The sequence below is a fragment of the Peribacillus sp. NPDC097675 genome, assembly GCF_050277655.1.
Lineage (GTDB): Bacteria > Bacillota > Bacilli > Bacillales > DSM-1321 > Peribacillus.
The window spans coordinates 229,103-286,773 of record NZ_JBNNSK010000003.1 but is presented as its reverse complement, the minus strand read 5'-3'; the positions used below and the strand labels follow the sequence as shown (position 1 = coordinate 286,773).

Here is a 57,671-nt window from a genome sequence, read left to right as displayed (position 1 = left end):
ATGTCTCCTCCAAGCATTATTTTTGCTTATCGTTACACATTTTGACGATTAATATACCTCTATTCTTTTTAGAGCAAGGCATCATTCTCATAGAGATAGCTATAGGACAAATCAAAGAAAATATACTCCTTATTATTCAGAGGGTAAGAAAAGGTTCGAATTGTTTCACCCGTTTCGATATCACTGTACAAATCAGATAATATACCCTTTTTTTCATTGCGCATTTTTACGATATTTTCTAGAAAGTAAGGCCTCCAGCTCCAATTATTTTCGATATATTTAGGTTGAACCAGCCATTGCCCATCCTTCTGAAGAATATTAGGAGACTTCTGGTACCCTTCTTCATCACAAATATATAACCGGAAACAAATGGAGTCTAATTTGGCCGCGAGCAATCCTAGAAGTTCCTCATGCGATTTGCTTCCTTTTTGCTGTTTCAAGAAAGATTGCATGCCTTCATTGAATTGCATCGTTCTTTGATAAACAGCTTCCATCTTTTTTGTTTCCAATGAAATGAAAGATTGGCATTCTTGATGGAATTTATCACGAAGCAAGTCTTTATCAATGAATTCCCCTTCTGGTCTTGCCAAGAAAAATCCCTGATAATAACGGCCTCCATTCTTCCAAGCAAAACGGAGCTGATACTCAGATTCAATATTCTCAAACAATAGATTGGCCCCAATCCTACGTGCGAGCATACTGAGTGAAAAGAGAATGACCTGATAAGCATCTCCCCCTGATATCCGGAGTTGATTTAAATTAACTTTTAAAATATTCGGAGAAATTTGAGCAATATGATCTAGTTGACTATCTTCCCCAAGATGATCGAAAGCTATTTTAATGCCATATGTTTTAAAATAAGCCAGTACATGTTGTAAAGGTTCGAAGTTTTCCAAACTGATCGTATCAGACAGTTCTAAAACGATTCTGTTCATTTCCTCTGGCTGAAAATGACGATGTAGAATTTCCATGAATTCTTCGCCATGATCAATCATAAGCAAATTGGGATCCCGATTTATAAAGATGAGAAAGTCTTCACCGTAATCCTTTATTCTTTCTAGAGCTATTTCTAGTACATAATTATCCACTTCTATCCGATATTCCTCAGGCACGGAAGAATCGTGAAAAAAGGAGCCAAGACTTTCATATTCTCCCTGTTCCTCATAGCGGCCTAATATTTCATACCCGATAACCTGGTGCTGATCCGCACTGAAAATGGGTTGGAAAAAGGGTGTCACCCTGTCCAAATTCTTTAATATTTTTTCTGCATCCATGATGTATTCCCCCTAATTACGAAACATCAATATGCACAAATTATACCATTAGTTATAAGCATTGATAATAATAACTTTTGTATTCCCACCCATTCCCCCTTATTTTTGGTAAAACACACATGATGGATTCATTGGGATGACACAGCCAACAGGTAAAAGGCTATTGTTCCTAAGCTGAACAATAGCCTTTTTTGCTCCTGAATTAAAACGGGAAGAGCAATGGAATCGTGATGACCATGATGACACCGATAAAGATTTGTGTGGCAATGCCAATAACGGTGAAATCTTTGTATTTGTAATCCCCTGCCGTCATGACCAACGCATTCGTAGTCGCCACCCTTGGTGTTGCAAGGGCTAGGCTTCCTGCAACCGCCAGGGATAGAAAAACAGGAACGGGGTCGATCCCCTGATTGACCGCGGACGTTAGCGCAATGGGCGTCATGACAACTGTAGCTGCTCCATAAGGGATAAATTGGCTTAAAATCAGGGTCAAGAGATAAAAGACCGCCAATAGCCCATGAGCTCCAATATTACTGAATAAGATTGCCAGCCAATCGCTTATCATCCCAACCCCGCCAGTATTGTCCAATGCGGTCGATAATCCCAGCATCGCTGAGATTAACAATATAGGCTCCCAATTGATTTTTTGATAGGCATCTTCCATAGAACGTACACATCCTGTTACGATCATTAGTAGAGCAGCCGTAAGGACCGATAAAGCAGGGGGAATCGACTCTATCGATAAAAGAACGACCATCACAGCCATTATCGTCAAAGCAATCCATGTTTTGAGTTTTGAGTTTACAGCTGAACTTTCTTCTGAGGTTGTGCCTATGACAATGACATCCTCTAAATCGGAGGAAATCCTCTCGATATTTTCCCATTCACCATGTATCAATATAGCATCACCGGGCTTCAAACGTTCTGTACCAACATCCGCCTGGATATATTCACCATTTCTATTGATTGCCAATACATTACACTGATATTTTTCACGGAAATGAACATCAATAAGAGTTTGATTTTCATAATCGGAGTTAGGGACAATTAATATTTCCGTCAAACCAAATCTACTGCTGAGAAAGTGTTTCTTTATTTGTTCCGTATTAAAGTGCTTAAATTCCAGTTCATAGTGATCTGCCAATCTTTGAACCGCTTCTTCTTCCCCAAAAACCAAGATGATATCATCGGGGTGCAGTACCTCATTGGCTCTAGCGGATATTGTTTGTTGCTTTTGAAGCAACGGCAACTGCTTATCTTTAGATTTACGCTGGATCTCTATCAATGTCAATTCATATTGAACAGGGAGCTGTAGGTCGGATAATCTTTCTCCGACAATATCTGAAGTAGGAGGAATATGTAGATAATGTAGGAGGTCATATACTTTGTACATACCTGCTAGTTCCCCTGCAGAAAGTCCCTTCACGCTATTATTGGCTGCTATCGTTTTTTCCGGCAATAGCAGACGTCCTAGTGTAAGCATAAAGAAAAGTCCAGCAGCAAACGCGATTAATCCGATGGGTGCGAAATCAAAAAAAGTGAAGGTCTGTAATCCATTTTCCCTTAAAACATCAGCTACCACCATATTCGAAGGTGTACCTGTTAGCGTCAACAGCCCGCCAATGCTACACGCATAGGCCAGGGGCAATAAATAACGGGTAGGACTCGTTTTTTGTTGCAGTGCCATGCTCATAACAAGCGGAAGCAATATGGCAACAATGCCGGTTCCGCTTAAAAATGCGCTTAAAAGTCCAGCCGTAACCATGACGACCAACAGTGATTTCCATTCGTTACCGCCACAATAGCTAAGCAATTTGCTTCCGATCTTTTCAATAATACCCGTATTAAATAAACCTGCACCAACGATATAAAGGCCCGCCAGCATTATCACAACGGGATTGGCAAACCCTTCTACAAGTTCATTAAATGGAAGGATTCCCGTGAGGCCTAGCACAGCAAGGGCACAAAGGGCAATCAAATCTGCACGAAATTTTCCTTGTATAAAAAGCGCAAATGCGCATAGAAGTATAATCAGTGTAATAAACATTGGTTCGGTCATCATGCTACCTCCGTGTAAATATCATTTTCAAACTGGATATCAATCATTCATTCCAGTTGTCTCCGTTTCCATATGCCTATGAAGAGAACTTCTTCTAATTATGTACATTGTTTGTTAATATGAGGAAGTAACATTCTTAATGTAGATAGGTTGATTAATTTGAGTGAATATATTTCCCGAAGAACATTTATAAAAAATGGCCTGCGTACGTTGGCGGCCGTAACCGGTTTAAGTATCGGTGGCGGTTATTACTCCCATAACTTAGAACCGAAGTGGTTAGAAATAAAGCACAATCTTATCAGCCACCCTCTTATCCCAAAAGGTTTCGATGGGATGACAATGATACAATTCAGTGACACCCACTTAGGATTTCAATTTCAGCTTAATGATTTACAAGCCATCGTCAATAAGATAAACCAACTGGATCCGGATATTGTTGTATTTACCGGTGATTTAATGGACGAGCCCAATAAGTATAAGGTCCGAAACAAAATTCCACCGGTTTTAAATCAACTAAAAGCACCACTGGGTAAGTATAGCATCTTCGGTAACCATGATCATGGAGGCTATGGATCAGAGATATACCGAGATATCATGGAAAAATCCAACTTTACTATGCTGCAAAATAGATCTTCCCGTATTTCCTTACTATCAGCTGAAGAAATCTTCTTAACTGGCGTCGATGATGCAATGCTCGGGAAACCCGACTTTAAAAAGGCACTATCAGGCATACCAAAAGGGGCATTCACCATTATGCTCTCTCATGCACCTGACTTAGCGGACACATCATGCAATTATGATATCCAGTATCAGGTTAGCGGACACAGTCACGGTGGCCAAGTCCAAATTCCTTTTATCGGCGCCCTAGTAACCCCCCCTTTTGCAGAAAAGTATACGGAGGGTACATTTGAAATTGATTCATTGACGCTACACGTTAACCGAGGACTTGGCACGACCAGGCTTCCCTACCGCTTTTTATCACGCCCTGAATTAACCGTTTATGAATTTAGAGCTGAATGATTATGAAGCAGGGGAAAATCGCCAGACTCATTAACAAAGCCTGTGCGTAGAACTTCCTGATGTATCTCCTTTGAATTATAGCATTAGAGGTAAATGGAAACACCACGATATTTTTACCATACCATTCTTTTATAATATGTTAATGATTGTTGGCTAATACATAGATAAATATCCACCCAGAAAAGCCATGATACAGCCTAAAATAGAGACCGTTATGTAGATGAGGCATTCTATGTAGCGGTGTTTTCTCATAAGTTCCAGAGCTTCCATGCTGAAAGTAGAAAAGGTCGTAAACGCACCTAAAAAGCCCATTGACACCATCAGTTGCAATGGGGGATCCCATTCTTCCTTTCTAGGAAAGATAAGCCCCAAACAGAAACAACCGATTAGATTAATCAGTAAAATACTAAAGGGTATGGACTTCGATGGCAAGAGCTTATTGAATAGAATTTGAAATATATATCTACATGCCGCACCGAAAAAACCCCCTAATAAAATGAAAAGGGTCTGGATCATACAGCACCGCCTCTTCTGTCGTCAAAAATATGTAACCCTAGAAAACCGGCAAGTAATCCCAGCACAAGGGTTGCTCCAAGATAAATGCCTACTTGTATCATAGAAACTCGCATCAGTGTCACCAGTTCCTGAGAGAATGTTGACATCGTGGTGAATCCTCCACAAAATCCACTGCCAAGTGCTAAAAAAACGAATGATTTTGTTTTCGAGGCAAAATACCCATTAATCATTCCAAGTAAAAAACACCCTACTATATTTATAATAAGGGTACCAAATGGAAAAAAAGAAGCTGCAGTCGATGTAATAACCGAATAACGCAATAAAGCTCCAACCGCTCCTCCAAAACCTACGGCCAAAACCTTTTTAAACCGCACCATTTCAACCACCTCAAGTATCTGTAAATGAATAGGTTCATTATAACAGATTAACCTTGAACAGGCTCTTTTCAAAAAATAAACCATACTATGTAAAGACATAGAGAAAAGGAGGCCAACCATGCAAACACAATATTATTATCCTTTCTACCCCTACAATCAATATCCATTGCCGCAAAATGTATACCGCAATGATTTTGGGAATGAAATGGGAATGGAATATGGAAACGATGAACGTTTCTTTCCTTTCTTTCCTTTATTACTCCCTTTATCATTTGTGGCGGGATTAGCTGTAGGTCCATTATTATTTAACAATCGCCCACCGTATCCACCGCCGTACCCTCCCTATCCGCCCGCTTATCCTCCTTATCCTGCACCATATCAGGGATATCCGGGTTATCAAGGTTTTCAGGGCTACCCACAACAATTCGGCGCACAAGCTGCAGTAAATGAGAACATCAATATATACACCCAATAAGGGTTGCACAGAAGGCGAAATGAAACGCCTTCTTTTCTTTTAGAACAGGCAACACTCAATATTTTACCGTTTTTCTTGTATTGACGTGTCAGAGCTTTATAATTTACTTCCTTATATATTGTGAAGTGGTATAATATGAAATGCATAGTCGGTAAAGAGTTGGAATAACTTTGGATTTATGTTATAATTTGGCCCATTGTTAACTTCCCGATACTACCTTACATGTCGAATACCACGCTAGTTAAAATTAAGCGGTAAAACGTAATTGAAGAAAAACTATTCCGATAGTATTCCTTCAAACTTATGAAGAAAAGGAGTTTCTATTATGAATCAAACGAAAGGACATTCTGAAATGGATGAGTTTTCGATTAACTCCCTTGCCCAAGCTGTGTTTATAGTAAATAAGCATGCGAAGACTGCATTGGAGCCTAAAAATCTTTACAACTTAAAAAGGCTCGCATTAAATAAGCTCATGCAAGAAGGAAAAGCGAAGAAGATGGGACTCCATTTCTCTGATAACCCTCGCTTTGCCGCGCAACAATCCGATGTCATTGTTGAATGTGGTTCCTATGTCTTTCACCTACCGCCTACTAAGGAAGACCTAAAAACCCTCCCCCATCTCGGCAGTCGTGCAGCATCTATACGAAATCCCAAAGCTGCCTTGTCATTATCAAAAGCAAAGCAAATTTTACAAGCCTATATTGGACAAGCTGGAGAAAAACAACCCAGCCCCGTAAAGAACGAAAAAAGGTCGTATGGACGGACTCAAGTTAAACAACCCTTCCACAACCCATTCCCTTCTTCTTTTTTAGGAAAAGGTTCAAAGTATTAAAAGAAAAAACGGGACGGGGATCTAAAATCCCCGTCCCGTTTTCACGGTCATAAAACAAATTTATCAATCAATCTGATAAGCTCTGCAATTTCTGGCTTACTAATTTGTGCATCTGCCCCGACTACTTGCCCTTTATGGCGAAGGCTATCAGTTATTAATGACGAAAATATAATGACTGGCAAGGCAGCCAAATTGCTATTTTCCTTAATTCTTCGTGTAAGATGATGGCCGTCCATTTGAGGCATTTCAATATCCGTGATCACTAGTTGCACTTCCTCAACAATCGTTTTGCCAGCTTCAACGAGCCCTTCCAAATAATTGATGGCATCTATCCCGTTTTCATAAAACTCCAAGTGTCTGAATCCTGCTTCTGTCAAGGTATCCAACAGTAACTTACGCAGCAAGGGTGAATCTTCAGCGACCAGGATCCTTTTTTCTGAATTTTGACGGTTGCCAAGCTTTCTAACCTGTTGGACATTAATTCCTGATTCAGGGTTGATTTCAACCACTATCTTTTCAAAATCCAGTAGTAAGATCATTTCACTGTTTAATTTGATTACACCGATTATCTGACTTTCCAAGCCTTGATACATTTCCGAAGGCTTCTCGATTTGCGTCCATGAAATACGATGGATCTGTGTCACGGTATGGACGTGGAACACGACTTTTTGCTGGTTGAATTCAGCGACTATGAATTTATCCTGATCTGGATTCTCCGATGCAGGAAACCCTAAGGCATCGGCTACATTTACAACAGGTAGAACTTCCCCTCGAAGTTCTATGATCCCCTCCACATTTGGATGGGAGTGGGGAACAAGGGTTATATGTACAGGATTGATGATTTCCTTCACCTTAATTACATTAATGCCGAATTTATTCTTTCCAATCCCAAATTCGACGATTTCAAGTTCATTCGTACCGCTTTCTAGTAATATCCCTTTATTTGCTTCCATTTATTTATCTCGCCCTTCCCCTACATTTTTCATTTATTATCCAATATACCATTTACTATATAGAAAAATAATACATTTTAGTGAAAAAGACCTATACTGCATAGATAAATGACTTCTACCTAATAATTCGGTTACATTCACCAAATTGTTTAGAATGATTGGCAAAAAATATTTTTATAAAAATTGGATGAGTGATGATCAAATCAAAAAGGAGGCTCACCCGGAGCCTCCTCACCATGATCGTTAGCTATTTTTAATGACCAGCGTCCCGGCCACCATATCGTGAAGAGCTTGTTTTCTTTCCGTAAACCCGGCCATGATATAGCCAATATAGAAGATAATTCCTGACAAAATCGTAGCAAAGTATCGCCCTGAAGCCTTACCGAAACCGATTCGGTCTCCATTCAAATCCACCACTTTAATATTCAGCAATTTCTTCCCAATTGTCCCCTGCCATTTTGAAGAGTGTAATAGAGTATAATAAAAAAAGCTAATAAGTCCAGATAAAAATACCGTTAATAGTGTCCCTCCCATGAATGCCAACATTTCCCCGCCACCATCATAAGCGGGGTCAAGCATGTCTTCCTGGACACTTGACATGCTGCTAATCCAGAATAGGTTCACGATTGTCATTAGGATTCCTGAGGGGATGCCGATTATTATCCCATCAATAATATTAGCACCAAACCGAATCCAAAAGCCTGCATACTCTTCTTGTTCCTCTGGATAACTCTCCAATCTATTTTCCACCTTACCACCTCTAATTCATATATATGGAAATTACAACAACTACTTCATTATAACAAAGACACTTATCATAATTCCATCCATACGCTAGCATTTAATCTATCCCTTTCGAGACTTTTTGCCTATTTTCAGCCAACCCTTTTTGACGAAATATACAAACATCATCAAAGCAACCCCGCTCATCATCCCAAGTATCACAAAGTATCCGTAATGCCAATTCAATTCAGGCATGTACTTAAAGTTCATGCCATAAACCCCCACAATGAATGTAAGTGGCATGAAAATGGTCGTAATGACAGTCAACGTCATCATGGTAGAATTCATATTATTCGAGTTGACCGATAAATAGCTGTCACGAATATCGGAAGAGAAATCCCGATAGGATTCAAGCATCTCCGTTAATTTAAGAAGGTGATCATATACATCATGGAAGTAAAGGTGTTGATCCTTTAAAAAATTCAGACGATCAGAGGAAATCATCCTATAAAGTAAGTCACGCATCGGGAGGATTATACGACGAATTCTTGACAAATCCGTCCTCAAATCGAATAGCTGATCCATCAATTCCGATATCGCATCATCTTGTGTGTTATCTTCAATACTATTTAACTCACTTTCGATTTTGTAAACAGGTGGAAAGAATTCATCCACGATTCGATCTATCAGCCTATGCATTAGGTAGAAGGGACCCTGTTTCAGTGTTTCTAATTCCGAGATTTCATTCCAAACCTGCTCTAATTCCTCCAGCTCATCCTTATGAAACGTAACTAACGATTTTTTCCCGATAAAGAGTCCCAATTCATCAGCCTTGAAGTCTTTCTTCCGTATAGCATGTATCACAAGAAATTGATATCCTTCATAAAAGTCCATTTTGGGACGCTGATTATAATCATCCAGGCAATCTTCAATCGCTAAATGGTGAAAGTGAAAATGACTTGATAGCAACTGTACTTCCTCCATTGTAGGCTTTGAAAAGTCGACCCAGAACCATTCAATATGATCTTCATTCAATTCTTCGATTTCTAAATCAAAAATGATTTCATTTTCTTTTGTTATGGCACAAGTCCTAATCATCCTTATCATTCCTCAAATTCTCTTAAATTTAAATGACCTTTAATACAGTAATCTTACAAAGTATTTTTCCCCAGTCCTTACAAAATGATAAAATAGAATGGATTCGTCAAACCCATAATCCATATACAACTATTAGTACAAGGAGGATCTTCTCAAATGGAACATTTAGTAAACCCGCTTGTAAAAGAGGTTCAAATATCGGGCATTCGAAAATTTTATAATCTAGTCGCTGATATTGAAGGAACCATTTCCTTAACGATAGGCCAGCCTGACTTCCCTACACCCCAGCATATTAAAGAAGCGGCAAAAAAAGCAATCGATGAAGATTATACAGTCTATACCCATAATGCAGGTTATCTGGAATTAAGAGAAGCCGCTAGTGAATACGTAAAAGAAAAATACCAACTTTCATATAATCCACTCAATGAAGTCATCGTAACTTCTGGAGCAAGTGAAGGAATTGATATTACATTCCGCACCATCCTTACGCCTGGAGATGAAGTGATTCTCCCAGGACCTGTCTATCCAGGTTACGAGCCAATCATAAAAATGAGCGGAGCCGAGCCAGTGTATGCAGATACGACTAAGAATGGATTTCGATTGACGGCTGATATCCTACATACATATATAACCGATAAAACTCGTTGTATCGTTTTACCGTACCCTTCGAATCCAACCGGAGTAACGTTGAACTCAAAAGAGTTAAAGGACATCGCCGACCTGGTACGTGGCAAAGACATTTTCATTTTGGCAGATGAAATATATAGCGAGTTGATTTTTGACCAAAATCATGTATCCATTGCCACTTATTTAAGAGAACAAACCATCGTGCTCAACGGGTTATCCAAATCTCACTCAATGACTGGCTGGAGAATCGGTCTGTTATTTGCTCCTGAATCCATTTCGAAACATTTGTTAAAGGTCCATCAATATAATGTAACTTGCGCAAGTTCCATTTCGCAACGAGCTGCTATAGCTGCATTAACGGTTGGGAAAGACGACAGCATGTCCATGAAAACGGAGTATGCAAGAAGACGGGACTATGTTTACGGCCGCTTGCAGGCAATGAATTTAGATGTGGTCAAACCTGAGGGTGCCTTTTACTTTTTCGTAAAACTCCCCGAAGGCTCCCCTTCTTCGCTGGAATTCTGCCTAGATCTAGTTAAACAGGAAAAGGTTGCTGTGGTTCCTGGCGATGCCTTCTCTCCACTAGGCGAAGGGTTCTTCCGTATTTCCTATGCCTATTCCATGGATACGCTCGAGGAAGGGTTGAACCGAATACAAGCCTTTTTGAAATAATGTAATGGAGAGTAAGTATATAAAAATGGCCATCAACAGTTGAACCGTTGAGGCCATTTTTCATCATGTAAGAGAAACATCAAATAAAGATATTAATATAATCTCCGCAAAAAACGCACCTCGCGATAGCCTTCTTCCTTATTTGTTGTCGTTAGGCTTACCTCGACAATGGAACCCAATAAGTCCGTCATCACTTCTTCAAATTCTTTGGCGGTTCGCGGTTTTGAATGACCTAAGTTTTTCAGCTCTCGCATTAATATCTGAAACCCGGCGTCGGTCTCTATATGGCTGAATTTCACCGGTAAAATCAATGGGCTTTCATTCATTAATTTCAATTCCCAACGGATGGGCTTTGTTTGGTGAATCGTTTTTTCCCTTTTATATCCTTCGATTCGGACAATGTATATGCCATCTTCCAATTCTTGAAACTTCATATGAATATCATCAAAGTCACCCATACGTATCACTCCTTTTTTGTAAAGACTGTCGCTTACAGCTTATTCAAAAATAGAGTGGTTAGCACTTTTAATTATAGTGCTTATATAAAGCCTGGGTGCCACTGTTTTCCTCACCGGCCTCTGCCAGCCCTTCATATAATGATTTGCTCAATGTTAATCCAGGAGCCTGCAATCCCATTTTTTCCACCTCATCAAGCGCAATTTTCATATCTTTAATAAAATGCTTGATATAAAATCCTGGTTCAAAATCTCCCTTAACCATTCGAGGGACAAGATTGGATAGTGACCAACTGCCTGCGGAACCCGATGATATGCTTTGGAGGACCTTTTCCGGGTCAAGGCCTGCCCTTTTGGCGTATGAGATAGCTTCAGTGACTCCAATCATGTTGGAGGCAATGGCAATTTGATTGCACATTTTCGTATGCTGCCCGGATCCCGCGGGTCCTAGATGTACAATATTGCTGCCCATACTTTCTAGAATCGGGAGTATGTTTTCAAATGACTTATGATCGCCACCAACCATGATGGTAAGCTTTGCATCGCGGGCTCCAATATCTCCTCCAGAAACGGGGGCATCAAGAGCTTCCATTCCCTTTTTCTTTGCTTCCTCGGCTATTTTCACTGCAAGGGAAGGTGTGGAAGTAGTCATATCTATTAAAACGGTCCCTTCTTTTGCATGTTCGATAAGCCCCTGTTCACCCAGAAATATCTCCTCGACATCGCTCGGATATCCGACCATGGAAATGATCACATTCGTTTGCTTTCCAATCTCCCTAGGCGATGCTGCCCATTTTGCCCCCTGTACAATCAACTCGTCTGCCTTTTCTTTAGTCCTTGTATAGACAAACACTTCGTAGCCCGCTTTAAGTAGATTTCCAGCCATACTATTCCCCATAACTCCTGTGCCAATAAAACCAATGACCGTGTCTTCTTTTCTCAACATGTCCATTCTCCTCTCGATCCACTGTTGTTGCATTTATATGGATTTAACCATTCCGCCATCTACCAAATAAGATTGGCCGGTTAAATATGTATTCGCACCCGATACAAGGAAAGTAACGAATTTCGCAAATTCCTCTGGTTCACCATAACGCCCAAGCGGAATGTTACTTAGTGATTTTCCGACTACTTCCTCTACATTAACCCCTAATTTCTCAGCGTTGAATCGATCCAAATGTTGGATGCGGTCTGTTGCGATTCGACCCGGTCCAACCGTATTGATTAATATCTTGTCCGGTGCAAGCTCTGAAGCCAAGGTTTTCGCCAATCCAACGATTGCAGTCCGGAATGTGTTCGATAATAATAGGCCAGGGATTGGCTCTTTAATAGACGAAGAAGCAATATTAACGATCTTGCCCCCCTGTTTTTTTAGATGTGGCAGGCTTTCACGAATGGTCCGGATGAAGCTTAATAAATTCAATTCAAACGAATGTTGCCAGTCTTCATCACTAAAGTCAGCAAATGTCCCTCCCGGAGGGCCTCCTGCATTATTAATAAGGATATCCATTCCACCAAATTCTGCAGCCATACTCGCGACTAATGACTTAATGTCATCCGGTTTAGTGATATCGGTAACTTTGTATGATATTTTCCCCTTACCAAGTTTCGATAATTCCTTTTGCACTTCTGCAAGCTTTTCTTCATTCCTAGCTGCAAGCATGACGTTGGCACCTTCTTTAACAAGCTCTTGGGCAATTGCCTTTCCCAGCCCTTGGCTCGAGGCTAAAATCAATGCATTTTTCTTCTGTAAATATAAGTCCATCATACATCCCCCTTATTCAGAAAAAATTAATACCTGCTTTTATTATATCTTTATATGTATAAATCGAAAAATCTGAATTGTCAATATTTTCATCCCCTATTTAATTGTTTTCTAAAAAAATCGCCGACTGGAAATCCAGCCGGCTTTAAAAGGGGGAAATGAGAATGTCAGTTGCCTATAATCGAGCTAAACAACTGTGCTTGTCCTTTATTTACCCATGTATATTTCTGTTAAACATCTTTTTTGAAAAAAAGATAAACTTTTCACCATTGGATGGAACGCCGACTTTTGTCTACTTCTTCACTTTCTCAAGTACAGCTGCCTTCACCTGGTCATTTGTATCCATCGTCAAGACATCTTGTGATAGTTGTTTCATTTCTTCATGTGAAAGTTTCCTGATTAGAGATCGAGCCTTTAGTATAGAGGTGGCACTCATTGAGAACTCATCAAGGCCCAACCCTATTAAAATTGGGACCGCCACTTCATCTCCAGCCATCTCACCGCACATGCCAGCCCATTTTCCTTCTTTATGGGCAGCATCAATCACCATTTTAACGAGTCGTAAAATCGCCGGATTATATGGTTGATATAAGTACGATACTCTCTCGTTCATCCGGTCAGCTGCCATAGTATATTGAATCAAGTCATTCGTACCGATGCTAAAGAAATCCACTTCTTTCGCGAAAACATCCGCCATTACCGCAGTGGAAGGAATCTCAACCATGATACCGATTTCAATTTTTTCGGCTACCGGGATACCCTTTTCTATCAATTCCTGCCGTACTTCTTCTAAAACAGCCTTCGCTTCGCGGAATTCCGTTAATGTAGCAATCATAGGGAACATGATTTTCAGATTTCCGTATATGCTTGCCCGTAGAAGTGCCCGTAGCTGTATACGGAAAATTTCTTGCTCGTTTAAGCATAAACGGATTGCGCGATAGCCAAGGAACGGATTCATTTCCTTAGGAAGTTGCAAATAAGGTAACTCTTTGTCTCCGCCTATATCAAGTGTCCTGACGACAACTGACTTTCCAGCCATCCCTTCCAGAACCGTTTTGTAGGCTTCGAACTGCTCTTCCTCAGTAGGCATTTCATTTCTTCCCATGTAGAGGAATTCCGTTCGGTACAAACCGATTCCTTCACCACCATTTTTGTGAACTCCCTGTAAATCCTTAGGTGTCCCAATATTGGCCGCAAGCTCTACTTGATGTCCATCTTTCGTAACCGTTTCTTCATGAACCAGTTTTGCCCACTCAGCCTTTTGCAAAGCATAGTTCTTCTGAATTTCTTCATATCGCTTCACGAGTTCAGGAGTAGGGTTGATATGCACTTCACCATTCAGACCATCAATAATGACCATGTCACCATTTTCTATGGAAGCAGTCACCGTTTTAGCCCCTACTACAGCTGGTATCTCTAATGAACGTGCCATAATGGCTGAATGGGACGTTCTACCACCAATATCGGTCGTAAACCCTTTAACATAAATCGGATTCAACTGTGCCGTATCAGAAGGCGTCAAATCCTCTGCAATGATGATTACTTCTTCGGCAATCATACTTGGATTTGGAATATGTATACCCAAAAGATGTGATAGCACACGTTTTGTAACATCCCGGATATCTGCAGCCCGTTCCTTCATGTATTCATTATCCATTTGTTCAAACATCGAAATGAACATGCCTGCAACTTCCTTTAAGGAGGATTCAGCATTCACTTTTTCTGACTGGATTTTATCCTGGACCGGACTTAAAAGTTCCGGATCGGAAAGCACTAGTAAATGAGCATCAAAAATGGCTGCCTTATCGGCACCTAAGTCCTGCTCGGCTTTGTTCCGAATGATTTCTAATTCGACTGTGGATTTTTGGATTGCTTCCTTAAAACGGGATATTTCAGCCTCAACATCTTCAACGTTTCTTGTATCAACAGATAATTCTGGCTCGATCAGACGATAGGCTTTAGCGATGGCTATCCCACTTGAAGCTGCAATTCCACTTATCAGTGTAGACATTACTCTGCTAAACCTTCTCTGCTTAGTGTGTCAGAAAGTGTTTTAAGAGCGTCGTTTTCATCGCTTCCTTCAGCTGTAATCGTGATTTCTGCACCTTTTCCGATACCAAGTGACATTACGCCCATGATGGATTTAAGGTTCACTTTTTTCTCTTTATATGCAAGGTTAATTTCTGAATCGAATTTACCTGCCGCTTGTACAAGCAATGTTGCCGGACGAGCATGAATTCCTGTTTCTGCCGTTACTGTAAATGTTTTTTCTACCATATCAATCAATCTCCTTTAAGATAAATTAACAAGAATAGGCTATGTAAGTTTTTTCCCTATTCTAACTAAGAAAGTTACGAAAATCATATGATTTCCTTTTCAGAATATCATTATCATTCTCAACAGACAAACCATAACTATCTTATACTTAAGAATCGTACAAAAATAAATATAAAACTGCAACAATAACTTTACCGGCGCTTAAAGTTTAGATCGCCAATTGAGCGGCTTTTGTGAAAAATGCCTTAAAACTTAACATGATAAAGAGAATGACCGTTATTGAAACGCTACCAAGAATTCCAATCAGTATGGCAATTTGATATTCGATGGCGATAAGGGGACTGATACCCGAGAGAATTTGCCCAGTCATCATGCCCGGAAGGAAAATGATCCCCATACCTAACATGTTGTTCAGGGTGGGTAGCACTGCTGAGTCAAAAGCTGCATCGACATATTTTTTTGCTGCCTTCTGCGGAGTCGCACCAAGCATCAATAATGCTTCCACCTTTTCGCGATTACTAGTGATTCCGTCATGCAGATTTTTTAATGCTAACGTAACTCCGGTCATTGCATTCCCTACAATCATTCCGGCGATTGGGATAAAGTAACGTGGTTCATACCATGGCGTAAAGTGGATGACGACTAGGTTAAAATAAAACAACGCGACCATCGGCCCTGTGAGCATGCTTAGTATCACCATGCGTTTGATTCTCTTATTAAGCGTAAATGATATTTGTTTAAAAATATTCCGGATAGAGAACCAAGCCATCAAACACAAAAACCCTATTGAAAGCAATGGATGAGGATTTTCGAATATATAGGTCAATACATAGCCGGCAAGAATGAGTTGGATTGTCATCCTTACCGTAGCAAGCAAAATTTGTTTTTCCCTTGATATCCCTCGCCATTTCACAATAACTAATAGCAGTACGACAAATAAATAGGCCGCACATAACCGCCAGAGCTCAATATCTATTATCCCACTACGCTCCATTAATAGTCATCCTCCTTAGACTTTTTAAGGACAATTCTCTTCTCAGCGCATGCCTCCGCAAGTTGCTTGGAATGAGTGATCATGATCACCGTTCCCCTTTCCTGTTTCACTTCTGCTAGAAATCGGCTCATGACCTCCAATTCTGTTTCTTCATCAAGCGCGGATGTCGGCTCATCCAATAAATACACGTCAGCCTTTAACAAAAGCAGCCTTGCCAGTGCCAATCGTTGCCTCTCCCCACCTGACAGTTTCTCTGCATCAGCTGATAATGGTTTATTCAATAAAACAGTCTCAAGCACTCTCATGAGCTCCGCCTTTGATCCTGCTTCTCTATCCGTCAGCGCTAATCCCATTTGCAGGTTTTCTTCGATGGTTCCAGGTAAAGTGAGTGGCGTTTGAGAAAGCATCGTGACTTTACGACGGAGCTCAATCGGGTTGAGTGTTTCAAGGAGTTGACCTTGATAGAAAACCGACCCTGAGTCAGGCTCATTCATTCTATTTAATAGACGAAGTAGCGACGTTTTCCCGGCCCCGCTTTCCCCAGTCAAACACGTAATCGTTCTTGCTGGGATTTCAAGATGATCAATAGTCAGAATGCCTTTAAATGTAACGTTTTCAAGCCTGAACATATTATCGGTTCCTACCTTTCATGCTTCACGGTTTCATTATAAGAATAAACTATCATAAAGAAGAATGGATAAAATAAAAATAGAATAATTTTCATTTTCTTTCACCATTTAATAAGGTACTATTATTTCGACCCTTACTAATCCATGGCACCATGGAATACAACATGAATGGAGGAATGATGGTGAAAACACATACATTTTTTAATTCTTATAGGCATGTACTCATCCTGATGGCAATATGTTTGCTTACATTAACGGGTTGCCAGGAAATGCTTGACGATTCAACAGATGAAAATTCTACCGAGGAAAATACAACGTCTTCAACGGAAAACGCCCTTACTACAGACAACAAGGACTCCAGTGAATCAAAAGGGAAAACCTTCAAGGCTGAGATAGTCCGCGTAGTTGACGGGGATACGGTGAAAATTAAAACGGCTAACGGCAGAGAAGAAACCGTAAGACTTCTTTTAATAGATACACCGGAAACCGTCCATCCATCCAAACCTGTTCAGCCTTTTGGTCCTGAAGCTAGCAAGTTTACAAAAGAACTACTGCCTGCAGGTTCAGAAGTAGAAGTGGAAACAGGGATTGGGGAAAGAGATAAATACGGACGTCTGTTGGCCTATTTTTATGTAGACGGCAAAATGGTGAATAAGCTTCTCCTAGAAAAAGGACTGGCCAGGGTCGCATACGTATATGCCCCAAATACTAAATACCTTGACGAATTAGAAGCCATTCAGAAACAAGCGCAAAAAAAGGAGGTTGGCATCTGGTCGATAGAAAATTATGCTACTTCGAAAGGCTTTGATGATTCAAAGGCTGAAAAAGTGACAGCGGAAAAACCAACAAAAAAAACATCTTGCTCCAATCCAGAAATTAAAGGCAACATCAATTCAAAAGGTGATAAGATCTACCACATACCTAGTGGACAGTACTATAAAATAACAAAAGAGGAAGAATTGTTTTGTACAGAACAAGAGGCCGTGAATGCCGGTTTCCGAAAATCACAGAGTTAAGAACATCATCTATTACTATAAAATGATTCCTAAGAAAATTACGAAATATCCTGGAGGATACCTTGTGAAATATAACAGAGATGAAGCATTTCGTTTTCCTTTCGACCCTCCACTTTCTGGTTTTTTTAGCATCATAAGAATAAACAACTTGGAAAACAAAAGCCGGAATGGAGCTATGTCCGTTCTCGATATAAGTGCCGGTGGGCTAAAGTTTCAGTCCAATCTTGAACTTCCGGAGCAAGCAGACATCGAGCTTTTACTAACATTCATCATGAATAAGGATGAACTCAGCTTGCAGGGAAGAGTTCTCTGGAAAAAGAAAAAAGCATCCGCTTATATATACGGATTCATCATGAATGAAAATAAGAGATCGAAAGAAATCATAATCAAGGAACTTAAAATCTATCGGAAAAATAATCAATAGTTTATGTCAGGCATATCCGGACCGCGGGTGTGCCTATTTTTGTGTCCTTTTCATAAAAAACTATAAAATACCACGAATGGGATGGTCATTTTTACAATTTCCCGTTACAAAATTCAATTTTGTCTCTCCATTTTTATCATTTTTCCCCTTTCGATAAATCTTCTGACATTATTTAAGCTGAAAGCACCCGGGAATACACAAAAAGTGCACTTTTTAAAAGGTGTAGAAAATGGACAGTTTTTCAAGTTTATCCGAACAGTTCACTCCGATGATTCATCATGTTATCCGATCACTATCCATCTATAAAAACAAAGAAGACTACTTTCAAATAGGGTTGATCGCGTTATGGGAATCTCAGGGCAAGTATGATGAAGCAAACGGACAATTCTCCAACTTCGCTTATACAGTCATAAAAGGAAGGATGATCAATGAACTAAAACGACAGTATAAATACGATACGTTTAACCAGCCAGTTGATAGAGCTATACTTGATGTTAGAGATCCTTTTTCGTTGGATAAAGAGGCCTTCCTCGGTGAGAATTTCATGACCTACACGAAAAACCTGACATTGAACCAGAAGCGCTGGCTTATCTTGACTTTCATCGAAGATAAAAACCAGAATGAAATCGCAAACATGTTTAATGTATCAACGGCCGCCGTCAAATCTTGGCGAAAAACCACCCTGCATAAATTGAGAAAGGAAATGGAAATTACCTTGTAATAGAAAAAGGACGACTCATCGAATCGAGTCGTCCTTTTACCCAAGTTAACTTCTTGCTTCCTCTAGATACGTATATATGACTTCCCCATTATGTTGGGCATTTCCTCGGAAATGTTTGAAATCTGCTCTTTGTACAAGAACCTCACGAAAACTCAAAAATTCTTCTTTTTTGATCCTGAATTCCTTCATTTCTCGATTCGCTAATTTATCCAGGACAATTCTTGCTTCTTCGGCATCCATTCTATTTCCTCCTCAATTAATATTCGATTTCTTACTCGGGGTAGGAGAAATTCCGTTTCTATTTTAACATAAGCCTCACTCAAATAAAGAACCTGAAGTTTTGTCGCCAATTTGGCTATATTATTCTTTACGAATACCCAAAAATAGTGCAAACTGTAAAGTAAAATATCATAATGTAAATAGATTGGTATTTTTCGTACATAAGAATCATCCAGATACATACTAGTAAGGGTAACTGTGCTCATATGAGTTTCCATAATATAGCATAAAACCACCCATGTCTCACCCAGACCTGTACTTTCTAACTAGTCATTATAACCACTCTGCTCACAGAAGAGATATGATTTCTCTTTACTTGCACTCCCCGGGTCAAAATCTAAACAGCAAGGTGTTCGAATAATCCATTTATTCATAGTTACTGATTATCATTGAAAATGAAATGGGAAAGGATGATTACCATGAAGAAAGCGGAAGTTGGAAATATCATTGAATTTAGAGATGGCTTGCAAGGAATCGTCGAGAAAGTGAACGAGAACTCTGTAATCGTGGATGTCACGTATATGGAAAATTACCTTGACTTGGAACTTGAACAGAAGACAGTTGTCAATCATAAGAATTATAAAATCATTGGATGATGGTGCGAAACTCGCGGAATGGTTCATAACCATTCCGTTTTTCTATTGAGGAACTTTATGGTATATTTGTTTACTATACTATCATTTGTAACTTTTTTCTTTTTTATTCGTATATATGAAAAAGGCTTGTTCGCTTGAAGGAAGTACTTTTACACTCACAAGAGAATTCCAAACAGAAAGTTGAGGTAAATAAGATGAGAAAATGGACGCAGTATATAGGTGGAGCGACAATGGCGGCATTTCTGCTGACCGGCTGTGGGACAACCACGGATGACAAGACTGCTGAACCACAAAAGGCACCGGTAAAGGAAGAGAATAAAGGCGGCTCTACTAATGGAGCTGATAATGGGTCAGAAGAAACAAAAAAAGTGAGACTTATGGAACAAAATCTACAGTATACAATTAATGGGGAGGGAAAAGAAGAAACGGCTTTCCTAAAAAATAGTGATAACCAACCATTCAGCCTTTATGTCTTGCAACAATTCGAATTGACTGCTGAAGAACCTGGAAAGGATATCTTATTCCTTTCTGATGACGACTCTGTATCCATGAGGATTGAATTATTAGCGGATGATGTCAAGTGGGATGAAGTAGAGGCAAATGTCCAAACCCAACTGAAAAGTATATCAGAAAAGATTGAAGATCCAGCACTTAATATAGATAACGGGTCCGGCTACGAAGTCGTGAATGGCGATGAGGTAGTTACTTCAGTCTTGCTTAAAGATGAGAAGGCTCCTGTCCGCTTAACCATGTTTACAAAGAAGGACACCGATTACCGGGATGCTTTCCTAGAGATGGCAAAAACACTGATGAAAGAATCATGATTCATAAAATGGAAGGAAAGGTTTAAGCCTTCCCTTCCATTTTTTTATAATCTTTTCCCTGCTTTGCTTTTCCAGACAAGGATTAAAAACAGTAAACTTATGTATCCAAAGACCGGATAGAGATACCCCAAGAGCCTTCCATAACCGTAAGTGCCAATGATTAACGCTACAATAAAACTGAAAGCAATGATCAATATGCCTGGCACTTTAATATAGTTGCTGATTTGCCTCTGCAATCCATAAATATTTCCGATGACCGAAGTGAAGATTTCCCCATAAATCACTAGAATGAACATCCAATGTAAATGTCCTCCCACCGTTTTCATGATGACTGCCGAAGGAATTTCATAGTTAGCCACATCAGGAAGGGTCATAAGTGAAAAATGGCCGGTCAGCAGAATAACCATTAGGAATACACCACCAAGGATAGCCCCTTTCTTTATAATCTTTTCGTCATTGACCTCATACGCGACCGGAACAAGTACAGCCTGCGCTAAAGCCAGATTAAAAGCGGTATAGGCAAATGGGGAGAAAACCATCTTCAAGCTGATGCCATCTTCAGGGACTTGTGTAAGAGCAGATAAAAACTCTCCCTTTCCTAAAGTCGAGAAGAAAAGAATCAAGCTAAATAGAATCATGATGGGGACCACAAACGTATTGACTGTGAAAAGTCCTCGCATTCCAAGCATCAATACCATTGAAGCCAAAATGACCGTAGCCCAGCTTCCCACACTCTTCGAGATTCCGAGCTGTTCCTCGAAAACGGCACCGGAACCAGATATCATGACCGCTGTTACACCTAAAAGCATAATAAGGAAAAAAATATTGATGATCCCCGCTAGCTTCTTGCCGAATAAAAATTGATTAAACTCTTCATAAGAAGCTGCCCCGATCCTCGCAGAAATCAGCATGATTTTCGTCCCACTGAAAATGAAAATATATCCTGCTATTAAAATCCCGATAAAGCCGTAAACGCCATAACGGGTAAAAAACTCAACAATTTCTTTTCCAGTTGCAAAACCGGCTCCGACGACTGTACCTACATAAACGGCTGCAACCTGAAAAATCCCTGACCATCTTGAAAGCATGTACTCCCCTCCTCCCTACATCTATATGTAAGTAGGAGGAATTTAAGACAGGCCAAGTCATATTAACCTGAATTAATGGAAAAGCCATCAGTTCTATAACCCTAAAAAGCGTTCCTTAAGGTAAAGTACCTCAAGAAACGCTTGTGATTGAATTGCCTTCTAAAATTATAAGGCTTGGTCATCGACAGAACTAAGCCATTCATCAATAACCCTTACTACAGATTGAACAGTCCCTTTTGCAAATGGAGAGTCCAGGTTAGCCGAATCTACTAGTTCTAGGAAAGATTTGCTTCCCCCAAGCTGGCAAAGGTTAAGATAGTCCTTCCATGCACTCTCGTCTTCTTCCATGGATCTTTTCCAAAACTGGAAAGCGCAGATTTGGGCCAATGCATAGTCAATATAATAAAACGGAGATTCATAGATATGGCTTTGTCTTTGCCAAAAGCCACCACCTTCTAAAAATTCATTCCCATCATAATCACGGTGAGGTAAATATTCCTTCTCGATTTTACTCCATGCCTGTCTTCTTTCAAGAGGAGTGGCCTTTGGATTTTCGTACACGAAATGCTGGAATTCATCGACAGCTACCCCGTATGGCAGAAACACGAGCGAGCTGCTTAAATGAGAGAACTTATACTTTTCTGTATCTTCTTCGAAAAACAATTCCATCCATGGCCAAGTAAGGAATTCCATGCTCATCGAATGGATTTCACAAGCCTCGTAGGTCGGCCAATTATATTCTGGAATATCGATATTACGGCTGCGATAAACTTGGAAAGCATGTCCTGCCTCGTGTGTAAGAACATCGATATCACCGGAAGTTCCGTTGAAGTTCGAAAAAATGTATGGTGCCTTATAATCTTCAATAAATGTACAATAGCCACCACTTGCTTTTCCCTTTTTCGCCACAAGATCCATTAAGTTATTATCCATCATAAAATTGAAAAACTCATTCGTTTCGGCAGAAAGTTCACGGTACATTTTTTGACCATTTTCAACGATCCAATCCGCATCGCCTTTAGGGATGGCATTACCCGTACTGTACTGAAAATTCTCATCATAATAATAGAGTTTCTCAAGACCGAGCCGTTTCTGCTGACGTTCCATCAAGCGGCTAACCAGCGGGACAACTTCATCTTTTACCTGTTTACGGAATGCTGCTACCATTTCAGCGTCATAATCAGTCCGAGTCATTCGATAATAGCCGAGCTCGACGAAATTATCATACCCTAATGTCGTTGCAATCCCATTGCGCACCTTCACAAGCTCATCAAATATCCGATCCAATTCGTCCTGTTTTTCTGCAAAGAAGTTATAATAAGCTTCATTGGCATTTTTTCTAACAGAACGGTCCTCCGATTCCCTAAAGGGCTGAAGCTGTGCCAACGTCCGCTCTTCTCCCATAAAATCAATTTTCGCTGAGGCAATTAACTGAGAATACTCGCTTGAAAGCTTATTTTCTTTTTGCAGTTGCGGAATGATCTCCGGGGAGAACGTTTTGAGCTGTGCCTCAGCAAGATCAAACAGTTGCTTTCCCCACTTTGCCTCAAGCTGCGGGCGAAATTTAGATTGGACAAGTTCAGCATAAAATGTGGAAGTCATTTCCTCCATCTCTGGTGAGAAATCATCTAAATAATCATTCTCAGCTTTATAAAATTCATCTGTTGTATCAATCGAATGCCGAATATAGACAAGATTACTCATCGTGCCCACATAGTTTCGAATGATGTTGATTTCTTCTATTGCATCCACTTGTTCTTCTACTTCATTGGCATCGGTAAACTTCTTAAGTGCTTTTGAGAACTTCGCTTTAATTTCATCCAATTTCGGACGTTCATACGCATAGTCGTTAAATTTCATGCTTACACCCCAATATCAATATTTGTATGGCCATTTTTGAATAACCGTAAAATAGTAAATTCGCCATGCTCTTATGTATTGCCTTCCTATTCACGAAAAAAACACCTGCATTATCTTGACCGTTGACACATCTCAAAAGAAAAAAACTGCAAAAACACCTCAATTTAATTAAGGTGCTGATTTACTGGACTATTGTTTCGTGGAGTAGCCGATTTTTTTCAATAATTCAATTGCCGTTGCTTTTTCCTCTTGTGTAAGGACACTCATAATATCATCGATTCTTTTTTCATGATCTGGGAAGACACTCTCAATAAACGCTTTGCCTTTATCCGTGATTTTGGCAAAGGTTACCCGGCGATCATCTTTACAAGCAATCCGCTGTAAAAGTTCCTTCTGTTCTAGTTTGTCCACCACATAAGTAATGCTACCGCTCGCAAGCAAGATTTTTCCGCCGATTTGTTGAAGCGGTTGATCTCCTTTATGATATAACAGTTCTAATACTGCAAATTCAGTAGGATTCAAGCCCGCTTCGGCTATATGTTTATTCACTATATCATTAATTGACCGATGAGCTCTTGACATCACGATAAACAGCTTCAATGACTGTTGGATGTTATCATTTTCCATAACTTCACAACCTTAAAATTTTTAATTAAAATATCTTGAATTAAAGGTTATTATATTCTATTTATTCTTTTTTGTCAATTTTGCCTAATGTGTAAGGCTATTGTTTAATCACCCAGTTTGATATACTAAAGAAAAAATTAAAGTAGTGACCTCATGAGATTTAGCCAAAGATTTTTGAAATACATATTCATCGTTATTTTACCATTAATCATTTTAACTATCATTTATTGGGTATATTTTGATCATTCCATTCAAAAAGAGAGGCAATCCCATGCTGAAAGAATTGGATTTGTTTATCAAAAATATATCGACCAAGTTATCAGTGAAACCAAGGAAAATGTGGGATTGTTAAGTCTCGGTGCCAATCGTCCATATATGGACGATCGTACAAAGAATCAAATGTTACACTCCATTAAAAATACAGACTCAAGGTACGCAGATATATACCTGTTGAATGAAGAAGGAATCGCCATACATAGTACAAGCGAGCAGGACACCCCTTCCAAATTGATCAATCAAGAAGATATGGACCTAGCTATAAATACTCATAAACCTGTAGTAGTCAGTATACCGGAACTTGATGACTTGAATTGTGACTGTTTCACCGTTTTTTCCTCTTTATTGGACAATAGTGAAAAAGTACAGGGGTTTTTAATGGTACATATCGAACTCGATTATTTAGAGAATATCATGAAAACGCTTATACCCGATGAGACGGTTAAACTCCAAGCGGGCAACGGCAATAGGCTTCTTGATATTAATATAGGAGAAGTTACTCCAAACTCTAGATGGGTGAGCTTTCCCTTATCAGAAGTCGATTGGTCTCTATCAGTTAAAATGCCAGAAAAGGTCTATTCCGATCACGTCAATACATTCTATTCTTTTATAGTTTTCACCTTCATCATTACTAATGTGATTTATTTCATTGTTTACGAGTTACTCTTTCGCAAGGAATCCATGAAGGAAAAAAAACTATTCGATAATCAAAAATTGAATTTCGTAGGTACGCTTGCCGCCAGTACTGCACATGAAATCAAAAATCCACTTACAGGCATTAAAGGACTCGTCCAATTGCTTAATGAAAAACACCAAGATGAGCAAGACCAATTCTATTATTCTGTCATCATGAAGGAGATAGAGCGGATAAATAGCATTGTCAGTGAGTTTTTAGTTTTAGGAAAACCAATGGTGCAACAGTTGTCGCCATATGATGTCCGTGGTATCGTTGCCGAATTAAGACCAATAATAGAATCTGAAGCCCATTATTACAAAATAGAATTGGAATGGGATATAGCTAGGTCACCGCTACCTGTATATTGTACAAAGGACCAACTAAAGCAGGTCATACTTAATATAGCCAAAAATGGGTTTGAGGCTATGGAACAGGGTCAAAAGCTAAACATACATATTTATCAAAAAAAGCAAGAAGCTATAATAGAAATAACCGACTCTGGACATGGGTTGGAAGCAAATGAAATCCTTAAAGTATTCGAGCCTTTCTATACTTCCAAGCAGGAAGGGACAGGTTTAGGACTTTTCGTATGCAAGAGAATCATCGAACTTTTCAAAGGTACAATTGAGGTTACAAGTAAGCCCTTAGAGGGTACAACATTTACGATTAGTTTACCCACCTTAAAAGGGGACTGTATTCAATAATGAAATCCCCTTCTATAAACAGTATGGCCCTTTATTTATTAGCACTAAGAGTATATAAGATTCTAGTTTAGAAAGAAGGAAAATACATATGGCGAGTACCACTCCAACAAAACTTATGCCTAAAAATCAAGAGATGACCCTCAAGATCATGATTATCATTGGCATATGTCATTTAATGAACGATTCCCTTCAGGCCGTGGTACCGGCCATGTTTCCCATCCTAGAAGAATCAATGTCCCTAACTTATACTCAGCTTGGCATGATTGCCTTCTGCCTGAATATCGTCTCCTCTCTTTTACAGCCGGCGGTCGGTTTTTATACAGATAAAAAGCCTCTGCCTTATGCCTTGCCAATCGGATTGACCAGCACTTTAATTGGAGTCATTATCCTAGCTCTAGCACCAAACTATACAATCATACTTGGGGCTGTCGTTCTAATGGGCCTTGGATCGGCAATCTTCCACCCAGAAGGCTCACGGGTTGCATACATGGCAGGAGGCCCTAGACGAGGTCTGGCTCAATCCATTTATCAGGTAGGGGGAAACAGTGGTCAAGCTCTTGCTCCTCTCATCACTGCTATCATCCTTGTTCCATTCGGCCAAAATGGAGCTCTCTGGTTTGCTTTCGTTGCCTTTGCGGCAGTTATGCTATTACTGTACATTGCCAAGTGGTATTCTCACAGGCTCGTGCATTTTCAGCCTAAAACTCTTGCTGCCAAAGTCCATAATAAGGATCGTACCAATAAAGTGGCCAAAGCATTGATCTTAATTTTATTCATTATCTTCGCCCGCTCCTGGTATGTATCTTGCATGACAAATTTTTATAGTTTCTACTTGATTGAACAGCACTTATTCACGATAAAAGCAGCACAAATCTTTCTTTTCGCATTTTTAGCCGCAGGAGCAGTGGGGACATTTTTCGGTGGGCCACTCGCAGACCGCTTCGGACGAAAAAACGTGATTCTTTTTTCCTTTGCTGCAAGTGCACCTTTAACGGCTCTTTTGCCATTCGTCCCACCCACTGCAGCCTTTATTCTATTGTTAGCCGCTGGATTGATCATCATGAGCAGTTTTTCCGTTACCGTGATTTATGCTCAGGAATTAGTTCCGGGTAAAGTAGGGACGATGGCTGGCCTGACTGTGGGACTCGCTTTTGGCATGGGGGCGATTGGATCTGTTTCACTGGGGGCGATTGCCGATATTATCGGAATTGCAGCCATGATAAAAATTGTAGGGTTCTTACCACTGCTAGGTATTATAAGCATGATGTTGCCATCTGATTTGATGTTAAAAAAATGGCATGCCGGAACATAAACCATCCACAAACATACCCGATCATACTGGAACCAAATCGGATATTCGAAATACAATAAATTATTGTTTTACCCAGAAAATACAAACTAGAACTGACAAGAACATGGAAAGGAGAAATTCATGAGTGAAGTTTTATTAGGCAGTATCCTTTCTGCTATGTCTACTGGAGCCGGTGCGCTACCGATCCTTTTCATTAGAGGTTCCATTACCCATCGTTTCAGAGACACACTTTTAGCATTCACGGCTGGAATCATGATGGCTGCATCGATGCTAAGCCTGATTCCAGAGTCTTTAGCTACCGGGGGCTATATTCAACTTGTTATCGGAGTTTTCCTTGGGGTTCTAACTTTGACGATGATGGAAAAGAACATTCCACACATTGATCTAGGCCATACGAAAAGTGGCATCCAATTTGATGAAAAAGCTTTACTCATCGTTACAGCCATCACACTGCACAATATTCCGGAAGGCCTCTCGGTCGGAGTCAGTTATGCATCAAATGCTCCTGATACAGGGAATTTGATAGCTTTTGCAATAGGTCTGCAAAATGCTCCGGAAGGCTTGCTTGTTGCCTTGTTCTTGATCAATCAAAAGATAGGGAAGATCTTGGCCTTCATTATTGCCACCTTAACCGGCGCTATAGAAATAGTAACAGGCCTATTGGGTTATTATTTAACCTCTTATATCGATTTCCTCGTCCCTTATGGTCTCGCCTTCGCGGCTGGAGCCATGCTTTTCATCGTCTACAAAGAATTGATTCCCGAAAGTCACGGGGATGGCAATGAGCGGTCCTCCACATATTCCTTCATTGTCGGACTCTTATTTATGGTGATTTTATTAGAAATCCTATGATATTTGAACACTATAAAGGCTGACTCTTTTATGGGAGTCAGCCCTTTTTCATATAGCCAAAGTTGATAATTTATCAAGCTGACTGTTAAGAATATATCTTCTGACGTAAAATAAGTCTTTGACGGAAACACCTACGAAGCTACCTCCATACCGATATAGATCATCCACCTTCTGAGCATTCTGAATCCTGATTGTAAAATGATTCATGACATCTTCAAGCATGAAGCTTATCATATGTAACTCCGTATTCATTAATTTATTTTCACTTGAAAACCCTATACCCTTTATGCTTAAATCAATCAGTCGAACCCTCTCGATTTTTGTCCCGAACTGAACTTGTCCATCCACAATATAAGAGACCCTTGCCGCTCTCCTCCGTTCACTATCCTGAAGAGATTTGAACCAAGGAACGAATAAATATAAATTATTATCTTGCTTTTTTATGATTTTCGTTTCGAATTTTTGAGATTCATACAGGCAGATTACAGTATCTCCAGAATTAAACTGGTCTGGATTCTTGACAATGACATTCATTAATTCTCCTTCTATAAAAAATAGAGCTGCCTGGCTAATCTCCCCTCTTATTAATATTTTTATATATTCCATCTTGACCTCAATTTCAAGTTAATCACCGCTACCCTAAGTTAAAAATTATTGTCCATTATCCTCATATTCAAAATTTCATAGGAAGTAATCATTGTAAAAAGGTTCCTGTACGATGACAACCATTTCTTGTGCTTCCACCCTCATTTCTAAAGGCGTATGATGTTGCAGAATCAAATACTCATTAATCAGCTTATCCAGTTCCTCGCTGATACGAATGGTACGATCATGACTCATTCCATGTGTTTGTGCAAATTCTATCATTTCCCAACGCTTTATTCTTATTTCACTACAAATTGCTACAGCATTCCGACAATTCATACCTAAATTCACTACTCCGTCCTTTTTAAAGTTTGATTATAATAAAGAATTATTACAAAATATACCTTATATGTAAATAGGTTCGCAAAAAAAGACAAAACTTCTTAAATTGCGATAAAATCAAAAACACGACAAGACAGAAAATGCCGGAAACCTTACTACACTGACTTCATCCATTAAACCGAGAATGGTTCCTCTAAATAAAAAGAAATCCTTCTAAGACGAAAGATTTCAAGTCCCTACTTCTATTCAAATGGTCCATCTATCGAGTGAATGTCCCTTGTGCTTTACCTCTTAAAGGTAAGAATATATGGAAGCTTGTCCCTTTATCGACTTCACTTTCCACCTCTATATAGCCGTTATGTTCTTCTATGATTTTGTAGCTAACCATCAACCCTAAGCCGGTTCCTCTTTCCTTTGTCGTATAAAAAGGTTCACCTAACTTTTTTAGCTTATCCTCGGAAATTCCGTTTCCCTGATCGATAATCGATATACAAACGTGTTTTTTCGACACTTGACTCGACTTAATACGCACGATTCCTCCATCCGGCATAACTTCCAGTGCGTTTTTAATAATGTTAATGAACACTTGCTTTAACTGATTTGCTTCACAAAATACGTTGGACTCATCGCCCTCGAAGTCCGTCTCGAACCGGACATTATTAAGTAAAGCTTGTGCGGCTAATAACTCCAGTGTCTCCTTCATGATCATCTGGACATCTTGTTCCTGATATTGGAGCGCCTGTGGCTTTGCCAAGACCAAAAATTCTGTAATAATGGTCTCGATTCGCTGTATTTCTGAAGTGATGATATGAAAATAAGTAGAAAAATCCTCCTGGACCATGTCCTCAAGCAATTGGATGAAACCTTTTAAAGCCGTCATCGGATTTCTAATTTCATGGGCAATCCCTGCGGCAAGTTCACCAACGACATGTAACGTATCTGATTTCCTGATTTGTTCTTGCATCTCAAGATTTTTACTTACATCACGAAAAACACTTAAATTCAGATTGGAATATAGATTGCTCCTGGTTAAAAATTCAATATGCTTAACACTTCCATCTGCAAACTTTAGCGCAACGACGGAAGAATATATTCCTTTTTTATACACATCTTCCATATAGGCACTCAACTCATCTGCATTTCCCGGTATCTTTTCGATGAATTCCTGAATGGACAAAGATAGAAGACTTTCCTTGGAGATTCCCAAAATCACTTTCCCGGATTCATTAATGTCAGTAAATCCTTCTTTATTCCATAAAATTAATCCATCCATTGAACCCTCGAAAATCTTCCTGAATTTCTTCTCACTTTTCCGTAATTCTTTTTCTATCTCCCACCGTTCGGTTGCATTGCGAAAAATCGTTACATTATAACCATCACCCTCATATTTCTTTGCTGTTAATTCAAGCAACTTAATTTGGTTATTTGGCATCTTATAAAAAATATCGTCCCTGACTTGTCCGTCTCTTTCAAAGGTAGCGAGCATTCGCTTAAAATAATGATTTTTCTTAAAGATATATTTCCAGGTGTCACTGCCGATCATTTCTTCCCTCGTAGATTCAAATATTTTACAAGCTGATTGATTCACTCGGAAAATGATTCCGTCCTCATTCCAAAAAATGATGCCTTCCATGGACTGGTCAAATAACTCGGCAAAAATCCTTTCACTCGTCTCTAGCTTCTTTTCCATGATTTTCGATTCTGTAATCTTGGAAAACGTCGACTTGAAATATTCATTGCCGACTGTTGAACTGGTTGAAAAAGAAAATCGACAAGGCTTGCCATGAAGCGTTACCTCCAATTCACCCATCGACTTCAAAGTGGAAAATATTTTATCAACCCCTTTTTTTACGGTTGGCTCATATTCATACGTCATCAACTCCGACATTTTTTTTCCTATGAGCTCCCTTTTATTGATTTTGAGGCCTTCAGTGAATGCTGAATTCGCCTCCACTACAACACCTTGACGATCCATTAGGAGAATGCCCTCGCCTTCCTCCTCACCATTACCCAATAGTAGTTCCGGTGACATCAGATTTTCTTCCACCGGTTCGACTTTACTCACATCTTCCAAACGAAAAACACTCTTACCTTTTGTAAGTGTACCGATCCTAATAAACTCAAGCTCTTTCACGGTTCCAGTTAGAAGTTGTACCCTTCTCTTTCCTTTATGTGCACTTTTTAAGCTGCTATCCTCCAGAGAGTCAAAATCAAAGAAGGAACTTTCCTCAAGAAAGTCAGTCAGCCTCAATTCAGTCAACTTCTCCCTAGATAACTCCAGCATCAAACAGGCCGCCTCATTCACATAAGAAAAGCTCAGATTTTCATCCAGCATTATAAGGGGCTCTATAATTGAATTGAACATCTCTTCATATTCTTCAATGTGCTGATTCAACCTGATGATTTCCTGATTAGAGACAGACTCATACTCCACATTCATATTTACTCTCCTCTCATAACACACGCTTTTCATTCATTTAACACTTAATTCGACATTAACTCCAAATTCCCTCGCAACTTCAATAAAAACAGTAGAATAAAATTACTCAAATTCAAGAAGCCATCGCGAAAATTCATTTTTCATTAAGGTGAATTTAAGCCTTTTCAAAGAAAATGGATTTCATTCTATTTTTTTAGGGTATAGAAATACATTGCATCTTGCCCTTAAAATAAATTATTGGAGGCATCTATGAAACAACGTGATTTTTTCTTTGACAATGCTAAGTTCATACTGATGGGCTTTGTTGTTTTTGGACATTTGTTAAACACCTATATAAATGACAGTGAAACGATTTATGCACTATATAAAACCATTTACTCTTTCCATATGCCAGCCTTTATCCTAGTTTCAGGTTTTTTTGCGAAAGGTTTTTACCAGAAAGGATATTTAGGAAAGATCACGATGAAAATGATCGTGCCTTATATCATTTTCCAAATCATTTACACGGTCTACTATTATTTCTTATTTGATCGTTCATCCTTCAATGTAGACATGCTAAACCCGCAATGGTCTCTTTGGTTCTTGATTAGTTTATTTTGCTGGAATATCATGCTTCTCGGTTTCTCGAAACTGAAGCCTCTTGTTGGTATTGGTCTATCATTTCTTATAGCCTTATTGATTGGATATGTCGATTTCATCTCCAATTTCCTGAGCCTATCAAGAACCTTTGTATTTTTCCCTATGTTTTTAATCGGCTATCATTTAAAGAAAGATCATTTAAAGAAACTATTTACACCTAAAGTCCATATAGCCTCGATACTTATCATTCTTGTAGTATTCATCGGTTTTTATTTAAAATCAGACATCAACTACAAATGGTTGCTTGGCTCTAAGCCCTATTCGGAGATAGAAGAAGCCTCAATCGTTTCCCTGTTTAAACGACTTGGCTTTTACGGATTAAGTTTAATTACGGTGTTTAGCTTTTTATCCTTTATTCCTCGCCAACAGTATTTCTTTACCAACTGGGGTAAACAAACCCTTTATGTGTACTTGCTTCATGGCTTCTTCATTCGTTTCTTCCGTGAAAGCACACTCCAGGAATACTTTAGTAATACTGAAAGCTTTATCATGTTGGCGGGACTTTCCTTCTTGATTACAGTTATGCTTTCAAGCGAGATTATAGGTTCCATGGCACAGCCCATTATCGAATTAAAAATCTCCAGAACTAAACAGTTTGCAAATAAAATAAAAGAATATATTTAACCTTGCAAAGACCTCAAAGAATCTTCTATTCTATAAGGATATTGGAAAACAAGAAAGGTAGCCCTTTGGCTGCCTTTTTGTTTTCCAAACAACCCATCTTGACCATTACTGATTTTTCAAATGGTCTTGGCTATGGTAGAATTATTCGTTAGTGCTTGTTGGCTTTCAGAAGACATGTACACGAAAGGAGATAGGCGTTTTTTCACGCCATTTTTTATGAATATAATTATTAGTACTCTTAATGCAAAATACATCCATACATCTCTATCAATACGATACCTGAAGGCTTATGCCCAGCCCGAGTATGATGCCCAGCTTGCAGAATACACAATTAAAGACCCGATTATGAACATCGTCGGTGACCTCTATTCAAAAAAACCAGATGTAATCGGGTTCAGTTGTTATATTTGGAATATCGAAGAAACCATGAAAGTCGTAGCCATGCTGAAGAAAATCAAACCGGAATTGGTTATCATCCTCGGTGGACCTGAAGTCACATACGATGTCCATGATTGGCTAGATCAAATTCCCGGTGCCGATTTTATTGTCATTGGTGAAGGAGAAGTTACCTTCAAAGATTTACTTTCAGAAATTGAAGGGGAACAAAACTATAAGAAGGTTAGTGGAATTGCCTATCGTCAAGATGGAAAAAAAGTGATTCAGCCACAGAACGGTAAAGTGGACCTAAAATCCCTTCCATCACCTTACCGCTTAGAGGAAGACCGTCACGAATTATCCAAGCGGGTTACTTATATCGAGACAAGCCGAGGATGTCCATTTAGCTGTCAATTCTGTTTATCGTCGATTGAAGTGGGTGTCCGTTATTTCGACCGTGAAAAAATTAAAGATGACATCAGATACCTGATGGATAATGGAGCAAAAACGATTAAGTTTGTGGATCGTACCTTCAATATCAGCCGGAGCTATGCAATGGAAATGTTCAGATTCCTAATAGATGAGCATAAACCTGGGGTCGTCTTCCAGTTCGAAATCACTGCTGACATCATGCGTCCTGAAGTCATTCAATTCTTGAATGACAATGCACCTGCCGGATTGTTTCGCTTTGAAATCGGCGTACAATCGACAAACGATCACACGAATGATCTCGTAATGAGAAGACAAAATTTCGAAAAGCTAACCAGAACTGTTACGATGGTAAAAGACGGTCAGAAAATAGATCAGCATCTTGACTTGATTGCCGGATTGCCTGAAGAAGATTACTCATCATTCAGAAAAACATTCAATGATGTTTTTGCACTTCGTCCTGAGGAAATGCAACTTGGCTTCTTAAAAATGTTACGTGGCACTGGGTTGCGAATTAGGGCAGACGAACACGATTATATTTATAGTGATCACGCTCCTTACGAAATCCTTGGAAATAACGTTTTATCCTTTGATGATATTGTCCGCATTAAACAAGTCGAAGATGTTCTTGAAAAGTACTGGAATGACCATCGAATGAATCATACGACTGAGTTCCTTGTCGAAACAGTATTTAACTCACCATTCGACTTTTTCCAGGAATTCGGCACCTATTGGGATGAGCAGGGCTGGTCCCGGATTGGCCATCAGCTAGAAGATCTTTTCAAGCGATTAGAGCAATTCTTGGCTGCAAGAAATAGCGAGCAATTGAAAAACGTGATTGGACTCATGAAATTGGATTACTTTGCTAACCAAAAATATAAACCACGTAAGCCTTGGTGGGAAGCCTCTTTAGATAAGCAAGGCCGTTCAAGGATTTATGAAGAAGTTCTTCAAAATCCAGAACACCTTGGAGCTGACTTCAAGGACTTGCAACTGAACGAAAAGGAAATATTCAAGCATACATTGATTGAAGAGCTTCCTTTTGATCTAGAAAATTATTTAACAAATGGGACCATTATTGAACAACCATCGATCATGCTTGCTTATTTTGATCCAAGTGGTAAGGGTTCAAGTATCTTTTCACTTTCAAAAGCTAAAAGCACAATCCTATAATAAACAGGACGGACCCCAATTTTCGAGGTCCGTCCTGTTTTTATTTTTTATTATTCTTCGAAGCCAATATTTCATAAATCTTGGTTGCGTTCATGTCTGCACTAAACTCCATTCCGAATTCCGTGTTCGTACATATTGAGCTTTTTCATCAAGTTTCTCTAAAGGTTTACTTGTATGTTTATTCATTAACTTCTTCCTTTTCTGCCTTGCTTGGAATTACGGTTTGCACCCTTCATGACGTTCTCATCAGCTGCAAATTCATTAGAAAATTCATCAATGCCTTGATTCTTCTTTGGCGTTTTACTCGCTTTGACAGCTCCATCCACATTAGCTTTCCTTTTCATCATCATTCCACCTCTATAAAAAAGTTTACATATTAGAATGGGGTAATTCCGATCAAAATTATTCACGGATAATTTAAGATCAATCGCGTAAATTAATACTAAAACAAGGGGGATTACGATGAAAAAAAAGTTGGACAATCCGATTTTATCGGATACTCAGCCCCATCAAATCAATGCACCCAGCTTTAAGAATACCGGGATACAACCAGAAGCTCCTTTTGTGAATGATTACGGAGTGGTAATTGGAGATAGTAAATATGCCTCCGACAATTCACCACTTGAAAATTGGTCCGAAGATACAGATCCGGAAATCATGGCTGGGGATGAATGGGTCCACCCAACAAATGATATTGGTTGGAATTCTACCGAAAACCGGGAACTGTTGGAAGCAAAACGAAATCCTGAAGCTCCTTTTTTTCATCCGGATAAAGATGTCAGCATCGAAACCGATTAAATTTTTAATAGCGAGGGTGTCCTGCAACTCCAGGGCATCCTCGTTCCTTATTTTGTGAAATTATTTTCCCAATCGTTTGTCGCGAATTCATTTCTTTATGAACCTACCTCTGCTGCCTGTTCGACTGTTAGTTTCATATTACCTGAGACCACGTACGAAAAAAGCTCTTTGATATCAGCCTGCGGAACGTCCATTGTTTCACCCTTTCCGATCACGCAACATTATTTTACATTTATTACCTGTTCTTCGCAGTTTGAATGCTCCTATTTATCAACTCATGAACAAGGGTTATCGATCTTTTTGAGTTGCCAATTTTAAAGCGCCATTTAAATCATGTTTATTAAACAGCTGTCCATCATACTAAGATTGTAGAATTTTAAAGGCATTAACGGAATTTAATCTATAAAAGGTGCAAGCAGCCCAGGCTGCATCATTCAGTCTAAATGCATCCGTTTACCCTGAACCAAACAATTGATTAAGTATCCTGCCCCAAAAATCTTCCATACTAAATATTGGATCACTTTTTTGAGTCCAATAGTTTAATTCAACATCTGGATCAACCAACGAAGCACTGACAGTTTCAATTTCCTAATCAAAAAAATCGACCATCTCGCTTAAATTTCGGTTGAACGAACATCGTATTATTGATTTTATAGTTATAGTAAATGATTTGGGTTTGACTATAATGCAGTATAATTTTTGTATAAGCTTATTAGCAGGCCTACTTCCTTAATTTCCTCTGTCTTTGCGCGTTCGTATCGGGAAATCCATCCTCCTACCTTCCACTCCATAAACCCTTTAATAATGGATATTAATTCTAATCCTGTCTTTTTACATGGAATAGTATGAAGATCCGCAAAGATTTTCTATGATTTTGGAGAGTTTAAGAAATCTTTCAATGCATCTGGAAAAACGCACATTCACTTTTAGTTCTTGCATATGATACTTCCTATTTTTAGCGATGGGAGAACGCGGGTTTCCTCTTTTCCAAAAATGCAGCAACTCCTTCTTTCACATCTTCCGTTTGAAAAACGTCCTCAAAAAGGTTCGTTTCAAGCTCCAACCCGTGTGCGAGTGTCGATTCACTCCCTTCATCGATGGCCTTTTTAATTCTTGAAAGAGCCTGTAATGAATGCCTCGTCATTCGGGAAGCTAACTTCTTAGACTCCATTAAACCGTTTCCCTGTTCCACCACCTTATTTACAAGTCCAATTCTTTCGGCTTCTTGTGCAGTCAGTGGATCACCAGTAAAAATAATTTCCTTCGCTTTTGCATTTCCTACAAGTCTCGACAAACGCTGTGTACCTCCAGCCCCAGGAAATAATCCTAATTTCACTTCCGGTAAACCAATTTGCACGCCTGCTTCGGCAACACGCAAATCACAAGCTAGAGCCAATTCACATCCACCACCTAATGTTATACCATTTAACACGGCAATCGTTGGTTTAGGGAATTGATCAATTTTAGTTAAAATCGTATGGCTTTCTTTGACTATTTCCTTCATATTAGGATTGCCCATCATTTCTGGGAACTCTTTTATGTCCGCACCAGCAGCAAAGGCCATATCTCCAGCTCCTGTAATAAGTACTACAACGATTTCATTATCATCTGTAAGCTGTGTGAAAATCCCCAAAAGTTCTTGAAGTACTTGTTTGCTGATTACATTTAACGGGGGATTATCAATCGTCACGATGGCAAGCTTATTTTCTTTTACTACTTTCACTAAGTTCGTCATTCATTCTTCACTCCTTGATTTGTATAGTAATACCTTCTTTACCGGTTTTCCTACCTAATTTACCTTGTTTTACTTTTTCTTCAATACAGCCATTTCCACTTTCGCTTCTTTGTTACCAACAGTGTTCATCATAAAGGGATAAAGGGCCTTTAACGTCAAAAAGGTCTTACTTGTTCAATTTTCAGAATCCTCGAATCTGCCACCCCACTCCATGAATACGCCTTGTTTCGACAATGGTTTACCAAACGCAGTATATTTTGTATACGCTTACATAATTATTTAAGCGCTCATTTTGCTTCTCCAATCAGTCTCACGCAAATGTATCGGCCGCATCGTCATAACCAAAGCATTCATTTTATTTTAACGCCTAGTGCCTGTAATGGTACATGAATCATTGGTTGCATTTTAGTTGGAGCGCGTCTGGTTTGGTTTTATCCATGACGATGGGAATTTTACATCTCCGGTCACCCGTCCCTAATGACCAATAATGGCAAGATAAAGTACTGGCCCCGGCAGGAACCTACCCTGTATCCATATACAGCTCAACCCTATATAGCGACTACAACAGAAAATAAGATGGGAACGACCATTACTCTTCAAAACTCCTTCTACCTTATTTAACAAAACTATGTTCATCCTGCAACTTACGAAGCAGAAGATCTAATGTTAAAATTCCACAGATTCTCCTTAATTCCTGCCATTAACTAAAATAACCTCTCCGCTTTGGGAGAGGTCATCACTATTTAAAATTAACCAATTATGACACGTTCTTTAGGGTAATGATAGTTTTCTGTAACTTCTTTATGACCAATGATATACAGGAAGGAAGTAATTCCCACACGCCCAATAAACATAATAATCATAATAACAACCTTACCGATATTACTCAGTTCCGGCGTAATCCCCATCGAAAGGCCAACGGATCCAAATGCAGAACAGACTTCAAAAATAATCTGGATTAAAGTGAAGTCCTCACTGATTGATAAAACGAATATGGCCATAATGCATAGCAGGGAACCCATTATCATGACAGCAGTCGCTTTGCGAGTATCTTCAGGATGTATTTCCCTTTTAAATACTTTAATCGACTTTCTCCCCCTCATGAAGTTCCATAAAAAGAGGATCATGATGGCCAAAGTCGTTGTCCTTATGCCACCACCAACTGAACTTGGCGATGCTCCAATAAACATCATAACGCTCATAAGTAATAAGGTCGGTTCCGAAAAATCACTAACGTTCATTGTGGAAAGTCCGCCACTCCTCGTATTAGATGACATGAATAGAGAATAAAAAAGTGATTCATGCCAATTTTTCCCACTAAAGAAACCCTTTATCTCAAGTAGATAGATAAGAATGGTCCCTCCAATGATAAGGCCGAAAAAAGTTACAGACGTTAGTTTGGTGAATAAGGAAAAATGAAATTTATACGTTCGCGAACTATTTGACAAGAACTCTTTTAATTCAATCAAAACAGGAAAACCAATGGCCCCTAGCGTAAGGAGGATAATTGTGATAAATTGTACAAAATAATCCCCTTTAAATGGAATCATGGAGATTCCACTAATATCAAAACCAGCATTCGTGGTGGCACTGACTGCTAAAAAGAGGCCATTTATGAAAGCTTCTAACCAATTGGGATAAAAATTCAAAAAGTATATACCTAAAATGAGAGCACCAACTAATTCAATTGCGACAAAAATCTTAATTATTTGGATCAATAATTTAACAAGCCCAGAAAGATTCGTCTGATTTTGGTCAGTCATGATCAGTTGTCTTTCTTTAATCCCGATTTTTTTTCCTAAGATCAACCAGAAAAATGTTCCGAGTGTCATTATGCCAATCCCGCCGAATTGGAGAACGAACATTAAGATGAAATAGCCGGTCTGACTAAATACTTCAGGTGTATTGACTACAGTTAACCCTGTTACACTCACTGCACTAACGGCTGTGAAAAGCGCGTCCATGAAGTCCCACTCTACTCCAGGCCTCAAAGCAATTGGCAGACTTAAAAGGACAGTGGAGATCGTGACAGCCATAAAATAATAACCAACAATAAGTTGGGCTGGCGTTAATTTTGATAATAATTTTTTGATAGCACTCATGCAGAGTTTCCTTTCTTACTCCTGTGTAATTGATGATTGAAACCCATTCAAAAATCTATATTAGTGTACACTTTTTTTATCCTTTTTGCCATTACCTTTTAGTATCTGCCTTACCTGCAACAATAAGGTAAGGTTACCAAAAAGTTTGACAGCCCTACATAAGTAAAAACAAGCTTTTTACTTATACTATAATTACAGCGGCTAGAGCCGCTGAAAAAAAGGGGGATTTCAAATGGCTAACAGCAGTAACAAACTCCTTGTTCCGGGAATCGAACAAGCATTAGACCAAATCAAGTATGAGATAGCTTCAGAGTTCGGTGTCCAATTGGGCTCAGATACAACAGCTCGTGCCAATGGTTCAGTTGGTGGGGAAATTACAAAGCGACTGGTTCAACAAGCACAATCTCAACTTAAAGGTCAATAAAAAACTGAATATAATGGCTAAGAGCCCAGCTATTGCTGGGCTCTACTTCCTTTTTGATTATTGATTTCCTTTTAAGTCTTTATGATTGAACTGATTTCCTCTTGAATTTTGTTTTGGAGGGGTTTCCCTTTGCGAATTTTGCCTTATAGTTTCTTCATTTTGCACTTGGTGATTTGATACCTTTTCCTTCTGCCTCTGTTGCTTTGGAGCTTTTTCCTTTTGCTCTTGTTGCTTTGGGGCTTTTGCCTTTTGCTCTTGCTGCTTTGGGGCTTTCTTTTGCATTTGCTCCTTTGAGGCTTTTTCCTTTTGCTCTTGCTGCTTTGGGGCTTTCTTTTGCACTTGCTGCTTTGGGACTTTTTCCTTTTGCTCTTGCTGCTTTGGGGCTTTCTTTTGCATTTGCTCCTTTGAGGCTTTTTCCTTTTGCTCTTGCTGCTTTGGGGCTTCCGTTTGCCCTTGCTGCTTATTTATCTCTTTTTCTTTTGACATGTCTTGCTTTTTATCGTGAGACTCAATCTTTTTTCCCTTTACTTTCTCGTTGGTTTCGACTGCTTTTTGTTCAGTCACCCGTTTCTTTTTATGTATGGTTTCAGCTTCAAGTTTCGGGAATTCATTATGGCGACTATTATTTTCCTTATCGTTTATGGAACTTTCCCCTTGTGTCTCCTTATCCTTCTCTTTAAGATTCTTTCTTTCTTTATCTAGCTTCTTTTCGACAAATTTACCAGTTGATATGCCTTGCTCCTTGGCCTTCTTGCGGTCATTTTTAGTTGCTGGAATAACCTTCAGGTCTGATTGGGCAATATTCTCCTGTTTTGAGACTTTTTTAATTTCTGCTTTTAAGTTCTTATCTAGCTCTTTATTATCATCTAATAAAGTTGTTGAAACGACAATCTGTTTTTTCCCTTCCATATAACCAAGTTTTTTTGTCGTCTTGACGATACGATTGGTGACTATTTTAACGTTCTTGCCTTTCCAGTTTGAAATTTCCTTAATTACAAGCTCCCCATCTCTATTTAATCCAGTGAGTTTGAGGACCTCCAATTCGCCATTTAGTTCCAGTTCAATACTTGGGTTTACATCGAATGTCATATAAGCGGAGACATGTTCAGTAAACAATGTTGGCAGGACTGAAAAAAGAATAAGAAAACTAGATGCTACACTGAAAACCAGTGTTTTTTTTGCGGGTATTTTTAAGGTAGAAAAGGAAAACGTGAACTTCTGTTTAACACTCGAAAAGGAAATTTCTTCTCCGACCTTATAAGGCCGGGTTTGCCGTTTGGTCTTCAAAAACTCACCTTCTGGAGTCAAAAGGGTGACGAAACGTTTATTTATAGAAAGAACAACCCCTCTTTTCATCCATTCATCACCCCTTTTATATACTCCTTCAAGTAAAGGAAATCACCATTTAATATGATGGCCACAGCAATGATATACTTTCGGTTACGTTCGATGGTTTTTCGACTTACTTCCACCCTTCCCTCAAGCTGCTTAACAGGAAGACGTTTTTTGGTAAACAGGATTTCTTTTAACTCTTCATCCTCCATTACCATTTTAGCTATCATAACTGCTCCTTTCCTTGCATCAGCATGTTTAGGTGAGTTTTCGACAAGATCATCAAACGATAAGCCAAAATCCTGTAAATGACTGATATAAAGCTGAATTTCTTCGTTCCTTTTTTCCGATTCTACTTGCTTTTCATATTCCTGAATGGAATTTATATTATCAAAATAATGTTGGTTTTGATTGTCTTCATCGCCTAGCGCGATATCCACTGTCATATCTTTGCGCCTTGACTGACTCCGCAAATAGTCGATAACCCTTCTTTTCACAATGGTTTCAGCAAATGCAAGTAAGGAGCTCCCTTTTTCAGGGGAGTATTTGTCGATTGCTTCATTAAAAGCAATCAATCCAATACTGAATTCATCATCTGTTTCATATATGTAACGTCTGCAAACGGAAGAGACGGTTTTAGCTATAAAAGGCTTGAATGATTCTATGGTGTCGTTACGAAGGCTTTTATCACCTTGTTGAATTTTTAAAACGGTCGATTCTAAAGAACGCTTTTTTTTGAATGCTGTAAACAACAAACCAAGCATTTGGTCACCTCGCTCCTGTTGAAGGTCCAATTACACATCAACATATTTATCTTAAGCGGAGGGAGCCTAAAAGACAGTTCCAAAAGACCCATTTTTGTAAAAATAGCATATTAAAATATAATTGTAATATGAAAAAATACTTAGTTTTTTCTCGTTTATTACATATAAATTACGTAAAAATAATAAAACCTAATCAACGGGGCTTTTTTATAGGGTTATTGTCATTTTTATTACTTTAATTTAATATTCGACTCTTTATCATAAACTTCGATTTAGTGGTTATTTTTTTGTGGGTTACGTTTGAATTTCATGAATTGATTAGTAATCAAAAAAAGTCAGGCGTGATTTTCACGCCTGACTTTTTCATACTTCTTGTATTTGTTTTTCTTTTTTACTGGAAACGATCCACGCAACGACGGCAATCCCAATTAACACGGTCCAGAAAATCGATTTCCAAAGAGTTGATTCCGGAAAATGTTGTTCTAGAACTCCAAGCGAAGGATGAGCAAGCGTGTAGACGGCCAATTTTATCCCTACCCAGCCTACTATCAAGAAAGCTGCAGTTTCGAGCGATGGACGTTGATGAAGCAATTTGACGAACCCATTGGCTGCGAATCGCATAATGATCAATCCTATCATCCCGCCGAGGAACATGACCGCAAATTGTCCCCCATCTATGCCACCAACTTTCATCCAGCCTGTCGCCGGAAGCGTTACAGCTAATGCAACTGCTGCAAGCATTGAATCAATGGCAAATGCAATATCTGCTACCTCAACTTTAACGACGGTCATCCAGAAGCCAGATTGTTTCTTGGGTTTTTTGACTTCGGTCTCACCCTTACCAGCATATTTCTTATAAAGATGTTGTGAAGCAATGAAAAGTAGGTAAAGCGCACCAAGTGCTTGAACTTGCCAAACATCGACAAGGAAAGAAATAAGAAATAAACTTGCAAAACGGAAAACAAAAGCTCCCAATAATCCGTAAAACAAGGCTTTCCGCTGTTGATCTTTTGGTAAATGCTTAACCATGACTGCCATGACAACTGCATTATCAGCTGCGAGTATTCCTTCAAGTCCAACTAAGATAAGAAGGACCCAACCATATTCCAGTAATAATGAAACTTCCATTTATTCTACCTCCAATAGTTTGTATTTCCTCCCTACCGGCATTTGGCAAAATAAAAAGACCTCTGCCGTATAGGCAAAGGTCTTGCTGAACATGAAATCATGTCAACAAAGCCGATGAATGTCTCCATTCACGTAATGACGACTTTGTTTTAGGGCGAACCCTAACGCTACTCCCCTTTGATTAAAGGAAAATCAGATATTAAGTATATTAGTAGTATACGCGCTAAAAACGAAAAGAACAATCATTTTTTCGTTTTTCGTTTGGAAATCTTTAATAATTTCATATATTCTTTACCAAATTGGATCCAATTCGTTTTAGCAGAGAAGTAGTGTTGGAATAGCGATATAAACCTTGGGTATTTTCCTTCGTACGGATACCACTGGATTTCTGAATCCTTTTTCCCTTTATCCACCATGATCGCTTTTTCATGACAGAAAATTCGCATCCCCTGTTCTCCATGATAACGCCCGATGCCACTTTGCTTTGCACCGCCAAATGGCAGACCATGATTGGCAACCGTGATCAAAACATCATTAATGGTAACCGCGCCCGTCACTATTTGGCTGGCCACCCGATTGGCTTTATCCACATCCATACTCCAAACGCTTGAATTAAGTCCATACTGGCTCTCATTCGCAAGTTGAACCGCCTCTTCTTCACTATCGAATGGGACGATGGGGAGAATTGGACCGAATGTCTCCTCATTCATGATTTTCATTGAATGGTCGACATTAGATAGTATAGTCGGTGGGATGAAATAAGTTTGTCCAGATTTCCAATCAATCGGTTTGCTACCTGATTCGATTATGGCTCCCTTATTCAGTGCATCATCAAGGTGGTCGGCTACAATATCAAGCTGGGCCGGGAACGTCATCGAACCAACATCATCTGTCGATTGTGTACCCTGCCTTAAAGCATTGGTCTTTTCTTTAAGCAAATACAAGAAATCCTTATACACCGACCTCTCCACATAAACCCTTTCAACACTCATGCACACCTGTCCACTGTTGGTAAAAGCCCCCCACAAGGCCCCATTCACTGCACGTTCCAAGTTTGCGTCACCGAATACGATCATCGGGTCCTTGCCCCCAAGTTCAAGGGTGGTGGGGATTAATTGCTTAGCAGCGACTTCACCAATAATTTTACCGGTTCTCACAGAGCCTGTGAAAAATATATAATCCGGTTTTTGTTCCGTTAATGCTGCTCCAAGTTCTTTTCCCCCATGAGCAAATTGAATGACCCCATCGGGAAAGCCAGCTTCTTGAAACAAGTCATCCATGTTCACGCCTACTAAAGGGGTTACTTCTGAAGGTTTGGAAATAACCGTATTTCCTCCAACCAAAGCATTCAGAATAGGCACCATCGCCAGTTGGAACGGGTAATTCCAAGGTGAGATGACAAGTACGGTTCCTCTGGGCATATAATCAATGTAGGATTTCTTTCCAAATAACATTAAGGGTGTAGTTGCCTTATGCCTCGAAAGGGCTTTCCCTGCATGTTTTTCAATATGCTTGATTGCATCGATTGTTGGCATGATATCAGCGACTAATGCTTCAATCTTGACCTTCCCGGTATCCTTCGATATAGTTTCTGCTATTTCATCCATCTTATCAACCATCAATAAACGAAGGCGCTTTAAATACTTCAACCGTTCATTGACAGGTAGTTTTGACCAAGACACAAAAGCCTGTCTTGATTTTGAATATAGTTGAGGAATGGATTCCAATGGGGTTTCATCTAGCTCGGCAATCTTTTCCCCGGTTGCCGGAGAATATACTTCCCACTTTTTATGTAACACTTCCATAACTTATCCCCTTGCTTTATCTTATTTTTATCTGGTATCTTTCTTCATTCTTATATTTTAAATAAAACTCGACCATGGCTGGTACACCTTCTCTGAAATCCGGGCAAACAATTCCTGACCCTGCTAAGTCCTTTTGCGCTTCGGTGCAATCAAATCGCCCTTGCCAGGTGAAATATTCCAATGCCTCTTTTTCGACGCCTAAATAGGCTCGTACAGGCCGGATTGATAAAAAGGCCTGACTTAATGCCATTGGTACATGACCTTTTGGTTTTTTCTTATATAATTCCCCAACAAAAAGTTCATATATTTCAGTCGCTTTACACGGTTTTGGATCGGTCAGATGATACGTCTTCCCAACCCCATCTTTATATAATGCCAGATATGCAGTTGCCTGTATAATATAATCAACCGGGACGAGGTTGACAACTGTCTCCCTTTCCGACGAGATATATGGATACATAGGAAGGAAGCTGAGACGATCAAGAAAATTAAGGATGAAATATGGCCCGTCGAATTTGATGGTTTGTCCTGTTTTGGAATGTCCCTTAACGATTCCTGGCCGGATGATTGTGATAGGCACCTCGCTTTTCAATTCCTCGACAAGCACTTCTGCATCATATTTCGTCCGCTCATAATGGTTCTTGAAGCTTTGTGGAAGTACAAGTTCATGCTCGTACAAATTTCCTTCTCGATTACCAGCAACGTAAGCTGTACTAAAATACGTATACCGCTTCAGGTTACTTATGCCTTTAACCCACTCATTCACATGCTTTGTACCCTCGACATTGACAACCTGGGCAATCTTTTCCGGAACAGCTAAATCGTATATTGCTGCTAGATGAAAGACATGTGTGATCTTTTGTTGAAGGTTTTGATTCACCTTGGTGGACATATCAAGATTCTCCTTTGTTATGTCACCTATTACCACCTCGAAATCAACCTTTGTTCCATCAAGCTCATTTTCTATCTCTTTGATTTCCGCTTCCGCTTTTACCATTTGGTCAGGTAAGACAAGCAAATAGATTTTATTGACGGCTTCATCGCGTTTTAGCAGCTCCCTAATCAGCTGATTACTTATAAACCCCGGGAAACCAGTAAAGAAGTATATATGATTCATGATTATCCCCCCTTGTATTTATCTTGATTGTAATTTATTTTACAAATCATTACTATTTATACATAGACAAATAGAAATATATTTTGTTTTCGAAAGGATAATGATCATCGGTAGCGAACTTCTTTCAAAGAAGAATCATAAATCCGAGATGGCGATTTTGGTTAAATTCTACTTTTAAATAAAATTATTATCTATCTAGCCGATTTTCCGTTAGTATATAAGAAGGCGAATTTTTCGCGCATACATATTCGAGGTGAGCGCACAAGTGAAAAGAATTATTAAAGCATATGACTTCCCTATTTTCATCGCAGTCGTATTACTCTGTCTATTCGGTTTAGTCATGATTTATAGTTCGAGCATGATTACTGCAGTTGCTCGGTACGGCCAGCCCATGGATTTCTTCTTTGAAAAACAAAAAACGGCCTTTATCATCTCATTCATAGCCATGATAGTGACGATGATTCTACCTTATAAGATGTACAAGCACAAAACATTTTTAATGAGTATGATGTTCGGGATGGCGGGTGTCCTTTTGCTTCTCTTCATCTTCGGCCATACTGCAGGGAATGCCACAAGCTGGTTTAAACTAGGAACAAGTTCTATACAACCAGCGGAATTCTCAAAGCTAGCCATGATCATTTACCTGGCAGCCATGTATGGTAAAAAGCAGGACAAAATCAATAGCATTGATAAAGCCGTCATACCTCCTATTGTCTTTCTAGTTGGTATTTGTTTTTTAATAGGTATTCAGCCTGATTATGGAACGGCATTCGTCATATTTCTTATTTCAGGGACCATGGTGCTTTCATCCGGCATGTCTCTAAAGAGCATCTTTAAACTCTCGATACTGACACTGTTATTGATGGGTATCGTTGCTTTAGGAGCCCTAGTGACAGGGAACTTCTCCAGTATTTTCTCCGAAAACAAAGTGTCCCGTTTTACCGGATTCGCCGATCCATTCGGTACAGCAGGAGCAGATGGCTATCAGCTTGTGAATTCCCTATTCGCAATTGGTTCTGGTGGCATTACGGGAGTCGGACTTGGAGACAGTGTACAAAAATATGGGTATCTTCCCGAATCTCATACCGATTTCATCATGGCAATCATAGCGGAAGAGCTAGGAATATTCGGTGTGGCTTTCGTGCTTCTGTTACTAGGCTTCATAGTCCTAAGGGGCTTTATCCTTTCTGCAAAATGCAAAGACCCATTCGGAAGCCTGCTCTTGATTGGTATTTCATCCATGATTGGCATTCAAGTCGGCATTAATGTCGGCGGTGTGACTGGGCTTATTCCAATCACCGGAATAACCCTCCCGTTTATAAGCTATGGTGGTTCATCCTTACTTTTACTTATGCTTTCAATGGGAATTTATCAAAATGTTGTGATGAGAATGAATTTACTGGAACAAAAAGAGAAAGTCATTACGACGGTTCCGACTGAAGACATCATCTCTTCAAAGTAACAGGTACATGTGAAAAAGGCTATCCCAAAATTCATTAACCATGATTTTTGAGATAGCCTCTCTTTATGTTAAGAAGGGTTTGTAGTTAACTATAATCATTCATATATCTGTGACTATAATTAATATGGTAAGGAGATGAATAGATGAGAATCAACATGCTTATTTTTCTAACCTCATCCCAAGAACAAAAAGAAAATAATAGAACCGAATTGGTGATGAAAACATTTGAATCCCCGTTTCGTCCCATTACAGGGGATATCATCGATGACCCGGGATTTGACTCTGGTTTTCATAATGGATATGAGGTTGCTAAAGTCACTGTTAATTACGAGTTAGGTGAATGCTATGTTTCTCTGCAGCCGGTGGCCATAGAATTGGAGGACATTGATATCAACGATTATATTGACAAGCTTGTGGCAAATGAATGGCGTATAACTTCAAAAGAGGAATTATCACTTAACTAAATTACTTTCCAAAAAGAAGAACAAGAAAAGAAAAATGAATTATTTTCTTCTCTTGTTCTATTTAATCAGGAATAATTAGTTCTCTCTTTTTCACTTATTATAATGAATTCCGAATTTCGTAAAACCACTGATCAAACTGAGCAATGGACAGAGCAGACAGAAGAAAGCAAATGGTGCATAGTCTATTGTCGAAACACCTAATACCTGTGTCAAAAAGACCCCACATACTCCCCACGGAACAAGTGGATTCACAACGGTTCCTGAGTCTTCCAGCACCCGTGCCAACGTTTTAGGCTGTAATCCCAAATCTTCATATTTCTGCTGAAAGGTCTTTCCCGGAAGCAACACCGACAGATATTGCTCTCCAACAAGGAAGTTAGCACTGATTCCTGTGAAAACCGTTGCTGAAATCAACTTTGAAACACTAGTCAACGAATCTTGAATGCTGTTTAATATGGATGGAATAATGCCCAATTCAAATAATAATCCACCCATGGCCAATGCCAATAATACTAGCGAAATCGAGAACATCATGCTTTCAATGCCGCCCCTCGATAAAATGGAATCCAGTTGTTCCATTCCACTATCCAGGACGAAACCGCTAAATAAAATATCCGCTAGTTTCGGAATGGAAAGTCCTGGCGTTTGTATAAGTGCAATGATAGCTGCGGAAACGATACCTGCTGCTAAAGTAGGAATCGCCGATATCTTTTTAATTGCCATACCTAAAACAATGGCAAAGGGAAGCAAACTCCACAAACTTATAATCGTTTCCTTTTCCAAGATACTGCTCATCACTTCAATTTCTTCTATCCTGGCAATTTTAATGTCAGGAGAAAGAAAGAAAAAGATAACAAGCGTTATGATAAATCCTGGAACGGTTGTCCAAAGCATATTCTTTATATGCTCGAATAAGGATACTCCGACTGTTTCGGAGGCCAGGTTCGTCGTATCGGAAAGTGGGGACATTTTATCCCCTAGGAACGCACCCGAAATAATCGCACCTGCCGTGATAGCTAATGATAAATCCATTGCAGCTGCCATTCCAATGAAAGCCACACCTATTGTTGCCGAAGTGGTAAGAGAACTTCCGATGCACAGTCCAAGCAGCGAAGTTACCAGAAAGGTCACAGCATAAAAGGACTGACCTGAAATCCAATCAAATCCATAATACATGATGGTCGGAATTGTCCCGCTCGCCATCCAGATTGAAATTAACATACCGATAAAAAAGAAAATGTAGATGGCTCCCATACCAGAGACCGCCCCTTTTACGATGGCCGACTCCATAATGGAGAAAGGTAGCTTCTTAATCTTTCCATAAACAAATAAAAAAAGGATGGCCGCAATAATCGGGATATGCGGATCCAAACCATAATATATAATTCCAGTTGCGATGATTAATAAAAGTACGGCCAAAACACCTAGTGCCTCAGGCAAAGAGAGTTTTAGCTTAGCATCTTCCAGACGCATGATATGATTCCCCACTTTCAAGTTACTGCTACGATCCGCTCACACTTAAACGCTTTTAAGCGCTAAAGCATAGGCTTAATATATATGAGATTTTGAAAATTGTCAAAGGAATATTATTCTATACCTAATTAAAAAAGCACATGGAGCTTCAATATACTAGGTTATCCATTATTAGCTATACTATTTCCCGTTTGTTAGAAGATTACCACACCATGAAAAGGTATGGACCCTCTATTATCTTTACATATAAATATTCCTAAGAAAACAATAGGGCAATAAAAAAAGCCCGTGTAAAAAACACACGGGCTACGGGCTTCTTCTTATTTCATATCCATTGGGTTATATAATGTCACATCTGGGTTCTTATCCTGGAACCAACGTAGTGCGAATTCGTTTTCAAACAAAAACGCGTACTTATCATAGCGGTCCTTAACAAGGATGCTTCTAGAGCTGTGCAAGTTTTCATCCAGTTTTTCATCTTCTGCCCAACGGGTGATTTTGCTACCCATACGCTCCATCATGACCTCAACATTGTATTCATTTCTCATGCGATGTTCGAATACTTCAAATTGAAGTTGACCCACGGCACCAAGTAGATATTCTTCCATACGAACCGTTTTGAAGAGCTGAATGGCACCTTCTTGGACCAGCTGATTGATACCTTTATGAAAATGTTTCTGCTTCATTACATTTTTAGCCGTTACCCGCATGAAAAGTTCAGGAGTAAACTGAGGTAAACGTTCAAACTGATACATATCTTTACTTGTCGTAATCGTATCACCAATTTGATAGTTCCCAGTGTCATACAGACCAATAATATCTCCGCTTACCGCTTCATTAACCGTGTTCCGGTCATCCGCCATGAATTGGGTAGAAGACGAAAGGTTAATCGGTTTACCCGTTCTGCTCAAGTTTACATTCATTCCACGCTCGAACTTTCCTGAACATATGCGAAGGAAAGCAATCCGGTCACGGTGTTTCGGATTCATGTTTGCTTGAATCTTGAAAATAAATCCGGAAAATTCTTCACTGACAGGATTCACTTCACCTGAAGTTGTCATACGAGCTTGTGGCTCAGGTGCAAACTGGAGATAAGCATCTAAAAATGTTTGTACACCGAACGCCGTTAATGCACTACCGAAAAATACTGGACTTAGTTGACCATTAGCAATTCTCTCTTCCGAGAATTGGTTTCCGGCTTCCGTCAATAGCATTATTTCTTCTAATGTTTGCTCATATAACGGTGATTCCTTCAGTATATGATCTCCTTCAAGTTCACCTTCGTCATTCAAAGTAAGATAACGTTCCGGCCCTTCCGTCTTGAATTGTTCGATGCGGTTATTGAATCGATCGTATATACCTACGAAATCTTTTCCCATCCCGATCGGCCAGTTCATTGGATACGTTTCAATACCAAGCACTTCCTCAAGCTCAGCAAGCAACTCAAGTGGCATTTTCCCTTGACGGTCCATTTTATTGATGAAGGTAAAAATCGGAATGCCTCTCATGCGGCATACTTTGAATAATTTAACCGTTTGATCTTCAATCCCTTTTGCCGAATCGATAATCATTACGGCACTATCTACAGCCATCAGTGTGCGATAAGTATCTTCACTGAAATCTTGGTGACCTGGTGTATCCAGGATATTCACGCGGAAATCATCATAATCAAATTGCATGACTGAAGATGTAACGGAAATTCCCCGTTGCTTTTCAATCTCCATCCAGTCACTTGTCGCATATTTCCCTGTTTTTCTAGCCTTAACCGTTCCGGCATCACGAATCGCGCCACCAAACAGTAGTAATTTCTCTGTTAATGTAGTTTTCCCGGCATCCGGGTGGGAGATAATCGCAAAGGTCCGTCTAGAATGGACCTCTTCTTTTAAAGTAGGCATAATATGTTCCTTTCATTATTGGAATTGTCACTTAGCATTTATAGAGAACCTAATTGGTTTTTTCACATTGGAATGTCAACCTTTCTTCTTTATGTAGAAGTCTTGATCATACACAATATATGTAGGAAAAATATATCATAAGGCTTATACCTTCGCTACTCGGCATCTATTTCAATCAACCTTACTATTTTAACACGATATGAACGAAAGATGTAGGGGTGAATAAATCCAGGAATTGAAAGGGGCAATAAAAAACAAAAGACGCTGTATCAGCGCCTTTCCCCTGCTTCTTATAAGGTTATGGTTTGTTCTAATAGTTACTGATCTTACCAGCCTTCATCGCTTTTTGATTGCGTTTTCTTTTCCAGCGTTTCTTGACTTCTTTAAATATTAATGGAGCGGCAAAAATTACTGCTCGTTTCAGGATTTTTTTCATATTCAATCATCCTTTCTTTTTTTCTTATACCCCAAGTATCATCTCGGAAAACTTATGACAACAACATCCTTATCCTAATTTCAGCTTAGAAAAGCCTATTCTCATTCCACTTCCTGCATCATTGATTTTTAGTTTTACCGGGTTGAATCTTCTTTCTCACACGGCCATTGAAACTGCTATGAATAGTAAGAAGCACCTCTGTCTTACTTTCCCCTATAGCATTACGTTTACACCTATATGGTTAAGGGAGGATTAAATCCACACCAACAATAATCTAAAAGGGATACTCTCCAATTCACACAATTGGAGAGTATCCCTTATTTTATCTATGCAATTCCTTTGAGGTATAACTCATTCCTTAATTGTTTTCTGGCTCTATATAAATTGATTTTAACAGTCGCCTGCTTAATCTCGAGAACTGTGGCGATCTCCCGTTCTTTTAATCCGCCATTTACTTTCAGTAGCAATATTTCCCGTTGCTTATGGGATAATTTATATAAGAGATTGGTGATATCTTCTTTTAGCACCCATAAGTCCATTGAATCATCCCCATCATATTGGCGACAGGGCTTGCTTTCCAACCAATCAATCATCTCCTGCTGGATGACTTGACTCCCCCGCTTTTGCTTACGCGAAAAATCAATGGCCGTTCTCGTCGCAATGCATGCTAACCATGGCCCCATTTTCCCGCTATCCTTAATCGTATCCAGTTTAGTATAGGCCTTTAAATAGGTTTCCTGCGTGATATCCTCTGCCAGGTAGGGACATTTGATAATGGATAATGCGATATAATAAATCCGCTTATAAAATGAATGATATATCAAAGAAAAACCTTCCGATTCTCTAAATCTCTCATCCATCAACCTCACCCCCCTTAAAGTAGTCCGAAATAAAACTGGGAACATGGGGACTAGAAAAAGATCTAATCTCAAAATCTCGGCTATCTTTATAATAAATAACAGCTACATAATCGCCATCCCCATAATATATTCTGCTGTTTTCGATAACCGAATCGATTTCAACTGGCCCGTCAATTCTCATTTGAATGGGCTGCTTTTCTATTTCCGCTTTGATTTCTTCTTGGGTTACATCAGAAAATTTCAAATCAGACTTGGCTACAAGAATATGAGAAATATCATCTACCGTTAGTCTTGCCTCATCCGCTTGTCCTGTTTTTTCCATCCAATTTGTGAAAGCCGGATAAGAAGAATTCCAATTCATATAGATGGTCTTATTATTTTCCAAAAGAATTTCAATGTAGGCATATTCGCCCCAGAATTGTGTCATTTGAGCAAGCGTCTGATTATTCAAGTCTTCCGATAATGCTTGCACTGCTTCCAGGAGCTGTTGTCTATCTGTAATGGTTACGGATTTATCCAATTCTCCTGTCGCATCGATTTTAAGTTTATAAACTTCCTCAACAGGTACATTTAATAGCTCATTAACCATATGTTTATATTCGCTAGATTCATAGATTTTCGCTAACAGCGGTAAATAAGCTTCATAATTCTTCAAATGGTACTCTCTCGCTAACCGCCTACCATTCTCCAGTTCATATATAAGGAACACAGAGTTTTCGGGATTCGTTTCTTCCAAGCTCTCCATCTTACCCTTTTCTAGTATTTGCTGATGTAATAATCGAACGGCTGAGATATTTTCTTTTTCTTTTAGGAAGGAAGATTCCTTTTCCGTTTCGTCATCTCCATCATACAAGGGTGAATAGTTCCCGATATATATACTGTTAATCATGTTTTTATCAGGCACCTTTGATTCAAAAGATATCGGATCCAACTTCAGAATGATGACAACCATAATGAAAGCCACCGCAAAAATTGCGTACCCTCTTAAGGAGACCGTGACTCGCCAAGTCTTTTGTAAGACGAGATCGCCTAAATAATAGCCAATCATAGACCCAATAACATAACCAACTAATACCCATTCCATTTTCCCTGTAGACTGACTAAAATAAAATCCGGCAAAAAGCATCATGCTTGTTGTCAAGCCATATTTAAAGATTGGTTTAATCATAGGAAAAACAAAAGCCTGTGATACATGCTCCAATTTTCTTCGTTCATAAAGAATTAACGATAGCCATAGAAAGAGGCAGGCGACGATTGCATAGATCAATATTTGGAACGAGAAAAAAGGCACTTTTTCCATTTCCGTAGCCGCCAGCAAAGGCGAAATACTATTCATTTTGGCATTTAAGTAATATTCGGAAAAAAAGCCCTTCAACAAAAATCTCGCATTCGCTATAAGTAAGATAAATAATCCAGCCGGTAACCCAAGAGTTATATAGGTAAGTAATCCTTGTAGGGATGAGAGCCCCGTCACCATTCCTATTAGAACAGCTACGGAAAAAATCACTCCCTCCATCAAAAAGGTAATTCCCATCCAGGATCCAATATCTGCAAGGTCATATAGCTTATCAACATCTAAAGCTGAATGGAATATCCCCAATACTGACCCTGTAAGCAAAATGGGTAGGCTGATAAAAACAATCCCCATCCCTATCATATGAAAATATATACTTCTTCGCGTAATGGGTAAGCTATGTAAAAAGTCCGAAGCTTGTTTAACGTGCAAGAACCGAAAAAGAAAAATGGCAAGCAGCACCGGAATGGTAATGACTAAGACAAATTGAATCATCTGCTGACTGGAAAATAAATTTACAAAGTTCATATATTCATTATTATCATTAAGAATAATCGTTAATATTTCCAAAGGCAGCGCAAAAATAAGACCGATGAAATAAAGAAAACCAATCCATCCGGAACTTCTGAAAATATAAAATATCAGTTCTCTATTAAATGATGTTATTCTGGATGGCATACCCTATATCCCCCATTTCATAAATGAAGATTTCTTCTAAAGTAAGGGGTAGCATATCGAATATTTCAGGTTGAAATTGATTGAAATGCTCCTTAATATCTGATTCTTTTCCTTTTACAATGCATACGATGACGCTGCCACGCCTTTCCTTATTCAGGATGTTTATGCCACGGTAAATACCATATGGAATATTATTTTTAAAGGCAATTTGAACTTTATGTACATCCGCTTTTAAATCATCCAAATCCTTCTGAATGATCAGCTTCCCATGATGCAATATCCCCACATGATCGGCCAAATCTTCAATTTCCCGAAGGTTGTGGGAAGAAATTAAAATCGTCATTTCTCGTTCTGATACATCCTGAATCAATAACTGTTTCACATTTTTACGCATGACCGGATCAAGACCATCAAAGGGTTCATCGAGTATGAGCACTTCCGGCATCGTTGAAAGCGCCAGCCAAAAAGCAACCTGTCTCTGCATTCCCTTAGAAAGTTTATGAATTTTATATTGAAAGGGGATTGTGAACACTTCCTGCAATTGACAAAAGCGTTCTTGATTCCAATCACTGTATACGTGACTATAAAAACCTGCCATTTGTAAGACGGAATAATTAGCCAAGAAATAAGGCATATCAGGAAGGAAGAAACACCGATTTTTCACTTCGCGGTTTTCGAATACAGGGGATTGGTCAATAAGAACTTCTCCGCTATCCTGAATTAAATTACCTGATAGCATTTTCAAAAGGGTCGTCTTTCCTGCCCCATTCGATCCCAATAATCCAAAAATAGACCCTCTTTGGATGGATAGGGTTATGTCCTTGATTGCTTCTTTCCCATCATATAACTTATTAACCCGCTTTATTTCAATCATGTATTTCCCCCCTTAGCTAACAAACTAGTTTCTTCGACTATCCTATAAATCTCCTTCTTTTCAACTCCAATATATAAGGCTTCCGCAAGCACCTTTGTTAGCTCTGACTTTATCTTTTCTTCTTTTAATGAATTTTTCGAATTTCTTTGTGGTAATACAAAATTACCTTTTCCAGGTATTGTATAAATGTACCCATCCGTTTCAAGCTGCCTATATGCTTTTTGAATGGTATTAGGATTAATGGTCAGTTCCTGAGCCAGTATTCTAACAGAAGGCAATTGATCATGCTCTCGTAGTACTTCACTAATCATAAGCTCCTTGAATTTCTCCATTAATTGTTCATAGATGGGTCTTCTACTTTGTACGTCCAGCTCAAACATTATCAGCCCCCTCACTGTCCTAGGTGTACTACGCTGCTTAATACAGTTATTATAAAACAAATTATTCCAAATTAATACATATATTTAAAATATTATCCATTTTTCATTCATAGCGAACTCTCTATCTTTTGTTTAAAAAATCTCATATAGGGAAACTATAAACTAACTAAATCAAAAGGAGTTGTTTTTTTTGAAACCATTATATACAACTGCAGTTACCGTACACGGTGGTCGTGAAGGACATGTTAAATCAGAAGACGGCATCCTAGATTTTGATGTAAAGTCACCAAAGGAATTGGGTGGATCAGGTGAAAAGGCAACTAATCCAGAACAGTTATTTGCCGCAGGATATGCCGCTTGTTTTGACAGTGCTTTGAACCTTGTCCTAAGTAAAGAAAAAAAGAAAGTGGATACAACAGTTACTGCCAACGTCACGATTGGGAAAGATGAAACCGATGGGGGCTTTAAATTGGCTGTTAGATTAGATGTTTCCATACCAGAACTAAGCAAGGAAGAAGCCGAACAATTTGTACAGAAAGCACACGCTACCTGCCCTTATTCTAAAGCAACCCGTGGAAATATAGACGTTACACCAATCATCGTATAATAAAAGGAAAGGAATCAGCTACAGAAGCTGGTTCCTTTCCTTTTTTCAGTTGATTTCATCTACTCAACATTTCAAGTCCCATTACGTTACTCTTTCATTGTGGTACTTCATTACTCCCTCCCCTATATTAGATTATTTTGACAAAGCTCCTTTAATTGATTTAAATTGGGGTAAATAATTACTATCGGTAAACCCAATGGAATTAAGGAGTGTTCACATTGAAAGAGTTTTACTTAATAGTATTGATAATCTTTTTGTTCATACTAGTACTCTCTCTTAAAAGAAGGAAAAGGCCTATCCCCTTCCACTCGGAGCATCCTTCACCTCTGAAAATTGGACATCGTGGGGCATCGGGATACTGTCCTGAAAATACGATGGCATCTTATTATAAAGCCATTGAAATGGGAGTTGATTTCCTCGAGGTGGATATCCACCTAAGTAAAGACGGGGTGCTTGTGGTTCACCACGATCCCACACTAGAGAGGACAACGAACGGTAAAGGGAACCTAAAAGATTTTACAGCGGCAGAGTTACTGAAACTGGATGCCGGCAGTTGGTTCCATCCTGATTTTAGAAACGAGAGAATTCCCCTACTTAGCGAGGTATTAGACGCGTTTTCGACAAATGATGTTGGGATATTGATAGAAATTAAACATCCCTCTCAATACCCCGGTATCGAGAGGAAGCTGGCAGATGAACTGCTAAAAAGGCCGATTGGTTCCATGAGTGAAAATAAGATTATGGTTCATTCTTTTGATATGAAATCCATGAAGAATTTTCATGATCTCTTACCCAACATTCCAGTCGGTGTACTGATAAAACGGAGAATTTCGGATCAAAAACTAAAAGAAATATCGGAATTTGCAACTTTTGCGAATCCAAAGCAAACTTTGTTAACCCAGTCTCTTATTGCACGAATACGAAGTCACGGAATGAAAGTATTTACCTGGACCGTCAATAATAAAAAACAAATGCACTCGTTAAAGAAAATGGAATTGGATGGAATCATCTCTGATTATCCAGACTTTTTTTGATATGGAAACAAAAATGAAGTTCCCCTTAAAAAACAATCCGCAGAAGCGGATTGTTTTTTAATAACATTGAAAAGATCGAATCTCATCTTCATCAGTACCATAATAAGCCCACCGTTTTTGATTGGGTCTCCAGCGATAACCAGCCACAGAATTACGACCTACGTAAGTAGGGTAGAACCAAAATGATCGGCCATTTTTCAGCCAGACATACGTATTTTGAAATAAACACCTTCTCATTGACCCTGCTTCTATGCCAAATAATCCTATATTGATAAGCTGCGGAATAAATAAAGGCGGCGGCACGGAAGGTGGACCTCCTCCTTGAGGAGGGCGTGGTGGCGGGCTGCCTTGGGGCGGGCCTGGTGGTGGACCTCCTTGGGGCGGTCTCGGCGGTGGACCTC

General features: G+C 39.2%; 58 protein-coding genes and 1 riboswitch (1 of these 59 cut by a window edge). Of the genes, 21 read left to right on the top strand and 37 right to left on the bottom strand.

All coding sequences use genetic code 11. The features are described 5' to 3' along the window. Positions 1-68 precede the first annotated feature (68 nt). Positions 69-1,274 carry an EAL-associated domain-containing protein gene (locus tag ACQKL5_RS06865; RefSeq protein WP_427607433.1) on the bottom strand — a complete coding sequence of 402 codons (1,206 nt, stop codon included), beginning with the start codon at positions 1,272-1,274 and terminating at the stop codon, positions 69-71. Positions 1,275-1,476: 202 nt separating this feature from the next. Continuing rightward, complete coding sequence (locus ACQKL5_RS06860; RefSeq protein ID WP_427607432.1) at positions 1,477-3,333, bottom strand: SLC13 family permease; 1,857 nt, start codon at positions 3,331-3,333, stop codon at positions 1,477-1,479. Between the two features lie 150 nt (positions 3,334-3,483). On the opposite strand from ACQKL5_RS06860, the gene ACQKL5_RS06855 reads away from it, so the two are divergent. Further along, entirely contained in the window at positions 3,484-4,353 is an 870-nt protein-coding gene (locus ACQKL5_RS06855) for a metallophosphoesterase (RefSeq protein WP_427607431.1), read from the top strand. A 153-nt stretch (positions 4,354-4,506) separates the two neighbouring features. Here the strand turns inward: ACQKL5_RS06855 and crcB are convergent, their stop codons facing one another. Further along, a complete protein-coding gene (gene crcB, locus ACQKL5_RS06850; protein WP_427607430.1) occupies positions 4,507-4,869 on the bottom strand; it encodes a fluoride efflux transporter CrcB in 363 nt (120 codons plus the stop codon). After that, entirely contained in the window at positions 4,866-5,246 is a 381-nt protein-coding gene (locus ACQKL5_RS06845; protein ID WP_427607429.1) for a fluoride efflux transporter FluC, read from the bottom strand. The genes crcB and ACQKL5_RS06845 overlap by 4 nt, the downstream gene beginning before the upstream one ends. A 118-nt stretch (positions 5,247-5,364) precedes the next feature. On the opposite strand from ACQKL5_RS06845, the gene ACQKL5_RS06840 reads away from it, so the two are divergent. Further along, entirely contained in the window at positions 5,365-5,721 is a 357-nt protein-coding gene (locus ACQKL5_RS06840; protein ID WP_427607428.1) for a hypothetical protein, read from the top strand. A gap of 325 nt (positions 5,722-6,046) precedes the next feature. After that, positions 6,047-6,553, top strand: coding sequence for a YkyB family protein (locus ACQKL5_RS06835; protein WP_427607427.1), 507 nt, complete (start codon positions 6,047-6,049; stop codon positions 6,551-6,553). Between the two features lie 47 nt (positions 6,554-6,600). On the opposite strand, the gene ACQKL5_RS06830 is transcribed toward ACQKL5_RS06835, so the two are convergent. The 3 genes from ACQKL5_RS06830 to corA all read right to left on the bottom strand — a co-directional run bounded on the left by ACQKL5_RS06830 (position 6,601) and on the right by corA (position 9,336). Then, a complete protein-coding gene (locus ACQKL5_RS06830) occupies positions 6,601-7,506 on the bottom strand; it encodes a chemotaxis protein (RefSeq protein ID WP_427607426.1) in 906 nt (301 codons plus the stop codon). A gap of 243 nt (positions 7,507-7,749) precedes the next feature. Next, positions 7,750-8,256 carry an RDD family protein gene (locus ACQKL5_RS06825; protein ID WP_427607424.1) on the bottom strand — a complete coding sequence of 169 codons (507 nt, stop codon included), beginning with the start codon at positions 8,254-8,256 and terminating at the stop codon, positions 7,750-7,752. 96 nt (positions 8,257-8,352) lie between these two features. After that, the gene (corA, locus tag ACQKL5_RS06820; RefSeq protein WP_427607423.1) at positions 8,353-9,336 is read right to left on the bottom strand and encodes a magnesium/cobalt transporter CorA; all 984 of its coding nucleotides are present in this window, start codon (positions 9,334-9,336) and stop codon (positions 8,353-8,355) included. Between the two features lie 147 nt (positions 9,337-9,483). Between corA and ACQKL5_RS06815 the strand changes: the two genes are divergently transcribed. Further along, positions 9,484-10,626: an aminotransferase A gene (locus ACQKL5_RS06815; RefSeq protein ID WP_427607421.1), complete on the top strand. Its 1,143-nt coding sequence runs from the start codon at positions 9,484-9,486 to the stop codon at positions 10,624-10,626. Between the two features lie 92 nt (positions 10,627-10,718). Here ACQKL5_RS06815 and ACQKL5_RS06810 read toward each other — a convergent pair whose 3' ends face one another. From ACQKL5_RS06810 to ACQKL5_RS06780, 7 genes are all read right to left on the bottom strand, one after another. Further along, a complete protein-coding gene (locus tag ACQKL5_RS06810; RefSeq protein ID WP_402968584.1) occupies positions 10,719-11,084 on the bottom strand; it encodes a hypothetical protein in 366 nt (121 codons plus the stop codon). Positions 11,085-11,151: 67 nt separating this feature from the next. Then, on the bottom strand, positions 11,152-12,060 hold the full coding sequence (locus tag ACQKL5_RS06805; RefSeq protein ID WP_427607418.1) for an NAD(P)-dependent oxidoreductase: 909 nt from the start codon (positions 12,058-12,060) through the stop codon (positions 11,152-11,154). Then, a complete protein-coding gene (locus ACQKL5_RS06800) occupies positions 12,061-12,846 on the bottom strand; it encodes an SDR family oxidoreductase (RefSeq protein WP_427607416.1) in 786 nt (261 codons plus the stop codon). A 292-nt stretch (positions 12,847-13,138) separates the two neighbouring features. Next, on the bottom strand, positions 13,139-14,857 hold the full coding sequence (gene ptsP, locus ACQKL5_RS06795; RefSeq protein ID WP_427607415.1) for a phosphoenolpyruvate--protein phosphotransferase: 1,719 nt from the start codon (positions 14,855-14,857) through the stop codon (positions 13,139-13,141). Then, entirely contained in the window at positions 14,857-15,123 is a 267-nt protein-coding gene (locus tag ACQKL5_RS06790) for a phosphocarrier protein HPr (RefSeq protein WP_402867991.1), read from the bottom strand. Before ACQKL5_RS06790 ends, ptsP begins: the two co-directional genes overlap by 1 nt. Before the next feature lie 208 nt (positions 15,124-15,331). After that, positions 15,332-16,117, bottom strand: a complete 786-nt coding sequence (locus tag ACQKL5_RS06785) for an ABC transporter permease (protein ID WP_427607413.1) — start codon at positions 16,115-16,117, stop codon at positions 15,332-15,334. After that, positions 16,117-16,746, bottom strand: a complete 630-nt coding sequence (locus ACQKL5_RS06780; protein WP_427607411.1) for an ABC transporter ATP-binding protein — start codon at positions 16,744-16,746, stop codon at positions 16,117-16,119. Before ACQKL5_RS06780 ends, ACQKL5_RS06785 begins: the two co-directional genes overlap by 1 nt. A gap of 182 nt (positions 16,747-16,928) precedes the next feature. On the opposite strand from ACQKL5_RS06780, the gene ACQKL5_RS06775 reads away from it, so the two are divergent. The 3 genes from ACQKL5_RS06775 (at position 16,929) to ACQKL5_RS06765 (ending at position 18,907) form a co-directional block, all read left to right on the top strand. Beyond that, positions 16,929-17,762 carry a thermonuclease family protein gene (locus tag ACQKL5_RS06775; RefSeq protein ID WP_427607409.1) on the top strand — a complete coding sequence of 278 codons (834 nt, stop codon included), beginning with the start codon at positions 16,929-16,931 and terminating at the stop codon, positions 17,760-17,762. A gap of 64 nt (positions 17,763-17,826) precedes the next feature. Continuing rightward, positions 17,827-18,186 carry a PilZ domain-containing protein gene (locus ACQKL5_RS06770; RefSeq protein ID WP_427607408.1) on the top strand — a complete coding sequence of 120 codons (360 nt, stop codon included), beginning with the start codon at positions 17,827-17,829 and terminating at the stop codon, positions 18,184-18,186. Between the two features lie 229 nt (positions 18,187-18,415). Next, complete coding sequence (locus ACQKL5_RS06765) at positions 18,416-18,907, top strand: sigma-70 family RNA polymerase sigma factor (RefSeq protein WP_427607407.1); 492 nt, start codon at positions 18,416-18,418, stop codon at positions 18,905-18,907. A gap of 45 nt (positions 18,908-18,952) precedes the next feature. Here ACQKL5_RS06765 and ACQKL5_RS06760 read toward each other — a convergent pair whose 3' ends face one another. Beyond that, complete coding sequence (locus tag ACQKL5_RS06760; RefSeq protein WP_427607405.1) at positions 18,953-19,147, bottom strand: abortive phage infection protein; 195 nt, start codon at positions 19,145-19,147, stop codon at positions 18,953-18,955. A gap of 458 nt (positions 19,148-19,605) precedes the next feature. Here ACQKL5_RS06760 and ACQKL5_RS06755 point away from each other — a divergent pair, with 458 nt between their 5' ends. Together ACQKL5_RS06755 and ACQKL5_RS06750 are read left to right on the top strand one after the other, a co-directional pair. Then, positions 19,606-19,782 (top strand): YkvS family protein, encoded by a 177-nt coding sequence (locus ACQKL5_RS06755; protein WP_402968613.1) that lies wholly within the window; start codon positions 19,606-19,608, stop codon positions 19,780-19,782. Between the two features lie 194 nt (positions 19,783-19,976). After that, positions 19,977-20,606 (top strand): hypothetical protein, encoded by a 630-nt coding sequence (locus tag ACQKL5_RS06750; protein WP_427607403.1) that lies wholly within the window; start codon positions 19,977-19,979, stop codon positions 20,604-20,606. A 44-nt stretch (positions 20,607-20,650) separates the two neighbouring features. Here ACQKL5_RS06750 and ACQKL5_RS06745 read toward each other — a convergent pair whose 3' ends face one another. The 3 genes from ACQKL5_RS06745 to ACQKL5_RS06735 all read right to left on the bottom strand — a co-directional run bounded on the left by ACQKL5_RS06745 (position 20,651) and on the right by ACQKL5_RS06735 (position 24,181). Continuing rightward, positions 20,651-21,694 carry a YkvI family membrane protein gene (locus ACQKL5_RS06745; RefSeq protein ID WP_427607401.1) on the bottom strand — a complete coding sequence of 348 codons (1,044 nt, stop codon included), beginning with the start codon at positions 21,692-21,694 and terminating at the stop codon, positions 20,651-20,653. Positions 21,695-21,859: 165 nt separating this feature from the next. Beyond that, entirely contained in the window at positions 21,860-23,554 is a 1,695-nt protein-coding gene (locus ACQKL5_RS06740; RefSeq protein WP_427607400.1) for a M3 family oligoendopeptidase, read from the bottom strand. A 189-nt stretch (positions 23,555-23,743) separates the two neighbouring features. Then, positions 23,744-24,181, bottom strand: coding sequence for a MarR family winged helix-turn-helix transcriptional regulator (locus ACQKL5_RS06735; RefSeq protein WP_427607399.1), 438 nt, complete (start codon positions 24,179-24,181; stop codon positions 23,744-23,746). Between the two features lie 153 nt (positions 24,182-24,334). Between ACQKL5_RS06735 and ACQKL5_RS06730 the strand changes: the two genes are divergently transcribed. From ACQKL5_RS06730 to ACQKL5_RS06720, 3 genes are all read left to right on the top strand, one after another. Then, positions 24,335-25,837 carry an ATP-binding protein gene (locus ACQKL5_RS06730; RefSeq protein WP_427607397.1) on the top strand — a complete coding sequence of 501 codons (1,503 nt, stop codon included), beginning with the start codon at positions 24,335-24,337 and terminating at the stop codon, positions 25,835-25,837. Positions 25,838-25,925: 88 nt separating this feature from the next. Then, the gene (locus tag ACQKL5_RS06725; protein ID WP_427607395.1) at positions 25,926-27,149 is read left to right on the top strand and encodes an MFS transporter; all 1,224 of its coding nucleotides are present in this window, start codon (positions 25,926-25,928) and stop codon (positions 27,147-27,149) included. Positions 27,150-27,269: 120 nt separating this feature from the next. After that, positions 27,270-28,001: a ZIP family metal transporter gene (locus ACQKL5_RS06720; RefSeq protein ID WP_427607394.1), complete on the top strand. Its 732-nt coding sequence runs from the start codon at positions 27,270-27,272 to the stop codon at positions 27,999-28,001. A 48-nt stretch (positions 28,002-28,049) separates the two neighbouring features. Here ACQKL5_RS06720 and ACQKL5_RS06715 read toward each other — a convergent pair whose 3' ends face one another. From ACQKL5_RS06715 to ACQKL5_RS06705, 3 genes are all read right to left on the bottom strand, one after another. Further along, positions 28,050-28,535, bottom strand: coding sequence for a PilZ domain-containing protein (locus tag ACQKL5_RS06715; protein WP_427607392.1), 486 nt, complete (start codon positions 28,533-28,535; stop codon positions 28,050-28,052). A 147-nt stretch (positions 28,536-28,682) separates the two neighbouring features. After that, on the bottom strand, positions 28,683-28,925 hold the full coding sequence (locus ACQKL5_RS06710) for an aspartyl-phosphate phosphatase Spo0E family protein (protein ID WP_427607544.1): 243 nt from the start codon (positions 28,923-28,925) through the stop codon (positions 28,683-28,685). 262 nt (positions 28,926-29,187) lie between these two features. Next, complete coding sequence (locus ACQKL5_RS06705; protein ID WP_427607390.1) at positions 29,188-31,368, bottom strand: PAS domain S-box protein; 2,181 nt, start codon at positions 31,366-31,368, stop codon at positions 29,188-29,190. Positions 31,369-31,617: 249 nt separating this feature from the next. On the opposite strand from ACQKL5_RS06705, the gene ACQKL5_RS06700 reads away from it, so the two are divergent. Both ACQKL5_RS06700 and ACQKL5_RS06695 read left to right on the top strand, forming a co-directional pair. Next, a complete protein-coding gene (locus tag ACQKL5_RS06700; RefSeq protein ID WP_427607388.1) occupies positions 31,618-32,631 on the top strand; it encodes an acyltransferase family protein in 1,014 nt (337 codons plus the stop codon). 216 nt (positions 32,632-32,847) lie between these two features. Next, positions 32,848-34,608 (top strand): B12-binding domain-containing radical SAM protein, encoded by a 1,761-nt coding sequence (locus ACQKL5_RS06695; protein ID WP_427607386.1) that lies wholly within the window; start codon positions 32,848-32,850, stop codon positions 34,606-34,608. Between the two features lie 185 nt (positions 34,609-34,793). On the opposite strand, the gene ACQKL5_RS06690 is transcribed toward ACQKL5_RS06695, so the two are convergent. Beyond that, on the bottom strand, positions 34,794-34,952 hold the full coding sequence (locus ACQKL5_RS06690; protein ID WP_402867950.1) for a hypothetical protein: 159 nt from the start codon (positions 34,950-34,952) through the stop codon (positions 34,794-34,796). A gap of 118 nt (positions 34,953-35,070) precedes the next feature. Between ACQKL5_RS06690 and ACQKL5_RS06685 the strand changes: the two genes are divergently transcribed. Further along, positions 35,071-35,406 (top strand): DUF3905 domain-containing protein, encoded by a 336-nt coding sequence (locus ACQKL5_RS06685; RefSeq protein ID WP_427607384.1) that lies wholly within the window; start codon positions 35,071-35,073, stop codon positions 35,404-35,406. A 955-nt stretch (positions 35,407-36,361) separates the two neighbouring features. Here ACQKL5_RS06685 and ACQKL5_RS06680 read toward each other — a convergent pair. Together ACQKL5_RS06680 and ACQKL5_RS06675 are read right to left on the bottom strand one after the other, a co-directional pair. Continuing rightward, positions 36,362-37,141: an enoyl-CoA hydratase/isomerase family protein gene (locus ACQKL5_RS06680; protein WP_427607382.1), complete on the bottom strand. Its 780-nt coding sequence runs from the start codon at positions 37,139-37,141 to the stop codon at positions 36,362-36,364. A gap of 749 nt (positions 37,142-37,890) precedes the next feature. Further along, a complete protein-coding gene (locus ACQKL5_RS06675; protein ID WP_427607380.1) occupies positions 37,891-39,243 on the bottom strand; it encodes a TrkH family potassium uptake protein in 1,353 nt (450 codons plus the stop codon). A 232-nt stretch (positions 39,244-39,475) separates the two neighbouring features. Between ACQKL5_RS06675 and ACQKL5_RS06670 the strand changes: the two genes are divergently transcribed. Further along, complete coding sequence (locus ACQKL5_RS06670) at positions 39,476-39,667, top strand: small, acid-soluble spore protein, alpha/beta type (RefSeq protein ID WP_402968685.1); 192 nt, start codon at positions 39,476-39,478, stop codon at positions 39,665-39,667. 57 nt (positions 39,668-39,724) lie between these two features. On the opposite strand, the gene ACQKL5_RS06665 is transcribed toward ACQKL5_RS06670, so the two are convergent. The 5 genes from ACQKL5_RS06665 to ACQKL5_RS06645 form a co-directional block, all read right to left on the bottom strand. Next, positions 39,725-41,023: an anti-sigma-I factor RsgI family protein gene (locus ACQKL5_RS06665; RefSeq protein ID WP_427607379.1), complete on the bottom strand. Its 1,299-nt coding sequence runs from the start codon at positions 41,021-41,023 to the stop codon at positions 39,725-39,727. Then, entirely contained in the window at positions 41,020-41,763 is a 744-nt protein-coding gene (gene sigI / locus ACQKL5_RS06660; RefSeq protein ID WP_427607377.1) for an RNA polymerase sigma factor SigI, read from the bottom strand. Before sigI ends, ACQKL5_RS06665 begins: the two co-directional genes overlap by 4 nt. A gap of 363 nt (positions 41,764-42,126) precedes the next feature. Continuing rightward, on the bottom strand, positions 42,127-42,891 hold the full coding sequence (locus tag ACQKL5_RS06655; protein WP_427607375.1) for a TerC family protein: 765 nt from the start codon (positions 42,889-42,891) through the stop codon (positions 42,127-42,129). 87 nt (positions 42,892-42,978) lie between these two features. Further along, a riboswitch (yybP-ykoY riboswitch) is annotated at positions 42,979-43,079 on the bottom strand. A 54-nt stretch (positions 43,080-43,133) separates the two neighbouring features. Then, positions 43,134-44,696, bottom strand: a complete 1,563-nt coding sequence (locus ACQKL5_RS06650; RefSeq protein WP_427607374.1) for an aldehyde dehydrogenase family protein — start codon at positions 44,694-44,696, stop codon at positions 43,134-43,136. Between the two features lie 16 nt (positions 44,697-44,712). Next, positions 44,713-45,813, bottom strand: coding sequence for an SDR family oxidoreductase (locus ACQKL5_RS06645; RefSeq protein ID WP_427607373.1), 1,101 nt, complete (start codon positions 45,811-45,813; stop codon positions 44,713-44,715). A gap of 265 nt (positions 45,814-46,078) precedes the next feature. Here ACQKL5_RS06645 and ACQKL5_RS06640 point away from each other — a divergent pair, with 265 nt between their 5' ends. Next, positions 46,079-47,275, top strand: a complete 1,197-nt coding sequence (locus tag ACQKL5_RS06640; protein WP_427607371.1) for an FtsW/RodA/SpoVE family cell cycle protein — start codon at positions 46,079-46,081, stop codon at positions 47,273-47,275. A gap of 143 nt (positions 47,276-47,418) precedes the next feature. Next, the gene (locus ACQKL5_RS06635) at positions 47,419-47,739 is read left to right on the top strand and encodes a hypothetical protein (protein WP_427607369.1); all 321 of its coding nucleotides are present in this window, start codon (positions 47,419-47,421) and stop codon (positions 47,737-47,739) included. Positions 47,740-47,829: 90 nt separating this feature from the next. Here the strand turns inward: ACQKL5_RS06635 and nhaC are convergent, their stop codons facing one another. From nhaC to ACQKL5_RS06600, 7 genes are all read right to left on the bottom strand, one after another. Further along, positions 47,830-49,212, bottom strand: a complete 1,383-nt coding sequence (gene nhaC, locus ACQKL5_RS06630) for a Na+/H+ antiporter NhaC (protein ID WP_427607367.1) — start codon at positions 49,210-49,212, stop codon at positions 47,830-47,832. Between the two features lie 320 nt (positions 49,213-49,532). After that, entirely contained in the window at positions 49,533-51,107 is a 1,575-nt protein-coding gene (locus ACQKL5_RS06625; RefSeq protein ID WP_427607365.1) for a peptide chain release factor 3, read from the bottom strand. 310 nt (positions 51,108-51,417) lie between these two features. Then, positions 51,418-51,543 carry a hypothetical protein gene (locus ACQKL5_RS06620; protein WP_427607363.1) on the bottom strand — a complete coding sequence of 42 codons (126 nt, stop codon included), beginning with the start codon at positions 51,541-51,543 and terminating at the stop codon, positions 51,418-51,420. A gap of 326 nt (positions 51,544-51,869) precedes the next feature. Next, positions 51,870-52,403 carry an RNA polymerase sigma factor gene (locus tag ACQKL5_RS06615; protein ID WP_427607361.1) on the bottom strand — a complete coding sequence of 178 codons (534 nt, stop codon included), beginning with the start codon at positions 52,401-52,403 and terminating at the stop codon, positions 51,870-51,872. Next, the gene (locus ACQKL5_RS06610; RefSeq protein ID WP_427607360.1) at positions 52,396-54,375 is read right to left on the bottom strand and encodes a hypothetical protein; all 1,980 of its coding nucleotides are present in this window, start codon (positions 54,373-54,375) and stop codon (positions 52,396-52,398) included. Before ACQKL5_RS06610 ends, ACQKL5_RS06615 begins: the two co-directional genes overlap by 8 nt. Beyond that, positions 54,350-55,249 (bottom strand): ABC transporter ATP-binding protein, encoded by a 900-nt coding sequence (locus ACQKL5_RS06605; protein WP_427607358.1) that lies wholly within the window; start codon positions 55,247-55,249, stop codon positions 54,350-54,352. Before ACQKL5_RS06605 ends, ACQKL5_RS06610 begins: the two co-directional genes overlap by 26 nt. Further along, positions 55,246-55,629, bottom strand: coding sequence for a GntR family transcriptional regulator (locus ACQKL5_RS06600; RefSeq protein ID WP_427607357.1), 384 nt, complete (start codon positions 55,627-55,629; stop codon positions 55,246-55,248). Before ACQKL5_RS06600 ends, ACQKL5_RS06605 begins: the two co-directional genes overlap by 4 nt. A gap of 190 nt (positions 55,630-55,819) precedes the next feature. Between ACQKL5_RS06600 and ACQKL5_RS06595 the strand changes: the two genes are divergently transcribed. Together ACQKL5_RS06595 and ACQKL5_RS06590 are read left to right on the top strand one after the other, a co-directional pair. Beyond that, complete coding sequence (locus ACQKL5_RS06595) at positions 55,820-56,236, top strand: organic hydroperoxide resistance protein (protein ID WP_427607356.1); 417 nt, start codon at positions 55,820-55,822, stop codon at positions 56,234-56,236. A 254-nt stretch (positions 56,237-56,490) separates the two neighbouring features. Further along, entirely contained in the window at positions 56,491-57,270 is a 780-nt protein-coding gene (locus tag ACQKL5_RS06590; protein ID WP_427607355.1) for a glycerophosphodiester phosphodiesterase, read from the top strand. A gap of 57 nt (positions 57,271-57,327) precedes the next feature. Here ACQKL5_RS06590 and ACQKL5_RS06585 read toward each other — a convergent pair whose 3' ends face one another. Further along, on the bottom strand, positions 57,328-57,573 hold the full coding sequence (locus tag ACQKL5_RS06585; protein ID WP_427607354.1) for a hypothetical protein: 246 nt from the start codon (positions 57,571-57,573) through the stop codon (positions 57,328-57,330). Between the two features lie 5 nt (positions 57,574-57,578). On the opposite strand from ACQKL5_RS06585, the gene ACQKL5_RS06580 reads away from it, so the two are divergent. Next, positions 57,579-57,671: the beginning of a hypothetical protein gene (locus tag ACQKL5_RS06580; protein WP_427607353.1), read on the top strand. It continues 141 nt past the right edge of the window; 93 of the gene's 234 nt are visible here — the first part of the coding sequence; its start codon is at positions 57,579-57,581; the stop codon falls past the right edge of the window.

Coding starts and splice junctions, on each gene's coding strand:
- ACQKL5_RS06865 (WP_427607433.1), bottom strand. CDS start 1,274: ATGGATGCAGAAAAAATATTAAAGAATTTGGACAGGGTGACACCCTTT.
- ACQKL5_RS06860 (WP_427607432.1), bottom strand. CDS start 3,333: ATGACCGAACCAATGTTTATTACACTGATTATACTTCTATGCGCATTT.
- crcB (WP_427607430.1), bottom strand. CDS start 4,869: ATGATCCAGACCCTTTTCATTTTATTAGGGGGTTTTTTCGGTGCGGCA.
- ACQKL5_RS06845 (WP_427607429.1), bottom strand. CDS start 5,246: ATGGTGCGGTTTAAAAAGGTTTTGGCCGTAGGTTTTGGAGGAGCGGTT.
- ACQKL5_RS06840 (WP_427607428.1), top strand. CDS start 5,365: ATGCAAACACAATATTATTATCCTTTCTACCCCTACAATCAATATCCA.
- ACQKL5_RS06835 (WP_427607427.1), top strand. CDS start 6,047: ATGAATCAAACGAAAGGACATTCTGAAATGGATGAGTTTTCGATTAAC.
- ACQKL5_RS06830 (WP_427607426.1), bottom strand. CDS start 7,506: ATGGAAGCAAATAAAGGGATATTACTAGAAAGCGGTACGAATGAACTT.
- corA (WP_427607423.1), bottom strand. CDS start 9,336: ATGATAAGGATGATTAGGACTTGTGCCATAACAAAAGAAAATGAAATC.
- ACQKL5_RS06815 (WP_427607421.1), top strand. CDS start 9,484: ATGGAACATTTAGTAAACCCGCTTGTAAAAGAGGTTCAAATATCGGGC.
- ACQKL5_RS06810 (WP_402968584.1), bottom strand. CDS start 11,084: ATGGGTGACTTTGATGATATTCATATGAAGTTTCAAGAATTGGAAGAT.
- ACQKL5_RS06805 (WP_427607418.1), bottom strand. CDS start 12,060: ATGCAACAACAGTGGATCGAGAGGAGAATGGACATGTTGAGAAAAGAA.
- ACQKL5_RS06800 (WP_427607416.1), bottom strand. CDS start 12,846: ATGGACTTATATTTACAGAAGAAAAATGCATTGATTTTAGCCTCGAGC.
- ptsP (WP_427607415.1), bottom strand. CDS start 14,857: ATGTCTACACTGATAAGTGGAATTGCAGCTTCAAGTGGGATAGCCATC.
- ACQKL5_RS06790 (WP_402867991.1), bottom strand. CDS start 15,123: ATGGTAGAAAAAACATTTACAGTAACGGCAGAAACAGGAATTCATGCT.
- ACQKL5_RS06785 (WP_427607413.1), bottom strand. CDS start 16,117: ATGGAGCGTAGTGGGATAATAGATATTGAGCTCTGGCGGTTATGTGCG.
- ACQKL5_RS06780 (WP_427607411.1), bottom strand. CDS start 16,746: ATGTTCAGGCTTGAAAACGTTACATTTAAAGGCATTCTGACTATTGAT.
- ACQKL5_RS06765 (WP_427607407.1), top strand. CDS start 18,416: ATGGACAGTTTTTCAAGTTTATCCGAACAGTTCACTCCGATGATTCAT.
- ACQKL5_RS06760 (WP_427607405.1), bottom strand. CDS start 19,147: ATGGATGCCGAAGAAGCAAGAATTGTCCTGGATAAATTAGCGAATCGA.
- ACQKL5_RS06755 (WP_402968613.1), top strand. CDS start 19,606: ATGAAGAAAGCGGAAGTTGGAAATATCATTGAATTTAGAGATGGCTTG.
- ACQKL5_RS06750 (WP_427607403.1), top strand. CDS start 19,977: ATGAGAAAATGGACGCAGTATATAGGTGGAGCGACAATGGCGGCATTT.
- ACQKL5_RS06745 (WP_427607401.1), bottom strand. CDS start 21,694: ATGCTTTCAAGATGGTCAGGGATTTTTCAGGTTGCAGCCGTTTATGTA.
- ACQKL5_RS06740 (WP_427607400.1), bottom strand. CDS start 23,554: ATGAAATTTAACGACTATGCGTATGAACGTCCGAAATTGGATGAAATT.
- ACQKL5_RS06735 (WP_427607399.1), bottom strand. CDS start 24,181: ATGGAAAATGATAACATCCAACAGTCATTGAAGCTGTTTATCGTGATG.
- ACQKL5_RS06730 (WP_427607397.1), top strand. CDS start 24,335: ATGAGATTTAGCCAAAGATTTTTGAAATACATATTCATCGTTATTTTA.
- ACQKL5_RS06725 (WP_427607395.1), top strand. CDS start 25,926: ATGGCGAGTACCACTCCAACAAAACTTATGCCTAAAAATCAAGAGATG.
- ACQKL5_RS06720 (WP_427607394.1), top strand. CDS start 27,270: ATGAGTGAAGTTTTATTAGGCAGTATCCTTTCTGCTATGTCTACTGGA.
- ACQKL5_RS06715 (WP_427607392.1), bottom strand. CDS start 28,535: ATGAATGTCATTGTCAAGAATCCAGACCAGTTTAATTCTGGAGATACT.
- ACQKL5_RS06710 (WP_427607544.1), bottom strand. CDS start 28,925: ATGAATTGTCGGAATGCTGTAGCAATTTGTAGTGAAATAAGAATAAAG.
- ACQKL5_RS06705 (WP_427607390.1), bottom strand. CDS start 31,368: ATGAATGTGGAGTATGAGTCTGTCTCTAATCAGGAAATCATCAGGTTG.
- ACQKL5_RS06700 (WP_427607388.1), top strand. CDS start 31,618: ATGAAACAACGTGATTTTTTCTTTGACAATGCTAAGTTCATACTGATG.
- ACQKL5_RS06695 (WP_427607386.1), top strand. CDS start 32,848: ATGAATATAATTATTAGTACTCTTAATGCAAAATACATCCATACATCT.
- ACQKL5_RS06690 (WP_402867950.1), bottom strand. CDS start 34,952: ATGAAAAGGAAAGCTAATGTGGATGGAGCTGTCAAAGCGAGTAAAACG.
- ACQKL5_RS06685 (WP_427607384.1), top strand. CDS start 35,071: ATGAAAAAAAAGTTGGACAATCCGATTTTATCGGATACTCAGCCCCAT.
- ACQKL5_RS06680 (WP_427607382.1), bottom strand. CDS start 37,141: ATGACGAACTTAGTGAAAGTAGTAAAAGAAAATAAGCTTGCCATCGTG.
- ACQKL5_RS06675 (WP_427607380.1), bottom strand. CDS start 39,243: ATGAGTGCTATCAAAAAATTATTATCAAAATTAACGCCAGCCCAACTT.
- ACQKL5_RS06670 (WP_402968685.1), top strand. CDS start 39,476: ATGGCTAACAGCAGTAACAAACTCCTTGTTCCGGGAATCGAACAAGCA.
- ACQKL5_RS06665 (WP_427607379.1), bottom strand. CDS start 41,023: ATGAAAAGAGGGGTTGTTCTTTCTATAAATAAACGTTTCGTCACCCTT.
- sigI (WP_427607377.1), bottom strand. CDS start 41,763: ATGCTTGGTTTGTTGTTTACAGCATTCAAAAAAAAGCGTTCTTTAGAA.
- ACQKL5_RS06655 (WP_427607375.1), bottom strand. CDS start 42,891: ATGGAAGTTTCATTATTACTGGAATATGGTTGGGTCCTTCTTATCTTA.
- ACQKL5_RS06650 (WP_427607374.1), bottom strand. CDS start 44,696: ATGGAAGTGTTACATAAAAAGTGGGAAGTATATTCTCCGGCAACCGGG.
- ACQKL5_RS06645 (WP_427607373.1), bottom strand. CDS start 45,813: ATGAATCATATATACTTCTTTACTGGTTTCCCGGGGTTTATAAGTAAT.
- ACQKL5_RS06635 (WP_427607369.1), top strand. CDS start 47,419: ATGAGAATCAACATGCTTATTTTTCTAACCTCATCCCAAGAACAAAAA.
- nhaC (WP_427607367.1), bottom strand. CDS start 49,212: ATGCGTCTGGAAGATGCTAAGCTAAAACTCTCTTTGCCTGAGGCACTA.
- ACQKL5_RS06625 (WP_427607365.1), bottom strand. CDS start 51,107: ATGCCTACTTTAAAAGAAGAGGTCCATTCTAGACGGACCTTTGCGATT.
- ACQKL5_RS06620 (WP_427607363.1), bottom strand. CDS start 51,543: ATGAAAAAAATCCTGAAACGAGCAGTAATTTTTGCCGCTCCATTAATA.
- ACQKL5_RS06615 (WP_427607361.1), bottom strand. CDS start 52,403: ATGGATGAGAGATTTAGAGAATCGGAAGGTTTTTCTTTGATATATCAT.
- ACQKL5_RS06610 (WP_427607360.1), bottom strand. CDS start 54,375: ATGCCATCCAGAATAACATCATTTAATAGAGAACTGATATTTTATATT.
- ACQKL5_RS06605 (WP_427607358.1), bottom strand. CDS start 55,249: ATGATTGAAATAAAGCGGGTTAATAAGTTATATGATGGGAAAGAAGCA.
- ACQKL5_RS06600 (WP_427607357.1), bottom strand. CDS start 55,629: ATGTTTGAGCTGGACGTACAAAGTAGAAGACCCATCTATGAACAATTA.